The sequence below is a fragment of the Parabacteroides sp. TM07-1AC genome (assembly GCF_003480915.1).
In the GTDB taxonomy this organism is placed as follows: Bacteria; Bacteroidota; Bacteroidia; order Bacteroidales; family Tannerellaceae; genus Parabacteroides; species Parabacteroides chongii.
The window spans coordinates 57,672-115,342 of the sequence record NZ_QUKD01000006.1; the positions used below are offsets into that span (position 1 = coordinate 57,672).

Consider the following 57,671-nt stretch of genomic DNA (forward strand, 5'->3'; position numbering starts at 1 on the left):
ATATAATATTATGGGAATGCAAAATGTTTATAACTGTGTATCAGCCCATGATTACTGGAGTGCTTATCCAGCGGAAACTTTGGTAGGATTAAGACAACGGATCAGTAAATCTTTAGAGAAAACTGGCAATAAAACTAAATTCTGGGCATCCGAATATTGTATTTTGGAAAAGAATGAAGAGATATCCGGTGAACCTTCTCCTGCAAAAAGTATGAATCTGGGTTTGTATGTTGCCCGGATTATCCATACCGATCTAGCTGTCGCAAATGCCTCTGCCTGGCAGTGGTGGACGGCAGTTTCAATGGGTGAAGATGTCCCAATTCAGCTAAAGCCGAAAACAGGTTCAACAGGTGAAAGTCTGAAATATGACGGAGTGATCAGTCCTACTAAAATGCTTTGGACTACAGGGAATTTTAGCCGATTTATCCGTCCTGGTATGTGGAGGATATCTCTCGATAGGGAGCCGGATATTTCCGAGTTGGAAGCGGCTACCTCTTTAATGGGATCTGCTTATACGGATGGCGAGAAAGTTATATTGGTTTTTATCAATTATGAGGATAAGCAGAAAGAGATAAAAATCAAATGTAGTGATTCCGATAAAGGAAAAATGTATGTTACGTCGGAAGATAAGAACCTGGAGTATATAGGAGAATATAAATTATCAAATTTGAAAATAGCTCCTAGGTCAGTGGTGACGGTGGTCATTTGATTCTGATCAATAATCAGTCTTGTGTGAATAATCTCATGGGACTGATTATTTTTATTTTGGATGGAAAAATTACTACCTTTGTTGCTTTAATTCAGGGGAGTAGCAGCATAATCATGGATAGTAAACTTTTATATCGTCTTAAAGAGGGAGACAGGGATGCTTTTAATACCGTTTACTGGCGGTATAGTCCGAAAGTATACAATACCGTTTTGTATTTGCTGAACGATTCCGATATAGCGGAAGACGTTGTGCAGGAGCTCTTCCTTACGATTTGGGAAAAGCGGGCTAACATTCAACCGGAACTTAACTTCGAAGCTTATATCTCAACCATAGCCCGTAACTTAGCTTATAGATACATAGAAGAAGCCTTTCATAAAAATCAACCGGTAGAGGAACTCAATGACATCAAACTTACCTCCAGTTCAGAAGAAGATGAGATTGAAGCCGACTCCCTGCGTGACTATATTTTCAATGTAATCTCCTCATTCCCGGAAATGCGGCGGAAAGTATTTATTATGAGTCGGTTTGAAAATCTTTCGCATGCAGAAATAGCAAACAGACTATCCCTGTCTGAACGTACGGTGGAAGCCCATATCTACCAGGCATTGAAAGAGCTTCGTAAAGTGCTGGGAAATAAAGCTGTCGCTTTCTTTCTTATCTATCTTTCTCTGTAAGATACGTTTCTGTTTCTCTCCATATTCCCTGGTGCTTGAAAATTTATTTTGTGAACTAAAGTTAAAAAACAGCATATTTTATATTTAGACTAAGTAGTAGCTGTATTTATTGGACTACTATATATAAACGAATCAATGATGAGAATAGAATTACTTCACCGTCTGATAGCAGGTACGACTACCGAAGAAGAAAACCGGCAGTTGATGGAATGGTTCCGGCAGTGTACATCCAAAGAAGAATTTTTTGCACTGTTTGAAACTGCCTGGAAAGACAGTTCGGATGAGATGCCCAAAGATGTTCAAGAGCGTATGTATCGCCGGTTAAGTCTTCGTCTGGATGAAAAGGAGAAAGAAGTGAAAATCGTTCCGTTGCGTTCTCGTTTTTCATGGAAAATAGGACAACGGATTGCTGTGGCTTGTATAATCATTGTATTGAGTCTGTTCAATTATAATATGAACCATAAGCAAAAACAATTGTCGACACAGAATTTCATGGTCTCTGCGGAAAAAGGACAACGAGCCTTTGTTACTTTGCCTGACAGTACGAAGGTCTGGTTGAACTCCGATACAAAGATCAGTTATCCGGCAGACTATGGTATGAAAGAACGGAATGTAACATTGGTAGGAGAGGCTTATTTTGAAGTGGCAAAGAATCCGGCAAAACGCTTTGTCGTGGAAGCGAAAGGCATGCAAGTGGAAGCTTTGGGTACTGCATTCAATATTAATGCCTACAGGGATGATAATAAAATGATTGCATCACTGTTTTCTGGCTCTGTGAGAGTCAGCTATGAAGATCATGTGGCGATTCTTAAACCGCATGAGTCTGTTAAGGTCGATCTGTTGACACGGGGATTTTTACAATATAAAGATGAAAACATGCAGGATATAGCTCTTTGGAGGGAGAATGAGATCACATTCGACGGTGAGTCTTTAGAAGAGATTACCCGTATAATGAATCGCCTGTATAATACGACCATATATATAGAGGACGAATCGTTGAAGAAAGAATGCTATGTAGGAACTATCCGGAATAACAGCCTTGAAAACTTTATCGATATTATTAACCTGACAACTCCGGTTGTGTATGAATATAAAGGAGACACTGTTTTCCTGAAAAGAAGAACTCAAACAAATATGCCTATGAGGAAGGAATGAAAGAATAAAAAAAGCGAGGTAACCCTTGATAGAGCTACCTCACAAGTACAATTTTAGCAGATATCCCATAAGTTGATACAGTCGATGTAGGAGACCGACTGTTGTTAACGGGACTCCTCTGCTTACAAAGTTACAAACATTTATTTTATCTACATCTTATTTCTAATTAAAAGAAAATTGAGTAACATGAAGCATTTATTTAAACAGACGGTTATTCTGACATTATTGTTAACCTTTCCACTGTTGGAAATCCACGCTCAGATAACCATACATATGAAAGACAAACCCGCTTCAGAAGTGGTGAAGCAAATTGAAAAAGTAAGTAAATATCGCTTTTTCTATAAAAAAGGTCTTCCCGGTATGAATACAGCTATCTCTGTTGATGCAAACGATCAGAGTATTGAAACGGTGATGGGACAGATCGCTAAACAGATTTCTGTGTCTTATACTATAAAAGGAGAAACACAGGTTGTATTGACTGAGCCGGAGTATCAAAAGAAGGCTACCAATCAAAAAAAGTCGTTGAAGGGAACTGTAACGGATACAAACGGTGAACCGGTTATTGGGGCAAATATTATTCAGAAAGGTACAACCAACGGAGTCATTTCCGATGTCGATGGTAATTTCAGCATGGATGTACCGGAAGGTTCGACTCTTGAAATTTCTTATATAGGTTATCGTCCTAAAGAAATAAAAGTAGGGAGTAAGGAAATTGTAGCTGTTACTTTAGAAGAAGATACCCAGACATTGGAAGAAATTGTTGTTGTCGGATACGGAACACAGAAAAAGATAAATATGACCGGAGCTGTTGCCCAGATTGACAATAAGGATCTGGAGAGCCGGCCTATTCAAAACCTGTCTTCCGGTATCCAGGGATTGATGCCGGGTGTAACAGTTACTTCACAGGGAGGACGTCCGGGACAGGATGGCGGATCGATCCGTATCCGTGGTGTCGGGACTTTGAACACAGCAGACCCTTATATCCTGGTGGATGGTATTGAAACAGGAACAATGAACTCGGTCGATCCGAATGATGTTGAAAGTATCTCGGTCCTGAAAGACGCTGCTTCTGCCGCAATTTATGGTTCGAAAGCTTCCAATGGTGTTATTTTGATTACTACCAAGCGTGGTAAGACCGGTAAGCCTCGTATTTCCTATAATGGATACGTCGGTATTCAGAATCCTACGAATCTGACTGAACGTCTGAACTCTTATGATTATGCACGCCTTTATAGCCAGGTAATGGTTGCTGAAGGTTTAACGCCTCGTTTCTCAGAAGAAGAGATACAGAAATTTAAAGATGGAACAGATCCGAATTATCCGAATACGGATTGGTACGGAGAGGCTTATAGAACCGGTATCCAGCATTCTCATAACGTCAGCATGAGCGGAGGTACGGAAAATGTGAAATATATGGGGTCTGTCGGTTATCTGAATCAGAGTGGTATTTTACCGAATGCAGAAAGACAGCAGTTTAATGGCCGTACGAATTTGGATGTGCAGCTGAATCCGAGATTGGCAGTTCGTATGAATCTGGCCTATATTAAGAATGATTATTCAGATCCTACATCTTGTTATGCAGGAGGTGGATCCGGTCAGATCTTCCGTTCATTACAAGGAATGGCTCCTTGGATTGTCGGACGTTATCCGGACGGAACTTATGGTACTGTTTCTGATGGTAACCCTTTAGCATGGCTGGATTTGGATCAGACTGTTGACCGTAAAAATCAAAATTTTTCGGGAGTCCTGGCTGTAGATTATAAGGTAATGGATGGTTTGACGGCTACAGTAACAGGTTCTTATGTGAACGATCAACAACATTATCGTGATTTTCAGAAATATATCCGGTACAATGAGAATAAAGAGTCGGAGCCTAACCATTTGGATGAACGTTATTATGGTTGGCATCGGGCAACGTTTGATGCCTTATTGAATTATGATAAACAATTTGGGCTGCACAATTTAAAGGCGATGGCAGGATGGCATACGGAAAAGTATGATTATTCCTATACTAAAGCTTATCGTAAAAATTTTCCTACAAACGATTTGACGGACATTGGTGCAGGGGATGCAGCTTCCCAAACCAATGAAGGATACACCAGAGAGTTGGCAATGGTTTCCTGGTTTGGTCGTATTAATTATGATTACGCCGGAAAATATTTATTGGAAGCGAATATCCGTTCTGATGCTTCGTCCCGTTTTGCTGATGGAAATCGCTGGGGATATTTTCCATCGTTTTCAGGAGCATGGCGTTTGAGTGAAGAAAGCTTTATGGAAAGTACAAAAGACTGGTTGAATAATCTGAAAATTCGTGCTTCCTGGGGATTGTTGGGAAATCAGGATGCTTTGGACGAATATTATCCGTGGATGAGTACTTATAATCTGGATGCCAAATATCTGTTTGGAGGAGAGGTGAACACTGGGTATTATCAGAAATCTTATAAACTTTCTACTATTGGATGGGAGAAAGCTCGTACCTGGGGTATTGGTCTGGATGCAACGATTAATAATAAGATCAATATATCTTTCGATTATTATGACCGTAAAACAACAGGGATCATTATGGACGTACCGGTTCCTGCGGAATTTGGTCTGGATGCTTATAAAGATAATGTCGGTGCAATGGCCAATCGTGGAGTCGAGCTGATGGTAAGTTATAATAACTCCTGGGGCGACTGGAAGTTTGGTGCAACGGCAAATATGGCTTATAATAAGAACGAACTGCTGGATTTAGGTGGAGTCGATTATATGACTGATCCGAAAAATGAGTATAAACGTCGTGAAATAGGTAAACGGTTTAATTCCTACTATGTATATAAAGCTGATGGTTTTTTTAGTTCTGATGCTGACGCACAGGCTTATATGGATAAATATGCAGGGAAGGATGGGTATCCGTTTGGTTCGCAAAAGTTTAAGGCTGGAGATTTGATTTATAAAGATGCTAATGGCGATGGTAAAATTACGGCTGATGACCGTGTTTTGGCTGGATCGACTGATCCGACTGTTACATTTGCACTGAATCTGAATGCCGGTTATAAAGGCTTTGACTTGTCGATGCTATTTTCGGGTGCTGCAGGTGTACATCGTATGGTTGATGGAGGTTCTGTCGGTACTTTTTCCGGTGATATTTCTCATCCTGCATCTATATGGCTCGATGCCTGGACTCCGGATAATCAGGATGCAACGATGCCTCGTATATATTATATGCAAAATTCTCCAAGTGCGTCTTATAATGTCATGTCGACGTTCTGGATACAAAATACCAGTTATCTACGCATGAAGAACCTTCAGTTGGGATATACGATTCCTGCTAAAATATTGAAACCGATCGGTATCGAGAACTTGCGCGTTTATTATTCTGCAGAGAACTTATTTACGCTTGACAATATGTTTTTTGATATTGATCCGGAAAACTCAGGAACAAATGAATATCCTTTGCTTCAGACCCATTCTTTTGGGGTAAATCTGACATTCTAATCTATTTATTATCTACAATTTAAAAGAAAGTTTTATGAAACGACTATTAATATATATGCTGACAGGTGCATCGTTAATGGGCACATCCTGTTCCGATTTTTTAGATACGATTCCCCGGGATGCTTTATCTCCAAGTACGACCTGGCAGACTGAAGAAGATGCTCAAAAGTTTTTGGTTGGTTGTTATGACGGATGGGTGGATGACAGTGCGATTCTCTATTGGGATTGTGGCTCTGATTTCGGCTATAATAATTTTATACATGAAGGTTGGAGACTTATAGGTAACGGTGGTATGTCTCCGGGAAATCAGGTGGCCAATTTGTATAGTTTTAGTATGATTCGTCGTTGTAATGATTTTCTGACTAATATAGAAAATGTTGAATTTGAAGATGAAGCAGAAAAAAATGATATGATCGGTCAGGTAAAGACTATCCGTGCTTTCCAGTATTTTGATAAGAACTGGTGGTATGGTGGTATCCCTATTATCGATTCTTATTCTACTGCAGATGAAGCAAAGGTGAAACGTAATACGGAGGAAGAAGTAAAACAATATGTTTATGATGAATTGGATGCTGCCATTCCTCTATTAAAAGAAACGCCTTCAGCCAGGGGGTATATTGCTAAAGGGACAGCTTTGGCTTTGAAGATGCGTTCCGCTTTATATTATGGTGATTATGCACGTGCAAAAGAGGCTGCAAAAGCTATTATTGATATGGGAATGTACGATCTGGAGTCTGATTATTCCAGACTGTTCCTGGTAGAAGGTCAGGATTCCAAAGAGATTATCATGGCCACTCAGCATGATACGAATTTGACTTCTACCTGGGTAATAGCTACTATGTATAATAATGCAGATGGTGGTTGGTCGTCAATGGTTCCTACCCAGAATCTTGTTGATTTTTATGAAATGGATAATGGTTTAACAAAGGAGGAAGCCGGTAGCGGTTATGATCCGGTTCATCCGTTTGCCAATCGCGACCCGCGTATGGCTATGACAGTGCTTTTTCCCGGACAGGACTGGGGGGGCGGAATATTGAATACGCTGGATAAGACCGTTAACGGGGTTGCCAATCCGAATGATCCGAACGGGGCGGATAACTCTTCCAAAACCGTTTTGACCTGGGCTAAGTATTTAGGTAAAAGTGTGAATTATTATGCTGATATGTGGTCTGCGAATGCTAATATTATCGTTTTCCGCTATGCAGAAGTCTTATTAAGTTATGCAGAAGCAGAAAATGAACTGAATGGTCCTTCTGCTGAAATTTATAACATACTGAACCGTATTCGCAATCGTGTCGGGATGCCTGATGTCGATCAGACGAAGTATAATACACAGGCAGAACTGCGTAAATTGATCCGCCGTGAACGTTCTGTCGAACTGGCTGGTGAAGGTCTTCGCCGGGCGGATATTCTTCGCTGGAAAGACGATAGTGGTAAACTGGTGGCAGAAACAGTTTTGAATGGCCCGTTGAATCGTATAACAGGAACTATCGACTATAAGGAAAGTAATCCTTATAAACGTGCGGTAGTAACAGGAACGGAATTGATCGAGCCTCGTCAGTATGCATCTCATAATCGTTATTTACCGATTAAACAGGATGCAATGGATAAGAATCCGAATCTGGACCAGACTCCGGGTTATTAATTTTGTATTTGGTTGAAAGCGAGGAATATCTCCGATGTCTTCTGTGTTTCGGAGATATTCCTCTTTTTTAATAAAGACCAGTGTTGTACTTGCTAAAAATAATTAGAATGAAATTACACAACCTTTTCAATATAGCATTATTGTGTTTAGCCTCTTTCCTGGTTGAGGCACAACAAGTATGGACTCCTGATAACGGAGACGGAACATTTACGAATCCTCTTATGTGGGGAGACTGGCCTGACCCCGATATTATTCGCGTCGACGATGATTTCTATTTTATATCGACCAGTATGCATTATGTACCGGGAAGCCCGATCGCAACCTCTAAAGATTTGGTTAATTGGAAAATGGTGGGATATGCCGTTGACCGATATGATGAAGATGAACGTTATGATATGCAGAACGGACAGTTATATCTGAATGGATCCTGGGCAAATACGATCCGCTATAATAACGGTAAATTTTATGTAGGTTTCTGTACCCCTTATGGGTTGGGCACGGAAACCGGACATTTTTCCATTTGTGAGGCAGATAAACCGGAGGGTCCCTGGAAACGTACTATATTCCCGGAATATCTTTACGATCCGGGGCTGTTTTTCGATGATAACGGCAAGGTATATGTGGTTCACGGGCAGGGAAAGTTACTCATTACGGAATTGAATTCCGACGTGAGGTCTGTTAAAGGAAAACCTGTTGAAATCTGGAATAAACGATTTGAGAACAGCCAGACATTCGGTAAACGTTTTGGAATGGAAGGTGCCCATATGTATAAGATTAACGGAAAATATTATATCACTTGTCCGGCTGGTGGCACGGAAGGCTGGCAGGTTTGTCTTCGTTCCGATAGTATTTATGGTCCGTACGAACATAAAATAATCGTGGACGACAACAGTTCTTATCCTCCTAACGGTTTACATCAGGGAGGGATGGTTCAGTTGAAGAATGGTGATTGGTGGTTTATTATCATGCAGGACCGGGGTCCTATCGGTCGTGTTCCCTGTTTAATGCCTGTTAAATGGGTCGATGGCTGGCCGATGCTGGGTACTGAAGGAAAAGATGTTATTACTTATCCAAAACCGAATGTCGGTAAGACATATCCGGTTATGGTACCGGCGACATCGGATGAGTTTAAAGGGAAGAAGCTGGGACTACAATGGCAGTGGAACCATAATCCGGATGATACGAAATGGACATTGACTGAACGTCCGGGATATATGCGTCTGAAGGCATCGCAGGCAAAAAGTCTGAAAGAGGCTCGTAATACTTTAACTCAACGTGTACAGGGACCGTCATCAGAAGGTTCTGTATTGGTGGATATTACCGGTCTGAAAGATGGAAATGTGGCAGGATTCGGAGTATTCCAGTTTCCGTATGCTTATGTAGCTGTACAACAGGAGGGAGCTGACCGGAAGATTGTTATGTGTAATGACGGGGAGATCGTAGAGACGGTAGATGCTTTAAAAGGTAATAAGATCTGGATTCGTGCCCGGGTTATGGACAAAGACTTTACAGCTCGTTTCTATTACAGTCTCGATGGAAAGACTTATTCTCCGATAGGAAATGAACTGAAAATGGGGTTAGGTCTGGATTGGACTGCAAACCGTTTTGCCTTGTTTAATTATTCAACGAAAGCAAATGGAGTTGGCGGTTATGCTGATTTCGACTGGTTCCATTTTACAGGAAAATAATAAAAGATATTTATCGATGAAATACATTATTTGCTTTTTAATATTCTGTTTGTCCGGTTGTGGCTTACAGACAAATAATTATAATTCTGATTTGCAATCTTCCGGGCGATGGGTAGTCTGGTCGGAGAAGCCGTCTGCAATATGGGAAGATGCTTTTGTGACTGGAAATGGTAGCCATGGAACAATGGTTTTAGGGCAGCCTGGCGATGAACGGATCATCTGTGTACATGAAGAACTGTTTATCCGTGGATGGGATCATAATAAAGAGACGGTACCTGTCACTGCTGACCTTCTTCCGGAAGCTCGCAGATTTATAGATGAAGAAAAGAGTGATCGAGCTGCAGAATTGATAGCGGGTGAGGCAGACCGTCAGCTGATAGAAATGGGAGCCAGACAACGATGGCCTTTGATCCCTCATCCGGCTTTTGATTTGCGAATACAATATGTGGATACGTTGGCTTTGGCAAATGAAAAGTATCGGCGCCAGTTGGACTTGGAAACAGGAGTGGCCACTGTTTATAGAAATGGGGAAGAAGATGTGTGTGAATCGATTTTCTCATCCAGAACGCACAATGTAAACGTTATTCGATTGAAAGCTGGTAAACAGGGAAAAATCAATACACTATTGAGCTTGGAAGAAACTCCAGGACGACATGGTATACATTTTGAACATAATTTGGATAGTGCTTTTCTTTCTGTTAAATCAGGTGCTGTCCCTGGTTGGCTGACCTATCATGCGGCCTATGCGAACGATCCCGGAGGATATGATGGATTGGCACGGGTTACCTTGAAAGGTGGTAAAATGGAACAGGAAGGCTCATCTCTGAAAATCGAAGATGCGGATGAAATCCTCATTTTAGTTCGTATTACTCCGTTAGCGGATGGAAAAATATCGAAAGAAACAAATGTGCGACAAGAGTTATCCGAATTATCGGATAGTTACGAAGAGTTATTGTCTTCACATAGTAAAGAACATGGAGAAATGTTCCGCCGTATGCAATTGGATCTTGGAAGCGCTTCAGAATGGAAAGAGATACCTACAGAGCAAATGCTTGCAACAATTGAAGAGAAAGGTGTAACTCCGTTGTTTTTAGAACAGATACATGCAATGGGCCGTTATTTATTGATCTCTTCGTGTGGTAAATATCCACCTCCTTTGCAAGGAATTTGGGGAGGAGGATGGAAACCGGATTGGATCGGCGGGTTTGTCTGGGACTCCAATATCAACCTGGCAATCTCAGCTGCTTCGATGAGCAACCTGCCGGAATGTGCGGAATCTTATTGCAGCTATGTTGAACGGCTGTTACCCGGATGGCGTTTGAACGCCAAGAACTATCTGGGATGCCGGGGCTTTATCGTTGCTCATTATAACGACCCGGAAAATGGCTATCTGACTCATTTTGGTGCTTCTTTCCCTTGGATGTGTTGGCCGGGAGGGGCTGGTTGGAATTTGCGTCCGTTTTATGAATATGCCATGTTGATGGGAGATAATGAAGCATTGGAAAAAAGAGTGCTGCCCTTATATCGTGAGATGGCGGATTTCTATGAAGACTTTTTGGTATTGGGGAGTGATAGTTTGTTTCATATTACTCCGAGTGTCTCACCAGAAAATACACCGGTAGGGAGTAATACCTGGTTGAGTAAAGACGCTACGATGGATGTAGCTATAGCCCGTGAGGTATTTAGTATCTTGCTGGATATGGGAAAACAATTTGATTTACCGCAGGAAGAAAGATTAAAATGGAAATTTTATTTGGATAGACTGCCTGAATATCGGATTAATGAAGATGGTGCTTTAGCTGAATGGGTAGATGCCACCTATCCGGATATATATGATCACAGATGTCAGTCTCATTTGTATCCTGTTTTCCCTAGTTCTCAATTAGGGAAGAGTAAGGGGAGTGAGCGATTGATACAAGCAGCAAAAGTAGCTTTGGATAAACGTTTTGAATTTGATACGAGCTCGGCTCATGGTTTGCTTCATGTAGCTCTTCAGGCTGCTCGTTTGGGAGATATGGACAAAGTCGTAAAGAATTTGGATCGTTTCAGCCGTCGTCATTATGTATATAATGGGCTGGTAACATCCCATGATCCCAACCATCAGATTTATAATTTGGATGCAATATTGAGTCTGCCTCGTTTATTTATGGAGATGCTGGTATATACCGAACCGGGGAAAATGGAACTGTTGCCAGCGTGGCCGAGAGAATATGCCGACGGGCAACTAAAAGGTGTCAGGGTCTTTGGTGGGCATACGCTTGACATATCTTGGAAAGAAGGGGAACTGGTTGATGCAGTTTTGTATGCAGCACAGGATGGTTTGTATGAAATATCTTACCGGGGTAAGATGAAACAGATAAAACTTCAAACAGGTAAGAGTTATCATTTTTCAGATGTTTTTTAAATGTTTATGAAGTTATTTGATATGAAATACATCCTTTGTTTTCTGATAATCGGTTTATCTGGTTGTAGTTTACAAAGTAAGATATCCGGCCCGGAAGTGCAATCTTCCGGGCGGTGGGTGGTCTGGTCGGAGAAGCCGTCTGCAATATGGGAAGATGCATTTGTGACTGGAAATGGCAGTCATGGAACAATGGTTTTAGGGCAGCCTGGCGATGAACGGATCATCTGTGTACATGAAGAACTGTTTATCCGTGGATGGGATCATAATAAAGAGACGGTACCTGTCACCGCTGATCTGTTGCCGGAAGTACGCCGTCTGATCGATGAAGATAAAAATAATCAGGCATCTAGTCTGATTGCTGATGAGGCTGATCGTCAGCTGGTCGGGATGGGAGCCAAACAACGATGGCCTTTGATCCCTCATCCGGCTTTCGATTTGCGGATACAATATCCGGATCGGCCTGCTTCTGTTAATGGGAAATATCGCCGCCAGCTCGATCTGGAAACAGGAGTTGCTTCTGTTTTTTATGATGAAGAGAACGGGATGACGGAATCGGTTTTCTCTTCCAGGAAACATGATATCAATGTCATTCGGCTGAAGGCTGGTAAACAGGGAAAAATCAATACAATCCTGAGTTTTGAAGAAACTCCCGGGCGACAGGGTATGCACTTTGAACATAACCTGGACAGTGCTTTTCTTTCGGTTGAGCCAGGGGCTATCCCTGGTTGGCTGACTTATCATGCAGCCTATGCGAATGATCCCGGGGGATACGATGGCTTGGCGCGGGTTACTCAGAAAGGCGGAAATATGCAACAGGAAGGTTCATGTCTGAAGATTGAAGGTGCAGACGAAATACTTGTTTTGGTGCGTATTACTCCGTTGGCGGATGGCAAAACATCAGAAGAAATGAATGTACGACAGGAGTTGTCAGGCTTATCGGACAGTTATGAAGAGTTACTGTCTTTACACAGCAAGGAACATAAAGAGATGTTCTGCCGGATGCAGTTGGATCTGGGATGTGCTTCAGAGTGGAAAGAAATCCCTACGGAACAAATGTTAGAAACAGTAAACAAACAGGGAGTGACTCCTTTGTTTATGGAACAAATGCATGCAATGGGTCGTTATTTGTTGATCTCTTCGTGTGGAAAATATCCGCCTCCCTTGCAAGGTATCTGGGGAGGAGGATGGAAACCGAACTGGATCGGCGGGTTTGTCTGGGACTCCAATATCAACCTGGCAATCTCAGCTGCTTCGATGAGCAACCTGCCGGAATGTGCGGAATCTTATTGCAGCTATGTTGAACGGCTGTTACCCGGATGGCGTTTGAACGCCAGGAACTATTTGGGATGCCGGGGCTTCATCGTAGCTCATTATAATGATCCGGAGAACGGCTATCTGACTCATTTCGGACCTTCTTTCCCCTGGATGTGCTGGCCGGGAGGAGCGGGCTGGAATCTACGTCCGTTCTACGAATATGCCATGCTGACAGGGAATAATGAAGCATTGGAAAAAAGAGTGCTGCCTTTGTATCGTGAGATAGCGGATTTCTATGAAGATTTTTTGGTACTGGGCAGTGATAGCCTGTTTCACTTCACTCCGAGCGTATCACCGGAAAATGCACCGAACGGGAATGATACCTGGTTGAGTAAAGATGCTACGATGGATGTGGCGATAGCCCGTGAAGTTTTCGAAATCTTGTTGGATATGGGAAAACAGTTCGGTTTGCCGCAGGAAGAGATGGATAAATGGAATTTTTATCTGGAGAGACTACCTGAATATCGGATCAATGAAGACGGTGCTTTGGCAGAATGGATAGATCCCGGTTATCCTGATGTATACAACCATCGGCATTTATCTCATTTATACCCTGTATTCCCAGGGTCCCAGCTTAGCAAAAATAAAGGGGACAAGCTATTGAGACAAGCAGCTAAGGTCGCTTTGGATAAACGTTTTGAGTTCGATACCAGTTCGGCACACGGTTTGCTTCATTTGGCCCTTCAGGCCGTACGTATCGGAGATATGGACAAAGTCGTGAAAAATCTGGATCGTTTCAGCCGCCGTTATTATGTATACGACGGGCTGGTAACTTCTCATGACCCGAATCATCAGATCTATAATTTGGATGCTATATTAAGCTTGCCTCGTTTGTTTATGGAGATGCTGGTATATACAGAACCGGGGAAAATAGAATTGTTACCGGCATGGCCGAAAGAGTATGCCGACGGACAACTGAAAGGTGTCCGGGTCTTCGGCGGGCATACGCTCGACATATCCTGGAAAGACGGGGAACTGGTCGATGCTGTTTTGCATGCGGCACAAGACGGACCATACGAGGTTCTTTACCGGGATAAAATCAAACAGCTGGAACTCCATAAAGGAGAAACATATCAAATAACTATGCCATGAAAAGAGTATTTTATATCATTTATATATTTTGTTTGTGTATTAGCTGGTCTTCTTTGTCAGCCAGAGAATATCATGTATCCGTACAAGGAAATGACAATAATAGCGGAACTCTGAAAGCTCCCTTTAAAACGATTAATAAAGCAGCTCGGGTTGCTTATCCTGGTGACATAATTACTGTGCACGAAGGAACGTACCGGGAAAGAATTGATCCGCTACGTGGGGGAGAGAAAAATAAGCCGATTATTTATCAGGCAGCGAAAGGAGAGAAGGTTGAAATAAAAGGATCGGAAGTAATCAAAGGTTGGGAAAAACAAGACGACCGAACCTGGTTTGTTAAGATTCCCAATATATTTTGGGGTGATTTCAATCCTTATGCCGATATGATATATGGAGATTGGCTGGAAAAAGGCAGATGGTGCCATACCGGTGAAGTTTACCTGAATAACAAAGCCTTGTCGGAAACTCCGGAACTGGACCGGTTACTTTCCGGGAAAAGCGATACGGCTTTTTGGTATTGCCGGGTAAACGAGGATACAACGACCATTTGGGCGAACTTTGATTGTGACCCCAATAGGGAGACTGTCGAGATAAATGTCCGGCAATCCGTATTTTACCCCAGTAAGCCGTTTGTGAATTATATCCATGTCCGTGGTTTTGTCATGAGTCATGCCGCAACCCCGTGGGCGCCGCCGACAGCGGAACAGATCGGCCTGATCGGTACCCATTGGAGTAAAGGATGGGTTATTGAAAATAATAAGGTCAGCCATTCGAAATGTGTGGGGATTACCTTGGGTAAATATGGTGACGAATGGGATAATAAGTCCGAATCGGCGGAAGCTTTTGTGAGGACGACGGAACGTGCTCTGGAAAACAACTGGGACAAGGAGCATATAGGAAGCCATATCGTTCGGAATAATCAGATATCCTATTGCGGACAGGCCGGTATTGTTGGAAGCCTGGGAGCGATATTCAGCCTGATCGAAGGGAACAGTATCTTTGAGATCGGGATGCACCAGTCGTTTTGGGGATATGAACTGGCTGGTATCAAATTTCATGCCGCTGTCGATGCTGTCATTAGTAACAACCATATTTACAGGACCGAAGGTGGTATCTGGCTCGACTGGATGACACAAGGAGCCCGTATTACCCGGAATTTCCTGCACGATAATAAAGTTCAGGATTTCTCCCTGGAAGTCAATCACGGACCTGTGCTGGTCGATAATAATCTGTTTTTATCGAAAGAACTGGCGCAGATCAAACTTTCACAAGGAGTTGCTTTTGTTAATAATTTGATTGCTTGGAAAGTTTGGGAAACGTTATTGACGGATGAAAGGGAAACCCCTTATCTGGTCCCTCATGGAACGTCGATCGCTGGACTTCATAATTGTCCGTGCGGTGACGCAACATATTATAATAACATATTTACCCGGGTGGATATGACTCCTTATGATGAATGTTTGTTACCTGTGAGCCTGGATGGAAATATATATCTGTCGGGTGCTATTCCCGCAGAGAAGGAAAAGGGAGCTTATGTAAATACCGGTTTTGATCCTGAAATTCAGGTTATGGAGAAGCCGGATGGGTGGTACCTGCAGATGAAAGTATCAAAGGAATGGAAAGGTAATTCAAAAAAGAAACCTGTTAGTACCAGAGATATCCGGGAGGCAGTCATACCTCACCAGTCATTCGATCGGGAGGGTAATCATCCGATTGTTTTTGATTCCGATTATTTTGGTAATAAAAGGAAGCAACACGCTTATCCTGGTCCGATAGAATTTACCGAAGAAGAAGGTGTATGTCTGATAAAAGTATTTCCTTAAAAAATATGATAAATACAATTTTGATGAAAACTGCTTGTATTGCTTTTACTCTGTCTCTGAGTAATCCGCTTGTGCAAGCAAAGAATGAAAATCCTGTAAAACAGGAAGTAAACATCGGTAAACAATTTACCCATCCCGACCGGATTCGTTATGACGGTTCCTGTATGACTATAGACGGGAAAGATATCTTTGTTTACAGTGCAGCCTTTCATTATTTCCGTTGTCCGGAAGAATTATGGCGCGACCGGTTCAAGCAAATCAAGGAGGCAGGATTTAATGTGGTGGAGACTTACGTTCCCTGGAACTGGCATGAAAGAAGTATGCCGAAGAGTCTGAAAGATACGACAAACTTTGACTTTTCCGACCTGAAACGCTGGTTGAAGATGGCGCAGGAAGAGTTTGGGCTTTATACCATTGTCCGTCCGGGTCCGTTTATCTGTGCCGAATATTCCGGTGGAGGTTATCCCCGCTGGCTGGCCAGATTCCGTCCGGAAGGAGTGGAAGGTTTTTGGTTGCGCAGTGCCGATCCGGAGCATATCCGTTGGTCGGTGCATTGGTTTGATGCTGTATGTAAGGCATTGGCAGATGAGCAGGTCACCCGTAAACCGAAAGGAGAAAAAGGGATTATCATGATCCAGATAGAAAATGAATACGATGCCCATGGTTGCGACGGAAAAGATAAATTCCTGAAAGAGTTGTATCGTTCCGTACGCAGGAACGGTTTCGATGTCCCGGTGTTTACCTGCCTGACTCGTGAATGCCGTGAAAGTGAAGATGCCGAACTGTCGCAGGTATTTGACTGCGATAACTATTACGTGGGTCTGTCTGCCGCTCCCAGTTGTGCACACCGGATGGCTGCCCTACGTAGGGTACAGCCGGATGCTCCCGGGTTTGTTACTGAGTTACAGGGAGGATGGTTTTCACTGGTTACCGGAAAGTTGAGCGAAGATCATTATTCCGACAACCGTCATTTCAAAGCTATCGGTTTGATGTCCATATTAGGCGGAGCTACCGGCATCAATTATTATATGTTTTTCGGCGGAACCCATTTTGCAGGGTGGGGAGCCAGGGGGATGACTACCACCTACGATTATAATGCCGCTATACATGAAAACGGGGCGTTAGGTCCTAAATATTATGAAGCCAAAGGAATCGGTAGTTTCATAAAAGCTTTCGAACCGCAACTGGTCCGCTCGGAAGGTGGTCCCTGTGAGTTGGAAGGTGCCCCGAAGGAATTGTTCGGTGGTGTACGTATCGCTGTAGACGGAACCCGCTTCATCTTCCTCCATAACACTGATCCGGATCATCCGGTGAAAGGAAAGGTGACACTGATTCCCGGTAAAATGAGTAAACCGGGCGAACCTATGTATAATATCAACCAGAACGGTGAGAAAGTCCTGATCTCTTCGGCGGATATAAAAAATACCGATTCCCTGACAGTTGAACCGATAGAGGTTCGTTATGATTTGCCTGCACTAGGTTGTAAGGTATTGGTTGTTCCGGCAGGAAAGAAACCTTCACAGGGAGAGTGGTGGCCTAAAGAACAAATGCGTCCGTTACGTCCTTCCCGTTTGCCTGACCCTGTCCGTATCACTTCCGTATTGAAGAAAGAGGATGATTTCTCACAGGCTAAATGGCAGCTGTTACCGCAGCTGGTATCACTTTCCGACCTGGATGTGAATGATTTCCGTTATAGTCTGTATCGTACGCATGTAAATCTGACATCTCAGCAGGCGGCGGATGAGCGTTTCCTGTTGTTCAATATGTTTACCCGCGATATCGTGTCGGTACAGGTCAATGGCAAGCAGGCAAAACGGTTGTTCCCCGACAAGGCAGATGCACAGACCTGGACTACCCGTAACTGTTTCGATCGTATCCGATCGGATGAATACGACAACCGTTTTGACGTATCCGGTTTGTTGAAAGAAGGCGAAAATGAGATCATTGCCGTATATGAGAACCTTGGACATGCTCATGGGTATGTACCGATGGAAGAGTTAGCTGGTATTCGCCAGGGTGGTTTGTCTGTCACGGAAACGGCCATGACGCATCCGCTTGAATGGGAGTGTGCAAAAGATGCAGCCGGAATAACTGTCGGTTGGAACCTGCCGCAGTTCACTCCGCAAGGTTGGCAATCAGTCGCTTTGGATACAACCGGCGATATCCCCCGTAAAGGAAACGATATACAGCCTACAAGTGATCCCGACGGTCTTTTCTCCTGGTATCGGGTCGAGTTTGAATTACCGTCGGCTGATCCTTCCGTTTGGATTCCTTGGTTGCTACGGATCAATGCTTCCGGTAACGGCTATATGTGGCTGAACGGACATAATATCGGTCGTCATTGGGAGGCTGGTCCGCAACGTGAGTTTTACTTGCCGGAATGTTGGTTGAACTTCGGGAAAAAGAAAAATGTCCTTGTTTTGGGATTACGTCAGACAGCTAACGGTGCAACTATAAAGGCGATGGAGGTGGCTCCTTATCCTTCCATATGAGCGGGATATGCTGTTGTTTCTTTGCAAAAAGACCTGATTAACTGTTTTTGCAACATCTATTTGTTATCGAGGTAGGTTTACTGGATGAAATGATTGATCGTGAATAGTGAGCATTCAGGAGGTGTATACTACGCTGAATGCTCACTGTTATCGGCGAATTGATTTATAATTGTCGACAAGCAATTACTACGACGGGACCTTATCTTTTCTTTGGGATGAACTTCAGGTTATATCGGGTTGTAACTATGAATATTACTCTTTCTCCTTCAATAATTGTTCCAACAAAGCGGACTTCTCTTTTTCAACGGCCAGCATGCGTTCAAAAAGGTCGGTGGCTTGTTTGTTCAATTCCATGATTTTATCTAGGGGATGATGGATTGTATTGTGATGATTTTCTTCTCCAACATTCGAGTTATCAACTCCTGTATTATAACTTCCACTTTCAAAATTGTTATTTTCAATAATAACTGACAGCGGGTTTTCATCCAGTTCTTCAATGATCTTGGGAGAAACATTTAGGATGTTCGCGATTTGGATCAACGTATCTTTTTCGATTACCCGTTGGCTTTCGATACGTGAAACCTTTTGTTGCGTAGTACCGAGCCTTTCCGCCAATGAGCTCTGTTTGATACCCATTATATTACGTAATTTGCGGACGTTCGAACCCTGGTGAACGTTTTTGGGGGCTTTCTCTTCTATTTCTTTTTCCATATCGAACTTATTTTATTTGAGACAAATATAAGGACAAAACGATAAAGTCTTTGCTTGTCATATGGGAAATAACAATCTACCTTGCTTTTTTCTTTTCCTGCATACGATGTAAAAAACCTAGCCGTTTTGTGTATTTTACCTAAGCATGAATATTGGGGCATGAAGATATACTGCTTTTCTTTGTAAAGGTATCGTGAAAATGAATTGATAAAAAAGGAATAATGGATATCGACGTGCATTGCGAATTTTTACGATATGTGACAGCTTCCGGTAAGAAGATGATTGGTGAATCAGAGGATAATCCATCAAATAAGTAGTTTTATACTATTTTTTATAACAAAAATAAGTTTACATTTGCATTGGATTATAGCGTGCAATTATATAGAAAATGATTTTAATTAGCTCATACAGCCATGTCATTAAGAAATAGTTATGATAATTACAGAATAATACTTGTTGAATATTTAACTTAATATATATTGAATGCCTCTATTACAGATGAAAAACTAATTGCTGCAATCGGAAATGATGATTACACCAGTTACAATAAGCTGTTTGTACGATATTACAGCCGCTTGTGTTGTTATGTCTATCGTCTGTTAGGAGAGAAGGAGGATGCTGAGGATGTTGTGCAGGACTTATTCTTTACGCTTTGGAACAATCGGAAGAAAATAGCGATTGGCGAAAATGTTTCCGGATACCTTTATAAGATGGCTAGAAATTTGGCATTGAATCATATCCGTACGCAAACGAATTACAAAACAGTTTTAGAGAACCGGGAAGAGCAACTTTCTTATTACGAAGAAAATCCGCTTGAGACTGAAGAATTCCGCATGGCCCTTTACGATTGTATCAACCTGTTGCCTGGCAGGTGTAAAGAGGTGTTACTCCTTCACCGCGTAAAAGGACTGAAGCAGAAAGAGATTGCAGACCAGTTATCCATTTCAGTCAAAACAATTAAAAATCAGATATGGGCATCCCTTCAGAGGTTGAAAAAGTGCCTGGAGGTAAAAGGTATATAATTTTTTTTAGGTCCGTATAGGACCTTTTTTGTTTTAGGGTGTCTTAATTATAAAAGGAAGATTCATGGAAGAAAAAGAACATATAAGTGATCATATAATAGATTACCTGCTCAGTGGTGAAAAAGATATCACCGATTCGGTACTACAGGAATGGCTGGATCGAAAAGAGGAGAATCGGCAGGAAATGGAGCGGTACCGCAGGATCTGGGAGGAATCCGGACATTATATGGATCCTGGTATTTTCAATGTGGATCGTGCCTGGGAGAAAGTGGATACGTCGAACAGACAGAAGACTCTTCTTCGGAAACGTATGAATAATATTTATTATACTTTATCGGGTATTGCTGCCTCTGTCTTATTGATGGTCGTTCTTTCTGTTACCGGAGTATTTGATAAGGAGCAGGATATCTCTGTCAGCTTGACTGCCGATTACGGGAACCGTTCGGAAATAGCGTTGCCTGACGGGTCGGTCGTAAAGTTGAATTCAGGGTCGGATATTACTTATGTATATAATTCGAAGAAGAAAATTCGGGAAGTCCGTTTTCAGGGGGAAGGATATTTTGATGTATCAAAAAGTAAAACCCCTTTTATTGTGAAAATGGCTGATGGAGTAGAGGTGAAAGTATTAGGCACATCTTTTAACCTGAAAGCTTATGCCGATGACCCAACTGTACAAGCATCATTGGTGGAGGGAGATATTGAACTGGGACATAATAACGACAAACTGAAGATGAAAGCGGGTGATATGGCTGAGTTCGATAAACGAACTAATACATTGAAACAACTTAGCGGTGATTTGTCTCATTCTTATGGATGGCTGAATAATAAGCTTTACATGGATGATATGTCATTGGAGGATGTCTGTAAATATTTGGAAAGATGGTATAATGTCGATATCCATATTCAGGGGGATTTAGGTAAAAACATACATTACAATGGTGTAATACAGGAAGAAACAATTGCGGATGTGTTGGAGGCCTTATCCTATTTAAGTAATATAGCCTATCACGTGAAAGGGAAAAATATAAGTATAACCTCTAAATAAATTTGCCTATGAAGTAACAACCATGAAACACGAAAAACGGGAAATGTTGCAACCACTTCCCGTCTTATTTTTTGATCATTAATTTACAGTGTGTTCAGCACTATTGTTAACAAACAATCAAATTACAAATATATGAATTTTTTTAATATGTCAAGGCTGGAATCGTATCCGGTCCTTAAAAAGGTATACGCTATTATGAGATTGACAACATTAGCTTTAATTGCTTTCTCGCTCAATATTTCGGCTACCGTTTATTCCCAAAAGACGAAGCTGTCGTTGGATGTCAATAATCAGTCCATCAAGGAGATCCTTTATTTGATAGAGAACCAGTCTGAGTTCCGGTTTATTTATGAGAGTGGAAAAATTAATTTGGATAAGAAAGTGTCCGTCCGTGAGAAAGATCAGAGTGTCGAAACTATTTTGAACCGTCTGTTTGCAAAGGAAGGGATCAAGTATGAGATCACAGAGAATAATCTTATTCTAATCAATCCGGCGGAAAAGAGTGACAGTTCGGGAAAGCCGGTTGTGGCACAGGGAAAGAAAGGAAATGTGACGGGTATAGTTACTGATGCTGGCGGTGAGCCGATTATCGGTGCTAACGTTGTGGAGAAAGGAACTACGAACGGAACCATTACAGATATCGATGGTAAATATACTTTGAATAATGTTTCCGGAAAAACACTCCTAATCTCTTATATCGGTTATATCAGCCAGGAAGTACCTGTACGTGACGGTTCTCCCGTTAATGTAAAGTTGCTGGAAGATACTCAGAAGCTCGAAGAAGTGGTAGTTGTAGGGTACGGTATCCAGAAAAAAGTAAACCTGACCGGATCGGTTTCTTCTGTCAGTGCAGAAGATATTCAGGATTCTCCGGCGGGTAGTTTGTCCAGTGCGCTTGTCGGTAAAATGGCAGGGGTATTGCTGACGCAATCCGGAGGTAAACCCGGTGCTGGTGCCGATATGACGGTGCGCTCCAAAGGTACCTGGAATGATTCAGCTCCTTTGTATGTGATTGACGGGATTGTCAGAGATAAATTTGCATTTGACGGTTTGGATGCAAGTGAAGTGGAAAACCTGTCTGTACTGAAAGACGGAGCATCTGCTGCCATCTATGGAGCACGTGCGGCCAACGGCGTTGTGTTGGTTACTACCAAGAAAGGAAAAGTAGGAAAGCCGACGATCGCTTATACCGGCTCTATCGGTATATCTGATGCAACTATGATTCCTGAGACACAGAATGCTTACAACCAGGCAGTCTTTATCAATGACAATAGAATTGTGGAAAATGTCGATCCGACAGATTTGAGTTATTATACGGACGATGAGTTAGAGTATTTCAAAAAGAACAATTATAATTGGCTGGATGAGGCATGGAAACAACCGCTGCTTACGAGACATTCTTTGAATGTCAGCGGAGGTAACGAACGTGTCCGCTATTTTATTGGAGGTAACTACTATTATGAAACAGGTTCTTTCGATAATCTGAGCTTCAAGAAATATAATCTGAGAAGTAACCTGGAGGCAAACATTACGAAAGACCTGATCGTCTCCCTGAATCTGAATATGGATACGAGAAACGACGATAAACCGTATTGGAGATATGACAACGATTCTGATAAGATGGATAACCTGTACAGAGGGTTACTTTTCCGGACAGGGCAGGTACCTCCGTATATTAACGGGAAGCCGACGGGAAGTTTTGTAGAATGGCACCCGATAGAATTGTTGGGAGGGAATACCGGTTATAACAGAAAGAAGTATTCCAATTATGAAGCGAATATTTCTTTACAATATAATGTTCCGTTTATCAAGGGATTGAGTCTTAAATTATTATTTAATAAATACGACAGGCACACATTTATTAAACAGTTCAATCGTCCTTATTCGTTGTATGAATATAAAATGACAGGCGGCCACAATCATATTATAACAGATGTGGTAGACCGTGTCAAAGTAAGATCTGACGGTGATTTTCTGGAGGAAAAATATGATACCAGAGACAGTTATCAGTTGAACGGATATATTACATATGCCAATAAGTTCGGAAAACATGATGTGGGTGCCCTGTTTGTTTACGAGCAATCGGAAGGAACGGTCGATTGGTTCAACGGAGTGAGAAATTACTTCATATCTTCCGCAGTCGACCAATTATTTGCCGGTAGTTCCGATTCGAAGAACTCTACCGTGGATGGAAAAGGGGAAGAGACAGGACGTATCTCTTATATAGGTCGTTTGAATTATGGTTACGATGACAGGTACCTGGTAGAAGCCTCTTTCCGTTATGACGGATCTGTCAATTTTGCTCCCAAGAACCGTTGGGGATTCTTCCCGTCTGCTTCATTGGCGTGGAGAGTGTCGGAAGAAAAGTTCTTCAAAGAAAATGTTAAGTTTATCAACTATTTGAAATTAAGAACTTCCATTGGATTGCTGGGGAATGACGGTATCGTGTTGAAGGATAAAAATGCGATCAGTGGATGGCAATGGATGCAGCGATATAATCTGGTAAATGGTGCTTATTTTGGCTCGTTGAGCAGCGGTGTTGCAGCAGATGTTATTCCCAATGTCGATATAACCTGGGAAAAGTCTTTGACATATAACTTCGGTCTTGATGCTACTTTCCTGAATAACAGGCTGTCGATGAATGTGGATGCTTTCTATCGGCATACATATGATATTCTAGGAGACCGAGCAGCCAGTATTCCTGCCACTTTCGGCGCGAAGATGCCTTCTGAAAACTATGGTGTGATCGATGCCAAAGGGTTTGAAGTGGAGTTAGGCTATAATGATAAGATCGGTGACGATTTCAAGTATTATGTAAAAGGAAATTTGGGATATGCAGTGAATAAAGTGGTCACGAAAGATGAAGCAGAGAATCTTCGCCCCTATAAGTCCGAGATCGGTTATAGCACGGATCGTAAAATGGGATATATCGCAACAGGTATTATCCGTACGCAAGCAGATCTGGATGCACTGCCGGAAGGTTATACTATCTTTGGGCAGAAGCCTGAACTGGGAATGCTGAACTATAAAGATTTGCGTGGTGCGAACAGTGATGAACCGGATGGTGTGATTGATGATAATGATAAAGACTGGATTATAAATCATACGACACCTCCTTTGAATTACGGTATTTCTTTAGGCGGTTCATGGAAAGGCATTTCTTTGGATATTTTCTTGCAGGGAGTAGCTGGGCATGATGTGATGATCGCTATGAGAGGTGCTCAGGCACGTCCGCAAGAAACAAACTTCGATTTTTGGACTGATCACTGGACACCGGAGAATGTGAATGCAGCTTTTCCACGTGCATCCCGTAATGCTGCTGATGAGGAATCGACATTTTGGATGCGTAACGGTTCTTTCTTACGTCTGAAAAATGTGAATCTTTCGTATGCATTGCCTAAATCTGTATTGACAAAGTTGGGGGTTGCCCAGTTGAAATTCTTCTTGACAGGAAATAACTTATGTTTGCTTCAGAATAAGGTAAAATATTATGATCCGGAAAGTTCGACAATATTCGATTATCCTATGATGAAGAGTTATTCTTTTGGTGTGAACCTTAGTTTCTAATAATAAAATTAAAGTATTATGACTATCAAATATTTATTATACGGCTCACTGTTGGCTATGAGTGTGAGTTGTTCGGATATCCTGAATAAGAAGGATTTATCAGCTGTAACAGATGACCAGGTTTGGGGAGATGCCAAGTATGCGACAGCTTACCTAAACAGACTGTATGAAAAGAACCTGCCCAAATGGGAGGGAGAACAAGACAGGGATGGAGATGGTGCGAATTCTATTTTTTATTCCTCTTACTCGGATGAAGCCGATGGCGGTGGTGGTGTGATGTATGGTCAGTTGACGACGGCTTCCTGCGATTATTGGTATTATGAAGATATTCGTAATATAAACATGTTATTTGAAAAGTTGGAGAATAATGAGGCGATAGACACAGAAACTTGTACAAGTTTAAAGGCTCAGGCTTCTATCCTTCGTGCTTGGAGATATTTTTGCATGGTACGCGTCTATGGTGGTGTTCCGATGATATTATTGCCTCAGAAACTTACGGATGATTTGTTGGTGTCACGTAATAAAACGTCTGAGTGTATTGATATTATTATTAAAGATCTTGATTATGCCTATGAAAATCTTCCTTGGAGCTGGACTGGTGATGATCTGGGACGGGCAACTAAAGCTGCTGCATTGGCTTTGAAAGGGCGTGTTCTACTGTATTATGCTAGTCCTCAGTTTAATCCGGATAACCGGATGGACCGCTGGGAAGCTGCATATAAAGTGAATAAACAGGCAAAAGAAGAGTTGGAAGCAAACGGCTATGGATTGTATGCCAGTTATGAAAAGATATGGTATGATGAGATGAACCGGGAAGTTATTTGGGGGCGCAGATACCAGGAACCGGGAGCTACAAACAAATGGAATGCAGCGACTCGTCCTTTGTCCGAGGCACAGAATTATACAGGGGCTAATCATCCGACATTGGAAATGGTTGAGTCATACCCGATGGTAACAGGTGTTCCTATTACTGAATCTAAGGAGTACGATCCTGTTTTGTATTGGAAAAACAGAGATCCTCGATTTAATGTGACTATCGCTTATAACAGCTGTACATGGGAGTTGAGCGGTAAAGCCGGAAGAAAGCAGTGGACGTATGTGGGGGCTGAGTTGAATGCTCCTACGGCAACAGGTTTTTATTGTAGAAAGGCTGTTGATCCGAGTTATACATCTTATTATACGGAAAGAAGTAGTACCGACTGGATTGAGATTCGGCATGCAGAAGTTTTGCTGAATTATGCGGAATGTGCAGCTATGATGGGTAAAACAGAGGAGGCTTATGATCTATTGAAAGCGATCAGGGCAAGAGCTGGTATACTCGCGGGGGATAATGGCATGTATGGGCTCAAGACTGGCCTGTCATCAGGGCAAATGATCGATGCGATCATGCTGGAGAGAAAGCTGGAATTGTCTTTCGAGGGTAAACGTTATTGGGATTTGCGCCGCCGATGTTTGTTTGAGGCAGAATTGAACGGGAAAGTCCGTCATGGGGTTCTGCCCAAGCTGAATATACCGGAGGAAGAATTCAATAAGATAAAGGATACGGCTGATTTTGATAACAATTATGCTACGTACTTCAGAGACTCGCTAGTTATTCTGGATAAGAACTTTGCTATTGATTTTAAAGATAACTACTATTTCTATGCGATACCTAACAAGTATTTGGAAACGAACTCCAAGATGGAGCAGACACAAGGCTGGAGCGGTGGTACATTCAACCCGTTAGATTGATTTTATAATTATAGAAGGCAGGGACCTGTGTTTCTGCCTTCTTTTAAATAGGATATATGAGAAAATATTTTGTAGTAATCTGTACTCTTTGTATTTTGAGTGCATGTAATAATTCTCCTCAACGAAAAGGGGGAGTCGAGTGGAAAGAAGAGACTGCAGGGGTATGGAACGTATCTGTAGGTACTCCTGAGAAGGTGAACTTGCTGAGTGAATTGAATATAACTCCCAAACTTGATGCTATCGGAAAAATGGGGGAAGCTTCCTTACCTATATCTCGGGAAGATATCACTTTTGAAGTAGTAGACGGAAAAACCTATATCCGTTTCCCGCTTGAAAAAGAGGAAAAGATATTCGGTCTGGGACTGAATTTCAAGACGGTTGAACAAAGAGGACGTATTATGCGGCTGCATGTCGATCATTATACTGGAAAAGATGATGGGCGTACGCATACACCGGTTCCTTTCTTTGTTTCGTCGAGAGGGTATGGTGCATTTATAAATTCAGCCCGTTATATTGATACCTGGGTGGGTACGAGTGTGCGGAAAGACAGTAAAAATCCACCGGTCATTAGGGATAGGAATACGGATAAGCATTGGGAAGCCCAACCTTATTCGGATAATCTGGAGTTCCTGGTTCCTGCAGAAGGGGTTGAGGTTGTCCTGTTTGCCGGGCCGACTATGCTGGATGTCGTACGTCGTTTTAATTTGTATAATGGCGGCGGGGCATTACCTCCGAGGTGGGGGCTTGGTTTCTGGCATCGTGTGCCTTCCTTGTTCTCCGATAAAGAAGTCAATGAAGAAGTATCTCAGTTTGAAAAGCGGGGTTTTCCGTTAAGTGTGGTGGGACTTGAACCCGGCTGGATGAGCCGTTCTTATCCGTGTACCTACGAATGGGACAACACCCGTTTCCCGGATCCGGATAATTTTGTGAAAGGCTTGAATGACCAGCATATAAAAACGAATGTATGGATTAATCCTTATATCTCACCGGATGGCGAGCTGTATAGTAAAATCGAACCCTATACCGGGTCGCATACGGTATGGTGTGGGATTGTTCCCGATTATTCGATGCCAGCGGCGCAGAAGATTATGGTGAAGCATTTTGAAAAGCATCAGCTGGATAAAGGTGTCAGTGGATATAAGATGGATGAAAATGATGGCTATGATTCATGGCTTTGGCCGGATGTCGCATCTTTCCCTTCCGGAATATCGGCGGAGCAGATGCGTCAGATATATGGTTCGATGATGCAGAGTGTTACGATGGACATGTTCCGTAAACGCAATACACGAACGTATGGATTGGTTCGTGCCGGGAATGCAGGGACCAGCTCGTATCCTTATGTTATTTATAACGACTATTATGCCCATCGTGATTTTATAACAGCATTGATAAACAGTTCCTTTATCGGTGTTCTTTGGACGCCGGAGGTAAGATCTTCCGCGACGGGGGAAGAGTGGTTAAGACGGATGCAGACAGTTTGTTTTTCTCCTGTGGCTCAATTGGATGCCTGGGCAGATGGAACGAAGCCCTGGAGTTTTCCGGAAGTGGAAAAAGAGGTGCGTGCGATCGCACAATTACGTATGCAACTAATCCCTTACCTCTATACTGCTTTTGCTGATTATGCCTTTGAAGGGACTCCTCCTATTCGTGCTATGAATCTGGAAGAAGGTTATCAGGCGGATTCGCAAACAGAAAAAGGGGTGTTGGATGCAACTGCTAATCCGTATGCGATGGCTGTAAGGAAAGAGGTGAAGGACCAGTTTATGGTAGGTCCGAGCCTGCTTATCGCTCCTTTATTTGCAGGAGAAAAAGAACGCCAGGTAATCCTGCCACAAGGTAAATGGTATGATTTTTATACAGGAGAATTTGCTGGAGAAGGTGAGGTGATAACTGTTTCTCCCGGTTTGTCAAAAATTCCGGTGTATGTGAAAGAAGGAGGGATTATCCCTTTGTGGCCTGCTGTGACAAAGGTGAAGGATGAAAAGCTACCGCTGGAAGTACGTCATTATGGTAAAACTTCTTCTTCTTATAATTTGTATGATGATGACGGCAAAAGTTTTGACTATGAAAAAGGTGATTTTTCCCGTATTGTTCTGAAAGTAGATGTAGATGCGGATGGAAATAAAACGGGAAAAGCCGTCATTCCAGAAGGGGCTAAAGTCTGGTCATTCAGTGATTATAATTTCCGTTTTATGACATCTCAATAAATATTGATAGAAATAATAGTTCTTCGGTGATCAAGATGTAAATCTAAAATATCATACATTCGGGATTAGAGTGAAAATGTAATTAGTATCTCTAATCTCGGATTATGCAAAATAAATCTCGTATTTTATAAAAATCTCAACCGGATTTGTTTCCTATTTTTACCATTTCAAAGTTGGGAACCCTAATATAACTGAAGATGAATAATCATGTATCGAAAATTCTAGTGATAGCACTACTTTTACTAAGTGTTAATCAGCTCGTAAAAGGAAAAAATGCAGAGGGAGTTGATGCCATGTCTGGTGCTACCCCTGTAAAGTTGAAAGTAGAGGCGAATGCCGATAAACAATTGGTGCTGGATGTCTCTTATGAGGAAAACTCAGTTATCCGGGAAGCCCCTTTGGGTTTGAATGTCGACCACCGTCAGCTGGGGAAAGACGTTCAGCTGCTTAACAAGGAAAAAAAGGAAAACAATACACTTGTCTATGAGTTACAGCAAGCCGATGGAAGTCGTTTTTATATGGATATCCGAATATTCCCGGACGGGATTGCCTTGCGGTATCGTATCCCGGCAGAGGGACCAGTCTGTATTTACGGAGAGGAAACATCATTTATCTTTCCGTCACAGACGAAAGTCTGGTATGCCAGCGGCCCTTTCCAATATGGCTGGTTACAAGAGTACCAGGAGTGGGAGACCGACCGTATAGAAGGTGAATTACTGGCTCCTCCTGCCACTTTCCATCTGCCGAACGGGATTTATGCAGCGGTCACGGAAGCGAATCTGTTCAATTTTCATGGAGCGGTACTGTTTGGAACAGCTCCGAACAGGGTACAATTCGGTTATGTGGAAAATAAAGGACATATGGAAACGGGGATAATAACCGGTCTTCCACCTACAAAATTCTGGCATGAAGAAGTTCGTAATGTCCCGTGGATTGTATCTCCGAAAGAGCGGAGTCAGGAAATCGTAACTCCCTGGCGTGTTCTTATGCTGGCTAAAGATCTAAATGGCCTGGTGAATAACCGGATTATCGCTCAGGTATCCGACCAGCCGGATAAAACGCTTTTCCCGGATGGGGTGAAGACCGACTGGATCAAACCGGGCAGAGCGACGTTTACCTGGTTGGTGGAAGGCAATGACCGGCTGAGTGTTGCCAATCATAAAAAATATGTAGACGGGTGTGCCGAACTGGGTATTGAGTCTGTAGTGGTAGACGACGGCTGGGAGTTGTGGCAACAAACGGAAAAAGAGGCAAACGGACGGACCAAGTGGGAGATGTTGAAAGACCTGGTCGATTATGCCAAAGCAAAGAATGTGGATATCTGGGTATGGCGTTCTTCGTCTCCACGCTTTGGAAATAAATCAGATGTGGGGCTGGTAGATGCGGAAGAGCGTGCCGATTTTATGAAGAAATGTGCGGAAGTAGGAGTGAAAGGTTTGAAAATCGACTTTTTCCATACGGAGAATGCTTTTACGGTCAATCTGATGGAGAATATTCTGAAAGCTGCTGCCAAAGAGAAACTCATGGTTATCTTTCATGGTGTGAATAAACCGACCGGCGATTCGTATACCTATCCGAACCTACTGGCGAAAGAAGCTGTAAGAGGACTGGAATGTGTTGGCGGAGAGGATAGCTGGGCTCCGGGTCCGCCCTGGCCTTATCATAATACGGTATTGCCGTTTACCCGCTGGCTGGTAGGAGCTGCCGATTATACACCTTTGAACTTCCGCGGCTTTTGTCATCCGTCTGTGACCTTTGGACATCAGTTGTCATCGATCTATATGTTCACTTCCCCGATGTTAATCTTTGCGGCAGACATGGAAGATATGCTGTCGTGTCCGGGTCGGTCATTCATAGAAAGTGTACCGGTAACCTGGGATGAAACGATCGTTTTGCCGGAAAGCGAGATCGGTCAGTTGGCTGCTTTGGCACGGAGAAAGGGAGATGTGTGGTATCTGACCGTTCTCAACGGAGAGACAGCCCGCACGTTTGATGCGAAGCTGGATTTCCTGTCTAAAGGAAAATATCAGATGGAAATAGCTTCGGATGTCCCCGGTAACCGGAAACAGATCGAAGTGAAAAAGAGTAAAATACGCTCCGGACAGCGAATAAAGGAAGAACTAATGTCGGGAGGAGGCTTTGTTGCGCGTATATCTGTAAGCGGTAAACAATAATAATCCACGGAATAGGCAATTTTTTGCTATTTCCGGAAGGAATATGAAAGTCTATTTTTGTATTAAATATCATGCACTACCATATGGGAAAAAAGATATGTTTCTTATCACTATTTATTATGTTGTTAGGTTGTTGTCCGGCTATATGCCGGGCAACGCCCTATAATATCGCCCCGCAGGCACGGGCATCGGCCTCTTCTTCGATCGATGCCGGTCATGATGCGGCAAAGGCGACCGACGGAGTGATACGCGTACAGGGAAAAGGCGAATGGGTGTCTGCCAGTACCGAAACATTCTGGGGACAGATCGATTATCCCTGGATACAGCTGGACTGGGAACGTCCCGTGAATATCAATAAAGTTATTTTATATGACCGGCCGTCTATGGAGGCACATATTGCCGGAGGCGTGTTGCATTTCAGTGACGGTAGTAAGCTCAACGTCTGGGGAATGGCGAATGACGGAGCTCCCAAAGAGATCGAGTTCGAATCGCGGAAAGTGGAATGGATACGGTTCGAAGTGACGGATGCTGCCGGTACGCAGGTCGGTCTTTCGGAGATCGAGGTCTTTCCTTCTCCTGAAGATTATACGGATCATGTATCCTGGGTCAATCCGTATATCGAGACTGCCCGGGGGCGCTATTTCTTCTTTATCACAGGCAATCAGCCGTATGGGATGATAGGAGCTGCACCGCTGACGAGAAATAAAAATCAGTACGGCGGCGGTTACAATTACAACTCTTCGGAAGTGCTGGGCTTTCCGCAGATCCATTGCTGGATGCTTTCCGGGCTGACGGTGATGCCGGTGACGGGAGAGGTAGACCCGACAGGTGGTGAACAAGCCTGGAAATCTCCTTTCCTGCATGAGGGGGAGATCGTTCAACCTGGTTATCACAGACTTTTTCTGGATAAATATAACGTATGGGTGGAACAGACGGCTACCGATCGTGTCAGCTTCTACCGGTTCACTTATACGGAAGAAGACGTGGCGGATATATTGCTGAACCTCGGCGGTTATGTCGGGACTTCGACCATGGTCAATGCTCACGTCAATAAAAAAGGAACTCATGCTGTAGATGGTTATTTTGATACGACCGGACGCTTGTGGGGAGGGCCCGATGTGGTCAGGATCTATTTTGCCGTTACATTCGATACGCCTTTTCAGTCACTGGATGGCTGGGTAGGTCCGAAGCAGTTCAAAGACATCGATGAATTGCAGGGAGCAAAAGAGAGTACGCCGAGAAATCCGGGAATGAGTTACCATGATGCACCTGTTTCCGGTGTGAAAGCAAATTACAGCGTACAGCCGGGAGAACAGTTGCAGATGAAGGTGGCTATCTCTTACGTAAGCACGGAGAATGCCTGGGATAACCTGAAGCAGGATTGCGACCATTGGGATTTTGACCGGGTACGGCAGGCATCCCAGCAGGAATGGAATGAATGGTTAGGCCGGATCGACGTGAAAGGAGGCAGTCATGATCAGCGGATGAAGTTCTATACAGACTTATGGCACTCTTTACTGGGAAGGCATAAACTGGACGATGCCAACGGTGAATATCCGGATTATACGGATGGAAGCCGGGAAGGGGCGCATACGAAGAATATCCGTTTCCATGTGCGTCAGCTGGAGAAAGACGGACAGGGAAAAGTGAAACATCATATGTACAACTCGGATGCATTCTGGTTGACACAGTGGAATCTGAATACGCTTTGGGGACTGGCTTATCCGTCCGTATTGGATGACTTTGCGGCTTCTCTGCTGGAGTATGATGTGAATGGAAACCTGCTTCCCCGCGGACCTTGTGCCGGCGGATATTCGTATATCATGTCCGGATGTCCTGCTACCTCTCTTATCACGAGTGCTTTCCAGAAAGGACTTGTCCGGAAATGGGATCCGCAAAAGGCTTTCAAGGCTATGAAACGAAATCATTCCAAAGGAGGAATGCTGGCATTGGGAATGGATAAGGAGCTGGACTTCTATGTCCGTAACGGCTATTGTCCCGGTAATGCCGGTCTGACCATCCAGTGGGCTTTCGAGGACTGGGCTTTGGCTGAAATGGCCGCTAAAATGGGAAAGAAAGGAGATTATAACTACTTCCATAAACGGGCTACAGGCTGGCCGGCTTCTTTCAATAAGGAACTGGGACTGATCCTGCCGAAGAAAGCCAACGGTGAATGGCTGCATACCGATCCTTTGAGCGGAAACGGATATGTGGAGGCTAACGCCTGGCAGGCAACGTTCGGACTTTCGCATGATATCCCTGTATTGGCAAAGCTGATGGGAGGGAACGACAGTCTTTGCAGTAAGCTGGATTTTGCTTTCAGGGAGTCGGAGTCGACGGATTTTGTCTATGGATACGGCAGCGGGTATGTGAGTTATGCGAACCAGCCGGGATGCTCGAATGCTCATGTCTTCTCGCATGCCGGAAAACCCTGGCTGACCCAATACTGGGTACGCCGTGTGAAAGAGCAGGCTTATGGGGCGGTAACTCCCGACAGAGGGTATGGCGGACATGATGAGGACCAGGGACAGATGGGCGGAGTAAGCTCTCTGATGGCGATCGGATTATTTGCACTGGACGGCGGTTCTTCCCGCGATCCGCAATATGATCTGACAAGCCCTGTATTCGATGAGGTGACTATTTCGCTGGATCCGGATTATTATCAGGGAGGAACCTTTAAAATAAAGACGTATAATAACTCGAAGACAAATTGTTATATCCAGCGTGCCCGTCTGAACGGGAAAGAGTATAATTCTTTCCGGATACCTCACACAGCTTTCGCAAACGGAGGACTGTTGGAGCTATGGCTGGGAGATACGCCGAATAAGGATTGGGGAAAATGAAAAAAGGGAGTTTATTCATAATAGCATGGACCGGCCTGCTACTGGGCAGCAGTTGCCGGTCTTTGTCTCCGGAAGAGGACTGCCGGTATCGGTCGGAGGCAGTTGACTTACAGATCGTATCGGCTGATAGTTCGCGAGTAGCCGGACATTCTTGTTTTCAGGTAGATAATCATTTCGTTTGGGGGGCTTCTCCTATTCAAGGGGAAGATGGTAAATATTATCTGGTTTTTGCCGGGTTTGAGACGGGAACGTATCGTTTTTCCGATGCTTGGGTGCTAGGCTCCAAGTTGGGGCTGGCCGTATCTGACAACCCCGACGGAGGGTATCATTTCCTCGGATTTTTTTTGAATCAGGACGGATATGCCCCCGATACCTCTTCCTGGGATGCGCAGACCGTGCATAATCCGCATATTCGTAAGTTTGATGGCAAATATTATCTGTATTATATAGGTGGGGCAGATCCTATCGGACTGGTTCCTATCCGCTGCTCTTCCGGTGAGCTTGACCGACGTAGCCGTATTCAGCAGAGTTTGAAAATCGGCGTGATTGTGTTCGACTCATTCGACCAGCTGTTGAAAGGAGATTATACACATTCCACTCAGCCCTTACTGACTCCCCGCACCCGGGTGAAGGAGGATGCTATCGTAGATCCTTCTCCGGAGGGTACGCAACCGTTGCCGGATAATATTATCGTAGTGAATCCTTCCGTCGTCTACCGTCCGTCCGACCGGAAGTATCTGCTTTATTTTAAGGGGAATATTTATGACCCTACTTGGCGGGGGGTGCACGGAGTGGCTATCAGCGACTCACCGACGGGACCGTTCGTTCCTCTCGACCGTGAGATATTTACTATAGAGACGACGGACGGCGGGAAGTTATCTGCCGAAGATCCTTATGTATGGTATAGTCAGGATGATCAGCTCTTTTATGCCATATTCAAAGACTTTACCGGGAAGTTTACGAAAGGAGAACCCTCGCTGGCCCTTATGTATTCGAAAGACGGTATCGACTGGCTGCTGCCTGAACATTCTCAATTCCTCAAAAAAGAACTGATACTGAACTCCGGCGATACCATTCGGGTAGATCGCCTGGAGCGTCCGCAGCTTTTGTTGGATGAGAAAGGAAATCCTTTGATATTATATGCTGCCTGCTCTGTTATCAATGTCAACCCTCGTACGGACGGAGGATGTTTTAACGTACAGATTCCGCTGAAGAGAGTTGCAGGGAAATAAAAACAATCGATAAATCATAATCTCCCCGGAGATATATTTGAGTATCTTTGGGGACTTATACATATTCTTATTTTACCATGAAAAAGACAATTTCTTTATTTCTCCTTTTGGGAGGATTTTTCTTGTCCGGGCTGACTGCAAATGCCCAGAATACGCTCTCTTTGCCGGAGATGGATTTATCTTTAGCCTATCAGCAGTATGGTTCGCCTATGAAGAATATGGCGGTTACCGGCGAGACGCTGACGATAGCCGGTGAACAGTTTAAGCAGGGAATCGGTGTACAGGCAAACAGCAAGATCAAATTGAGCCTGCGTAACAACACTTCGCAGTTTACCTGTAAGGTGGGGGTGAACGACCATTCGCTGGATTATAAAAAAGAAGATTTCAGTAAGATACCGATGACGGACGGGACGATGTTGTTTTACCGGACGGATGGAACCGGAGGAAAGAAACAGTTTGTCGGAGTGGGTTCCGGTGACGGCTCCCTGGGAAAAGGAAGTGTCGTTTTCCGCCTGGTAGGCGACGGGAAAGAAATGTATAACAGCGGAATGGTACGTGGAGGCGAGAAAGCCCGTGATATTTCTTTGGACGTATCCGGTGTGGACGTTCTGGAACTGATCGTAGAAGATGGGGCGGATGGTGTCAGTGGCGACCATGCCGACTGGATCGAGCCGGTCTTCTCTTATAACGAGATCAAGCCTTCGCTGGTGAATGCCGACTATAAAGGGGCTATTGAAACTATGCCGGCAGCAATAGAAAAGAAATTAAGGAATAAGATCGCAGCATTGCCTGTTATCGATCTGCCGGTGGCACGTCCTGAGAAGGATTGGCTGCTTGATGCCAAAGGCGTGAAAGCAGGTATATACCAGGCGCATAACGGGAAAGATATTGTGCTATCCAACGGTCTGATAAGCCGTATTTTCCGTGTGTACCCGAACCTGGCGACTGTCGATCTGATCAATCAGATGACCGGAGAAAGTATGCTGCGTGCCGTCAGCAATGAAGGTATTCTAAAGATAGACGATAAAGTATATACGTTAGGCGGCCTCGACGGGCAGTTTGAATACGGATATACGCAATACAAATGGGTCGACAGTCTGACCATCCTGCCGAACTCGTTCCGGGTGACAGGATTCGATATCACTGAGTTGACTCCCCGTATCGATTGGGCGAATAAACGCTGGTCGCTGGTAAAGCCGGGTGAAACGACGGGTAAGGTGCTCTCTTTCTATCTCGAAGGACCGGATTACCTGAAAGGCGTAAAGGTAAAACTGAATTATGCTTTGTATGACGGTATCCCCTGTATCAGTAAATGGATGGAGATAGAAAACGAGAGTGACATGAACATTACGCTCGACGAGTTCACCCTGGAGCAGTTGGCTATGGCGGAACCCGAATCTCCGGTGGAAGCCAAACGCCCCGAACAATTCCTGAAACCCAATATCCATGTCGAAAGCGACTGGGCGTTCCTGGGATTCACTGAACGGGAAGCCGACCGTACTGAGTTTTGGAATACCGATCCGCGTTATACTTCCCAGTGTAACTACCCCTTGCTCACCCCCTGCCTGCTGGAGGTAAAGCTCCCGATGGGACCGGATGAAGATATTGCTGCCGGTGGCAAGTTCCGGAGTTTCCGTACCTGGCTGATGCCTTTCGACAGCGATGACCGTGACCGGAAAGGTCTTTTCCTGAAACGGATGTACCGTAAGATCGCTCCGTGGACTACTGAAAACCCGATTTTCCTGCATTGCGTATCGTCAGACCCGAAGGTGGTGAAGACAGCTATCGACCAATGTGCAGAAACCGGTTATGAGATGGTTATCCTCAGCTTCGGTTCGGGATTGAATATGGAAGATGAGAGTGAAGCGAACATCGCCAAGTTCAAGGAATTTACCGAATATGCCAACTCCAAAGGTATCGAACTGGGAGGTTATTCCCTGTTGTCGAGCCGCTGGATCAGCGACGAAGTGGATGTTATTAACCCGGAAACAGGGAAGCGCGGAGGCATGATTTTCGGCAGTTCGCCTTGTCTTTCCAGCGAGTGGGGATATGACTACTTCCGTAAGATACGCTCTTTCTACGAGAAGACAGGAATGACGGTTTTTGAGAACGACGGCTCTTATCCGGGCAACGTTTGTGCCTCGACCAGTCATGCCTATCATAAAGGTTTGAAAGACTCCCAGTGGAAACAACGCCAACAGATTGTAAACCTTTATCAGTGGATGTGTGAAAATGGCATTTATACCAATATCCCCGACTTCGGTTACATGCTGAATGGCGGAACGAAGGTCGGTATCGGTTATCGTGAAGTGAACTGGTCGCTTCCCCGTGAACGCCAGCTTGTGTTGGGACGTCAGGTAATGTATGACGGCCTGTGGGAACGTCTGCCGGGTATGTGTTGGACATTCGTTCCGCTCACCCAATATCATGGTGGTGGTGCCGCTGCTACCCTCGAACCTTTGAAAGATCACATCCCCGACTATAAAGCGCACATGATCCAGAACTATGGAGCCGGTGTACAGGCTTGTTATCGTGGTCCCCGTTTATACGATACCCCCGAAACGAAAGCTGCCGTGGTGGAGGTGATCGACTGGTACAAGAAATACCGGACTATCCTCAACAGCGAACTGATCCACTTGCGCCGTGCCGACGGACGTGACTGGGATGGTTTCATGCATGTGGACCCACAAGGCAAGGAAAAAGGCTTTGCCCTGTTGTTCAACCCGACCGACCAGGTTATCACCCGTACGATCCGGCTTCCACTTTATTACACCGGTATCTCCGATGTAGCGAAGATCAGGGAAAAAGAGAATGCTCTGGTTACTTATAAGCTGAATCGCGATTATACGGTAGATATTACGGTGACTATTCCTGCCCGTGGAAATACCTGGCTGGTGATAGAGAAATAAATAGGCTCTTTTACATCAATATTGTTTAATATAACTATCATACTATCATTTATGGCTTTATATATGTTGAATATCAATATGTAAAGGCTATGATAGTTAGTGTGATAGTTCCATTTTCTACTATCATACTATCATAAAACTGCCTGACAAAACTTCCTGTCTATAGGACTTATTTTCAGCAAAGTAACTAATTATCTTTTTTGAGACCCAGGTGTAAAGGGTGTCGGGACCCGGGTCTTAGCATCGTTCAAACCCGGGTGTAAAAGGATATAAAATGGGGGGCTGAAGGAGAAAAATTAGTTGTTTTCGTGAAAAAAGTAGGTATAGTTGAGTAAAAAATATAGGGTGCTATGGAAAAAATGGTCTGTGTCTGATAGTTTTTTATGTCTATTTTTACGATGCTTTACCTTAAATAGATCGTTTTATGATAGTTGAATGATGATTTGTCTTAATCGGGAACATTTTGTTTTATGTAAAATAGATCAATAAACGCATTTTAAGGTTAAATAGGTAAATATTCTATTTGTGTAAAACGTACTTTATATCAGTCTGTTATTTGAATATCAAGATAAGAACACGTTATAACCTTTCTTAAGCAACTGATTTAGTCCGATAAGAACTCATTCAAAACAGATAAATCTTAAAAAAGGAAATATGTAAAAAAGGCTTTAGAGGAGTTCCATTCATAAAGATTTGAGTGGGGAGAGTGTTAAATTCTTATTTTTTTTAATATGAGAAACCGATATTAGTGTATTTTTTATATATTTGGCAAAAAATTGAGTGAGTTCTTATCGAACTCAGGTCAATTATTGGTATTCTGACAAGTTTACTGTAAAGGGTGATACAATTGTAATGCAGATATAAATCTAATAATTCAAGTTTATGAACAACGCTTTACTGAAAGACAATCTTGCTGCAAGAGCAGTGGATTCTCAGACGCGGAAGGTGTTATCCAGGTCCGGTCTTATAGCTGGATTATGTATATCTTCCCTCGTTTCTTCGTATGCTATTCCGGGCGGAGTGGATGCAGCGAAAGCAAAGAATGAAAGTGTTATGATCACTCAACAGGCTAAAAAGGTGTCGGGTGTAGTAACGGACAGTGCCGGAGAGCCTATACCAGGTGCTAATGTTGTGCAGAAAGGAACCACAAATGGTACAGTTACCGATCTGGACGGTAAGTATACCCTGGATGTACCTAATAATGCAACTCTGGTTGTTTCTTTTATTGGTTATACTACGCAAGAAGTAAAGGTAGGTAGTCAGTCAGTGCTGAATGTCAGTTTGGCTGAAGAGGCAATTGGTCTGAATGAGGTTGTAGCCATTGGTTATGGTTATGTAAAGAAGAAAGACTTGACAGGTGCTGTTTCTACTGTATCGGCTGATGATATGGTAATGGGCGGTACGGTAAGTAATGCAGCTCAGGCTTTGCAGGGTAAGACTGCTGGTGTGCAGGTTTCACAGAGTTCTAAAGCTCCGGGCGGTACTATTTCGGTACGTGTTCGTGGTAGCAACTCTATTTCGTCTACCAACGAACCGTTGTATGTAGTGGACGGTTTCCCATCTTCTGAAGGTTTGAACATCAATCCGAATGATATTGAATCTATGCAGATTTTGAAAGATGCTTCCGCAACAGCTATCTATGGAGCCCGTGGTGCCAATGGTGTCGTATTGATTACGACTAAACGGGGTAAAGCCGGTGAGAATAAGATTTCTTACAGCGGTTATATGGGGGCTCAAAAGATTGATAATCCATTTACATTTATAAATGCGAAGGATTATATGAATTTACAGAATGCGTTGTATCAGGAAATTGAAGGACAGGAAGGTAATCCGAATGGAGCCTATACCCCTTCTCAGTTGCAGTCTGACGTAGATACGGATTGGTTGAAAGAAACAACGCGTGTCGGTTTGGTACATGACCATAATATTCAATTCCGTGGTGGTACGGAGAAAACAAAGGTATTGACCAGCCTGGGCTTCTATCAGCAGGAAGGTGTCTTGAAGAATACTGACTTTAATCGTATTTCCGGACGTATCAATGTCGATCAGACAATCAACGATTACATCAAGGCGGGAGCTACGATGTATGCACATCGCGAACAGTCAAACTATCAGATGTATAGCGGAAGTATTGTCAACTCAAACGTATTGTTGAGTATTATGGACTATGATCCGACAGTGAAGCCTTATAATGAAGATGGTTCTTATGGTCGTGTACCGGGTGGTCGTGGCGATAACCCATTGGCTAATTTGTTGGAACGTAAGAATGATATGACCAACGATAAGTTTAACGGTACTGCTTTCCTTGAAGTGCACCCGTTCGAAGGTTTCACTGCCAAGGCGACTGCCGGTGTGGAGTTGTTGAATAATTTCAAAGGGACTTATCTGCCGAAATCGACTTATCAAGGAGAAATTGAAGGTGGTGTGGCAACAACATACGATTTCAGAGCTACCCGTCAGGTATTTGAAGGTATCTTGAATTATATGAAGACCTTCAATAATATGCACGACCTGAATGTGATGTTGGGATATTCTTATGAAAAATACAATTCAGAATATCGTCAGACTGAAGCAAAAGGATTCTCAACCGACTTGTTCCAGTGGAACAATTTGAGTGCTGCTTCTACGAAAGATATTATGTCTAATAAGACAGAGAATATTTTGGCTTCTTTCTTTGGACGTGTGAATTATACATTCAAGGATAAGTATTTGGCAACGGTGACGGTTCGTCGCGACGGTTCTTCCCGTTTCGGTGTAAACAACCATTGGGGTACTTTCCCTTCCGGATCGTTGGCTTGGCGTGCCAGTGAGGAAGATTTTATTAAGAATTTGAATCTTTTCAGCAACTTGAAGGTTCGTGCCGGTTATGGTGTGACGGGTAATGAACGTATTGGTGATTACGCATCTTATGCATTGATTTCAACCAACCGGATCACCCTGGACGGTTCAAGCAACAAGCCGGGTACGCATCTGAACCAAAGCAGTCCGGAGAATGCCAGTTTGAAATGGGAGACAACTTCTCAGTATAATGTCGGTGTGGATATGGGATTCTTTGACAACCGCTTGTCTGTGACATTGGATGGTTATTGGAAAAAAACAGAAGACTTGCTGCTGAAAGTATCTTTACCCTATTATACAGGTTTTACTTCCGGGCAGCGTAATATCGGTGCTATACAGAACCGTGGTTTCGAAATCGACATTACCTCTCATAACCTGACAGGTGATTTTACTTGGGATACGAAGTTTAACTTGGCCGTTAACCGTAACAAAGTGTTGGATTTAGGTAGCAGCACAGATATTTATATCACATCTTCCAAGCCGATGGGTACTGTGTCGGAAGAGGCTTATGCCGTTGTTCGCGAAGGTGAATCATTAGGTTCTTTGTTCGGTTATAAATATATAGGTGTATTGCAAGAAGGTGAAACATACGCTCCGCAACCTAACTCCAAACCGGGTGATCCGAAGTTCGAAGATGTGAATAAGGATGGTAAGATTGATTCTGACGATCGTACAATCATTGGTAATGCAAATCCGGATGTGATTTTCGGTTTGACGAATAACTTTGCCTGGAAAGGTTTTGATCTCTCTATCTTCTTCCAGGGATCAATCGGTAACGACTTGTTGAATATGACTCGTATGAATCTGGAATGGAAACGTACACCGGATGCACTGAACCGTTGGACTCCGACGAATACCAATACAGATATTCCGCGTAATGGTTTCTACTATTCTCAGTACGGAGGTTATATCAATGATCATTTTATCGAAGACGCTTCTTTCCTGCGTTTGAAAAATTTGACATTGGGCTACACGATTCCGTTTAAGAAGGTGGTAAGTTCCTGCCGTGTGTATTTCTCTGCTGAAAACTTATTCACTATCACGGGATATTCCGGCTGGGATCCTGAAGTGGATACTAAGGCTAACGAAGCGACTCAGTCTGGTGGTAGCCAGCAGACTGCAAATGCCGGTGCCGGTCTTGACTTCAATGCGTATCCGTCTACACGTACTTATACGGTCGGTTTGAATATTACATTCTAATAAAAAGAGGAGATTTTAAATATGAAAATAAAAAGATATTTGTTAGGCTTAGCGGCAGCAGGGTTGTTTTCTGCTTGTACCGATCTGGATCCGGAAATATATAGCAACCTGACGAGTGCGAATGCGTATGGCACGGAGTCGGATATTGAAGCGGCCGTTGTCGGATTGTATTCAGACATGACTCCTTATCCGGGAGATGCCTGGTTGCTGTATGGCGGTTATATGATCATGATGACTGATTATGCAACTGATATGGGGTATTCGACTGCCGCTGGCGATCCGGCGAAGTTGAGTAATATGACGTATGATGCCAACAACCGTTATTTCAGTAATAACTGGCGTGATTTGTATAATGTCATTTCTAATGCCAATGTTATTTTGGATAAGGTGGATGCCGTAGACATGTCAGAAGAGAAAAAAGATCTGGTAAAGGGGCAGGCTATGTTTTTACGTGCTTTTTGTTACCGTGACCTGACAGATGCTTTTGGTGCGGTACCTTTCTTTACCTCTTTGGTGGATGATCCTTTTTCAATGAATGATGTTGATCTGACACCGGTTGCACAGATTGAAGAAAAAATAATTGCCGATTTGAAGGAATGTATCAATTTGTTGCCCGCAAGTTGGGAAGGTCAGGATTTGGCACGTGCTACCAGTGGAGCAGCTGCTACATTGCTGGGTAAGATCTATTTACGTAATCATGACTATACTAATGCGAAGACTTATATTGATATGGTGCTGAACAGTGGCCAGTATGAGTTGGAAAGTGATTTTAAATATGTATGGTCTGAGAATAATAAGTATGGTAAAGAGATGATCTTTGCTATTTTGCATGAATCTTCTCAAAACGGAGGTGAGATTGCCAACCACTTTGGTCCGAGTGACCATCCGGATGTACCGGGACGTTGGCAATATTATGGCGTATCTCTCCCGTTCTGGCGTAGCTATGATAAAGAAGACCCGCGTCGTGAATTCTTTTATTATGACTATACGGGTGTTGCTGCTCGTGATGACCAGTCTGAATATGGTTTCCGTTATATGGTACCGGAAGAGGGTGTGACCGTGGTTCCGAATGATACGACAAAATACATGCAGAATGTTTCTACAATGAAATATACGTACGATATGCTTTCGGAAGCTTACTATGATGGTCGTACCATCTGTCTTTTCCGTCTGTCGGATGTTATTTTGTGTAAGGCTGAAATCGAAAACAATTTGAATGGTCCGGCTGCAGCCCTTCCATATTTGAATCAGATCCGTGCCCGTGCCGGTGCTCCGGAATATGGCAAGCACGATCGTTTTCAGACTCCGGCAAGTAAAGAAGCGATGAATGAGGCTATCTTGAAGGAACGTGGTTATGAACTGGTGTTCGAATTTCAGCGTCGTGCAGACTTGATCCGTTTCGGTAAGTATGAAGAGGTGGTTAATGCACATCTGAAAAAACTGGGTATTGCCCAGCCGACGAATGTGACACCTAGCTTGCGCTATTTCCCGTATCCGTTGAATGATGCGCAATTAAATTCAAAAATGGCAGCCGAGAACGCTTCTCGTTTACCATAATAAAACACTGGAGAGGGTGTGCCGTCGAATAGGTGGCACTCCCTTCTTTTTTACTAAATTAATCTGTGTTGATATGAGGTGTTTGATAAGTTTTGTAATTGTCTTAGTATGCGGAGTGTCCGCATTTCTCTATTGGAACACACGGAATAGCTTACTTGCTGTTACGTTGACTTCGCCGCGTAATACGGCTATGTATAATAGAGTGGATGTATCGTTGGCCAAACCTGCACCGGTGTATGTGGAATATACTGATAAAGGCACCGGAAAATCGTATCGTACACGTACTTCTCCTGCCGATACGCTTCATCATATTGATTTGTTGCTTCTGAAAGCAAATACAGAATATGCTTATCAGGTAATCATAGATAACCTATTTAAACAGCATTCTAAAGAGCTGACCTTTAAAACCCGTGAACAATCGTCCTGGTTGGTCAACCGTTGGTTTACAGATAAACGACCTCATGATAAAACCGCTTTAGGTGATGGAATGATATTACTGTGTTTTGGACGCTTGCCCGGCTATATGATGCTGATTGACAATGAAGGCGAAGTTCGTTGGTACTGGCAAGTGGATGATATTGGCGTGCGTGCTGTTTCTCTGACGCCTCGAGGGACTTTTCTAGCGATGCTGCGTCCCTTTGTAAAAGACTTTGTAGATGATTATGTGATGACTCCGGAACAAGTACGCAACGACGAACATAAAAAACCGATGCGGCGCGGTTCGATCGGGTTTGCCGGTGGAACCGGATTGGCGGAAGTGTCGTTGACGGGCGAAACGATGTGGCGCCTTGACTTGGATAAGGTAGAAAAGGAGAAAGATTATCAAGTGATTCATCATGATATATTAATGGATGAGGATCATCATATACATACATTGTACCGCCCGAAGAAAGTGGCAACGATTCCGGTCAATGGTAAAATGGAGACAGATACGCTGGGAGGAGATGGCATTATGGTCATCGACACATTGGGGAATGTATTGAAAAAATGGTCTGCCTGGGATGTATGGGATATTGAGAAGGACCCGTATATCGCAGAATACTGCTATGACCGTTTCCATATCAACGGGCTTTGCTTTGATAAAGATGGCAATTATTTATTGTCGGCTCCTATCGAAGACCAGATTTGGAAAGTGGATGCCGAAAGTGGTGAACTGGTCTGGCGTTTTGGACGGGACGGTGATTTCCAGATGGATACAACGGCTTATTTCTCTTTCCAACATTCACCTTATATTATGGAGAATGGCGATCTGATGCTTTTCGACAACGGCTTACACAATCAGCGTTCCGGAGGCAAAGCATTCCGGTTGGATGAAGAGAACCGTACGGCCGAGACAACGATAAATGCCTTATTGCCTGCCGATAAATATACTTCCCGTATGGGAAATGTATCTATGTTGCCGAATGGGAATCTGTTACAATGTAGCTCGAAGACCGGTTCGGTGATGGTGACGGACAAGGAAGGAAAGGTTCTTTGGGAAAGTATCCTGCATTTTGCCCCTTATCGGGCAGTGTATGTTCCGGTAGAAACCTGGGATCAATATTTTAAAGAAATCAAGTAATATGGAACGTGCATCGCTATCCTATATCTTCTTTACATTCCTGAAATTGGGAGCTACGGCATTTGGCGGTTATATGTCGCTAGTGGCTATCGTACAGAAGCAGTTAGTGGAAGTAGACAAGAAACTGAAAGAAGAAGATTTGCTGGATGGGATTTCCCTGACCTCCGTACTGCCGGGACCCGTAGCCGTAAATACGATTGCCTATGTCGGGTACCATTTAAGGGGGATACCGGGGGCGGTTGTAGCTTTTGCCGGGATCATTATTCCCTCGTTTTTACTGGTTATATTTCTTTCGTGGTTGTATTTCTCCTATGGAAATATACCTGCGGTAAAGAATGTGTTCAGCGGAATCACTCCGGCTATTACCGCTTTGATCGTTACGGTGGCTATCGGGATGGCACGTAAGACGATCAAATTACCTGCCCAATGGGTTCTTTGCCTGCTGGCGGCTTTGTTGCTGATTTTTATCGGTGGTTTTACGGTTACTTTTCTGTTGATTATCGGTAGCGGGATAGCCGGCGGTTTCCTGTTTCGCCAGCCTGTGGGACAAGGGTTGATATCAGATGGGGAGAAGCGGACGGGTAGCAGGCAGCTGATGACTTCCGGGATTGTTCTTTTGCTTTTACTCTGTATCTTACTTTGGGGAGGACAATATCCGGGTGCTCCGGAAAGTATTCAGATCGTATCGACCTTTTCCGGTATCAGCCTGACTTTGTTCGGAGGGGGATATGTTGTTATTCCGGCTTTGCATGAGTTGTTCGTGGAGAACTTGAACTGGCTGACCTCGGCAGAGTTTGCCGACGGGATAGCGATAGGGCAGATCACTCCCGGACCGATATTTATTACAGCGACCTTCATCGGGTATAAAGTGGCAGGTATCATGGGGGCGTTGCTGGCAACGTTGGCGATGTTTACTCCACCGGCTGTATTAACCGTCTTATTATCCCGTTTTGTAAAGATTCTGAATCAGTCATCCGTTGTAAAAGCAGCCATGAAAGGGATACGGGCGGCTGTTATCGGAATGATCTTTGCTTCAGCCGTTACGATCGGACAGACGATTACGCTGTCGGTTGTTTCGGTTATTATTTTCCTGGTTACATTTTTTATTTCACTAAAATACACAATCAGTCCGGTTTACCTGATCATCGGAGCAGGCGTGGCGGGCTTTATCTTATTCTAATTCTATGAATACAATACAAGGTATACAAATGATTGGAACCCAGCGATCCGGATCCAATCTGTTACGTGTCATGCTGGACGGAATCCGGGAGATTGCTGCTCCCCATCCTCCGCATATTCTTCAGCGTTTCTTACCGTTGCTTCCCAAATATGGCGATTTGACGGATCAGTCTAATTTTTATCGGTTGGCACAGGATGTGTGCGAGTTAGTCACAGTGAATCCGGTTCCCTGGGAAGGTATTACGATTCGTGCAGATGAAGTGGTAGCAGCCTGCAGGCAACAAACGTTGTATGAGTTGTTCCGGGTGATTTATGAATCGGCGGCCCGTCAGACCGGAGCATCTTTCTGGCTATGTAAAAGCATGAAAAATATGCTGTATGCAGAAGGCATTGAATCTACCGGGATTTCTCCTTATTATATCTATCTATACCGGGACGGTCGTGATGTCGCTCTTTCGTTTAAAAAGGCTATTGTCGGAGAGAAACATATTTATGCACTGGCTGAAAATTGGAAAAAGGATCAGGAAGCTGCTCTCCGTTTGAAAGACAGGACGGCGGCCGATCATTTCTTTATGCTGAATTACGAAACACTTATTGCCAGTCCGGAAAAAGTGATGCGGCAGCTTTGCGATTTCCTGCATCTTACTTATTCTGATAGGGTGATGGATTATTATAAGAGCCGCGAGTCTGAAAATACAGCGGTTGCAGGCAAAATGTGGGCAAATGTAACCAAACCGATCCTGAAAGACAATACAAAAAAGTTTCTGCGTGAATTATCTTCCGAAGATATTGCTATCTTTGAATCCGTAGCCGGAGATCTATTGCAGCAACTGGGGTATTCTTTATGTACACCGGCTGATTTACTGAGAGATAGCTTTTCTGACAAGGAGATCACTTATTTTAATGAAGAGAATATTCGTCTGAAGAATGATTTTATTCGTGAGGCTGATCCGGCCGATCTGGCGAAAAGACGTCCGCAGGATGAATTGATCAATCGTATAAAGCAATATTAAAGATAAATACTAGTACACATGAAACAATTGCTATTTACACTTTTTTGCCTGTTTACCTATAGTAGTTTGCAGGCACAGGCTGTACCCACAGACGAACTTTATGGGGTGGGTACATGGAATGCCGATTCATTGGGAAACCATCGGGTAGTTGTCGCTGTAGATAAACCGGCCGATGCCGTATTGGCAACGATCGACTGGCGTCGCCGTGATCTGAACCCGGAAGCAAAAAATCTGATCGTTGTGGATGCTGCAACCGGTGAACGTATTACGAATGTATGCCGCTTTACTATCGACCGGGAGCGAGGAGAGGTGGCTTTCCAGCCGCAGACTGTTCCGGGAGAATATTATATTTATTATCTGAAGAATGTAATGAGCGGCAGCCCTTATTATCCTACCGTCAATTACCCGGCTTTCGAGAATACGGCTTCGGCTGACTGGGTAAAGAAAAATAAACTGTCCGGGAAGAAAGCACCTGCCCTTCCGGCGGCTAAAGTCGTACAGTTCCAGGCAATCAATGAGCTGAACAGCTTCTATCCGATGGAAGTGATCGCTACATCGAACGAGACTGCCCGCTTATTAAAAGAACGTCCTGGGGAAAAATATATTCTCTTTACGGAAGATCGCAAATTCCCCATCCGTATGACAACGGATATTCCTTATAAATGGATTGCCGACAACCGTCATGATTTCTTTAACGGGCAGGCGGATAAGGGAGAGTATTATGTCTTTCAGTTAGGTGTTTGGGCGGCACGTTCGAATGTAGAGAATCTGCATGTCGATTTCTCTGCCCTTACGAATAAAGCGACCGGCGAGCAGATACCGGCCTCCTCATTTACCTGTTTCAATACGGAAGGGACAGATGTGACCGGTACCGTTTTTGAAAAGAATTGCTCTGTGGATAAGGGTAAGGTACAGGCATTATGGGTTGGAACCCAGTTGCCGGAGCATCTTTCTGCAGGCACTTATCAGGGAACAGTGACTGTCTCTGCCGCCAATGCCGAAAGCAAAGCCGTACAAGTTTCTCTGAATGTTTCGGAAAATGTAATTGCCAATCATGGAGATAATGAACCTTGGCGTCATTCCCGTCTGCGTTGGCTGAACTCGCAGATCGGTTTTGATGATGAGGTGATTGCCCCTTATACGCCGCTGGTGATGAAGGATAAAACGATCAGCTGCCTGGGACGCGAGGTTAAACTCTCTGACTTAGGTTTGCCGGAGCATATTACCAGTTATTTCAAAGAGACTATGACGGGCATCGGTACGAATGGCCGTAGTGTATTGGCTGCTCCTATGGAACTGGCTGCCGATGGCGGTGCATGGGAAAACCTGAACTTCGAAATCACCAAACATAAACAAGGTGCAATCGCCTGGAAAGCCCTTAACCAGAACAGCCGTTTCCTGATGGACCTGGAAGGAGAGATGGAATCGGATGGAAACATAGCATATAAAGTGACATTGGTCGCCCGTGAAGATGCTTCTGTGGAGGATGTTGCGTTGCGGACACATTTAGCATCCGGCATCGGACGTTATATGATGGGGCTGGGAGAGAAAGGCGGTTATTGTCCGAATGATCTTCGCTGGAAATGGGATGTAGAGAAAAACCAGGATGCTGTTTGGGTAGGTGATGTCAATGCCGGTATCCAGATCCGCCTGTATGATAATAAATACGAACGTCCGCTGAATACCAATTTCTATCATCAAAAACCGTTGCACATGCCGGTATCCTGGTGTAATGCCGGAAATGGAGGTATCGATATTCATAATGCAGCCGATGGAACACGTATTAATGCTTATTCCGGTAAGCGCAGCGTGAAAAAAGGAGACAGGCTGTATTATTATTTCAACCTGGCGTTGACTCCGTTCCGTCCGATCGATACGGATAAACAATGGCGCGAACGTTATCATCATAACTATGAGTTTTTGGATGGCATACAAAAGCGAGGTGCCAATGTCATCAATATCCATCATGCGAATGCTATCAATCCGTTCATTAACTATCCGTTCCTGCGGACCAAAGAGATGAAAGCGTACATCGACGGTGCTCATGCCCGCGATATGAAGGTGAAAATTTACAATACCGTTCGTGAGTTGTCCAACAGCTGTGTGGAAATGTTTGCTTTGCGTAGTCTGGGGAATGAGATATTTTCGGAAGGTCCCGGTGGCGGCTTCTCCTGGTTACAGGAACATTTGGATCAGAATTATATCGGTGCCTGGTTTGTACCCGGACTGAAAGATGCGGCGATTGTGAACAGTGGTGTTTCCCGCTGGCATAATTATTATCTGGAAGGTCTCGACTGGCTGATGAAGAACGTCGGTATCGATGGGCTGTATATCGATGACCTGGCTTTCGACCGGATGACGATGAAGCGTATCCGCAAAGTGATGAACCGTACGAATCCGGGTGCTATGATCGACCTGCATTCTGCCAATCAGTATAACCCGAAAGACGGTTTTGCCAATAGTGCCAATCTGTATTTGGAACATTTCCCTTATCTCGACCGTCTGTGGTTCGGTGAATATTTCAATTATGATTTTCCGCCGGAGTTCTGGCTGGTTGAAGTTTCCGGTATTCCGTATGGCCTGATGGGTGAGATGCTGGAAGGAGGCGGTAATCCGTGGCGCGGCATGCTGTTCGGTATGACAGGGCGCAGTCCCCGTGTGGATAACGGACCGCTGTGGAAACTGTGGGATTCTTTCGGTATGCAGAACAGTGAAATGATCGGTTACTGGGTGAAAGACAATCCGGTGAAGACGGGCAGCGAAAAGACGTTGGCGACTGTTTACAGTCACATGGGTGATAAAGCACTGATCTCATTGGCTACCTGGGAAAATGCGGATGCCAAAGTGAAGCTTTCCATCGACTGGGCTAAACTGGGTCTCGATCCTTCGAAAGTGACATTGCATGCCCCGGCTATCGAGAATTTCCAACAGGAAGTAACCTGGAAACCCGGCGATGAGATTGTTGTTCCGAAAGGGAAGGGCTTGTTAATTATTGCAAAATAACCTCTTCCGATATAGTATAATTTACCGGAAATGTACTCTTTAATCGTATATAAGGAGGATTAAACTCCTTATATACATTATTGTCCATATAAATGAATTACCATGAAAAAGATGCTCATCCTTCTTTGTGCAACCTCTTTGTTGCAACCCTTGTTTGCACAGCAAGCGACTGTAACCGAGACAGTAGAGACAGTTAAAACCTATCCGTTCTCTGATCCTGATCCGGTGGCTGATCCTTCCGATCTGTTCTATCCTTATTTCCGTTTCGATGGTTTTTCTGCTAAAGGAACCGACAAGCAATGGAAAGTAGTCTCTCTTGAAAATGATTATATCAAACTGGCTCTCTTCCCCGAGATAGGTGGAAAAATATGGGGAGCCGTAGATAAAACGACCGGTAAGGAGTTTATCTACAACAACCATGTCGTGAAGTTCCGCGATATAGCTATGCGTGGTCCCTGGACATCGGGCGGTATCGAGTTCAACTTCGGTATCATTGGTCATGCACCGACTTCCAGTACGCCGGTCGACTATGTGACCCGGCAGAAACCGGACGGAAGCGTGAGTTGTTATGTCTCTTCCTATGAACTGGTTACCCGGACACTGTGGACCGTGGAGGTGAATCTTCCGAAAGATAAGGCTTACTTTACGACGACAACGACCTGGCATAACAGTTCATCCATCGACCAGCCTTACTATCAGTGGATGAACGCAGGCTATCCGGCAGCGGGAAATGCCGAGTTCTGCTATCCCGGAACCAATTATATCGGACACGGAGGCGAACTCCATTCGTTTCCTTTGGATGAACAGGGCCGGGATATCTCCTGGTATGAAAAGAACGACTTCGGCAATTCCAAATCCTATCATATCGTAGGGAAGTACAACGATTTCTACGGTGCTTACTGGCATGACAACGATTTCGGCTCCATCCATCATGCTGATTATGACGAGAAGCTGGGAATGAAGATTTTCCTTTGGGGTCTTTCCCGGGAGGGAGGTATCTGGGAAGATTTGCTGACGGATACGGACGGCCAGTATATCGAACTGCAATCGGGTCGCATGTATAACCAGCCGGCTTCCAATAGCAGTTTAACTCCTTATAAACATACAGCATTCGGTCCGCAGGCGACCGATCAATGGACTGAGTACTGGTTCCCGGTAAAAGGAATCAAAGGAGTCTCAAAGGCGAGCCGTATCGGAGCGCTTAACGTGTTGAGGGAAGACGGTTTTCTGAAGTTGTATTTCTCTCCTTTGCAGAAATTATCTACAAGCATAAAGCTCTATGAAGGAGAAAAGGAAGTGAACTCCATCCCGTTGAACTGCGGTGTACTGGAAACGTGGAAAGATTCTATCCCATTGAATAAGGCTGTTGCCGCCGGTCGGCTGAAAGTCGTGGTAGGCGAGGACTTGCTGGTGTATTCGGAAGTACCTTCGGATAACATCACCAATCGCCCGAAACAACTGCCTGCCGATTTTGACTGGAACTCGGTATATGGTCTTTATACGCAGGGCGAGCAATGGATGAACCAGAAAGTACTCGACAAGGCAGAAAAGTTTTTACAGGCTTCCCTCGAAAAAGATCCTTATTTCGTGCCTGCACTGACTGATCTGGCTTCCCTCTATTATCGCCAGGGGCGTTATGACGAAGCGCTTGCCCGTTGTAAAACAGCGTTAAGCATTAATACGTACGATGGAGATGTCAACTATCTGTATGGATTATGCAACATGGCATTGGGAAATCATACGGATGCCAAAGACGGCTTTTCTGTAGCTTCCTATTCTCCGGGAGTCCGTAGTGCAGCCTATGAGAAATTAGCTGAAATGTTCCTGCTCGATAAAAACTGGACAAAGGCTGAACATTATGCCTTGAAAAGTAAAGAGTTCAATCAAATGAATCTGAGTGCTGACCATGTTTTAATGGTGGTTTATCGGAAGACGAACCAGCCGGAGAAAGCCAAAGCGCTTATCGATCCGCTGCTGGAAGACCTTCCGCTGTATCATGCGGCACGTTTTGAACAGCTCTACCAGGGTGAAGGCTCCGGTCATCCTATCGATGATCTTCAGTCGTTGATTCGCAACGAGCTGCCTTTTGAAACCTATATGGAGCTGGCTGAATGGTATGAATCGGTCGGTTGCACAGAAGAAGCATTGTCTCTCCTGTCGTGCGCAGGTAGCTATCCGATTGCTCTTTACAAACAGGCGTATTTATTACATCAGGCAGGCAACGACGATGAAAGCCGCGGAATGTTGCAACGCGCCGGAGCTCTCTCTCCGGCAATGGTATTTCCTTTCCGTCCTTCTTCTTTGAAAGCGTTGGAATGGGCGAAGACGGTACAGCCGGACTGGAAGATCGATTATTATGAAGCTTTGATCCGGTGGGCTAACCAGGATAAGGCAAAGGCGTTGGAGCTGTTGGAGAATTGTGGTGAAGCCGACTATTCACCATTCTATTTAAGCCGTGCCTCTTTAAAAGAGGGCGAATCCCGGTTGGCTGACCTGTTGAAAGCAGAGCAGATAGAGATGTCATGGCGTACCGGATTTGCTTTGATCAACCACTATGTTGCCAATAACCAGTGGCAGAAAGCTGTTGAGACAGGAAAGAAGTATACGAAGAAATATCCGTCAAACTACTATATCGGTCTGAAATATGCGAAGGCTTTGTGTGAGACAGGCCAGTATCAACCTTGTATCTCTCTGTTAAGCCGGATGCAGGTTCTTCCGAATGAAGGTTCGTATGCGGGACGCGCTGTTTACCGTGAGGCAAATTTGTACCGGGCGATGGAACAATTGAGCCATAAGAATTATAAACAGGTGATGAAGAGCGTGGAAGCCTCTAAAGAGTGGCCGGAGAATCTGGGTGTCGGAAAACCTTATGACGATATGATCGACAGCCGTCTGGAGGATTATTTGGAAGCAAAAGCGGCGGCAGGACAGGGAGATAGCCGGAAAGCATCCGCTTTATTATCTGCCGTAGCCGGATATAAAACATCCCGTTCTCATTTTGGTTCCGGTAACCTGCTAAGTGCATTGGCTCTGCGTGAGTCGGGGAAAGTACAGGAAGCAGATCGTATGGTAGCTGCCTGGAGTACGGATTTCCCTGAAAATCGTGTAGCACAATGGTGTACGGCTATTTATCGGGGAGACAAAGAAAAGGCTGCGGGAATGCTTCAGTCGCGAAATGACCAAACGGATACGACGCCCTGGGAGGCATCTTTCCGTGATTCTAATTTTGGTCTGATCGTTCGTCTGTTTTCAACTGTACAATAATCTTTATACGATGGCCGTATGTTCTCGTATACGACCATCGTATGCTCCCGTATATGGCCGTCGTATGTGGAGGGATACGGTCATCGTATACGAGCGCATACGGTAATCATATAAAAAGACTAAACTGAATAATATCATGTACAAAATAATTACTACTTTATTTACTCTGCTGCTGGTTTTGCCGGTAGTGGGACAAACTTCCAATCCGGATGCTCTTTCAGGAATAACTACCGGTCGTAAGGACGGACGTTTCCTGAGTTCCAGAGGTTCTGTTCAATATATGTTGAAGCAAATGAAACCGGCTTATGCCTTTGATCCGTCCTTTACACCTGCTGAGTTTAAGGAATGGCAATCCGGTCTGTGTACAGCAATGAAAGAGTTGATGCATTTTCCGGAACAGTCGGATGTACCGGCTCCGGTTTGCATCAAAACGGTTCAGCGGGATGGCTATCGGGTTGAGAAATGGGAGTCCTATCCGTTGCCGGGCAGTGTCGTTCCTTATCTTGTCTTGATTCCGGATGGTGTCGATGCCGGTCATAAAGCTCCGGCTGTGCTTTGCATACCCGGATTTGGAGGTAGCAAAGAAGGGCTGGCGGGTGAAACCGAAGGGGATTATGAATTGACTTCACTCCCTGTCGAGCCCGTAAAGAAGGGGGCAATGGCTTTACATTATGTGAAGAAAGGATTGGTGGCTGTTGCAGTGGATAATACCTCCTGCGCCGAGCTTTCAGACAACGGCTATTTTGATTATTTGAATACATCCCGTATTTTACTGGAAATGGGATGGAGTTATCTGGGACTTACCGCTTATCAGGATTGGAATGTCCTGAACTGGATGAAAGAACAGGATTTTGTGAATAAAGAGCGGATCATCGTCAGCGGTTTCTCTTTGGGGACCGAACCGTTAATGGTATTGGGTGCTTTGGATCCGTCCATCTATGCATTTGTTTATAATGATTTCCTGTGTCGTACGCTCGAAAGGATTTTGGTTATGACGAAACCGGATCCGAAAGGGTCACGTCCTTTCCCGAATTCTATTGAGCATTTGATACCTGGCTTTCTGACGCAATTTGACTTCCCCGATCTGGTTGCGGCTTTGGCTCCCCGTCCGGTTATTTGTACGGAAGGTGGCCTCGACCGCGATTTCGACCTGATCGGTAAAGCCTATCGGATAGCAGGTAAACCGGATAACTTCACGTTCTATCATTATAAGAAGTTTGCCGATCCGAAAGACCGGAAGCAAATAGAAGAAGTTCCGGAGGGTATCGATCGGGATACCTATTTCGATCTGGTCAATGTCGATCCGAAGAATCATTATTTTAAAGAAGAATGGGTGTTACCGTGGATCGATAAGGTGCTGAAATAGATTCTTTTCTTATATTTGTACCATCTAAATTAATTATCAATTCTGAATAACATGGAAAACATCTCAAGAAGAACAGCCATTAAGACCGCGTTGGTAGGTGGTGCTGCATTAGCCGTATCCGGACTGGATGCCGCCAATCCTGCGAAAAAGAAAAAAGTAGAAACAAAGGAACCGTTGAAAGGTAATATCCGCCATTCCGTTAGTAAATGGTGCTTCGGCAGCTATCCGTTGGATGAGTTTTGCGGAATATGCAAGAATATAGGGATTGAATCGATCGAGCTACTTGATCCGAAGGACTGGCCGGTCGTACAAAAACACGGGTTGACTGTGGCTATGTGCCAGGGGGCCGGACTGGGTATCGACCGCGGGTTCAATGATCCTAAGTTGCATGATGAACTGGTAGCCAGCTACGAACAGGTTATTCCTATGGTCGCTGAGGCGGGATTGACTAATCTGATCTGTTTCTCCGGCAAACGGAACGGACTGACAGATCTTCAGGGATGGGAAAACTGTGAGAAAGGATTGAAACGCCTGATGCCGTTGGCAGAGAAACATAATGTCGTCCTGACAATGGAGCTGCTGAATAGCGTAGGACATAAGGACTATCAGTGCGATCATACTATTTGGGGGGTGGAACTGTGCCGCCGTATCGGTTCTCCTAACTTTAAGCTTCTGTATGATATCTATCATATGCAGATTATGGAAGGCAATATCATTGAAAATATTCAGAAGTACCACGAATATTTCTCCCATATCCATACCGGAGGAAACCCCGGACGTGCAGAGATCGATGAAACACAGGAACTTTATTATCCGGCTATCATGAAGGCGATAGTGGAAACCGGCTATAAAGGATTTGTCGGTCAGGAATTTGTGCCTCGCCAGGAGGATAAGATTGCTTCTCTTGAAAAATGTATTCGTATCTGTGATGTATAGCCGTATGAAGAAAGTTCGGTTCATACAGATATGTGCATTGTTGTTTGCTTTTACTTTTGTGAGTTGTAAAAGTAAAACAGGTACGGAGCAGTCAGGAGGAGTTTTTACTCCGGGAGAACTATGGCAGGATAATCAAGGTGTGCATATTAACGCCCATGGAGGAGGTATCCTTCATGCCGGAGATACTTATTACTGGTTTGGCGAACATAAGACGGAAGGAACCGCCGGTAATAATGCCCTGGTCGGTGTTCATTGTTATTCTTCCAAAGACCTGTATAACTGGAAAGACGAAGGTGTTGCTTTATCTGTTGTGAAAGACGATCCTTCGCATAGCATTGCAGAGGGGTGTATCCTGGAACGTCCGAAAGTGATCTATAACAAGAAGAATAACAATTATGTAATGTGGTTTCACCTGGAACCGAAAGGAGCGGGGTACTCCGGTGCACTTAGCGGTATTGCTGTAAGTGATAAGGTGACAGGCCCTTATCAATTTCTTCGTGCCGTACGTCCTAATGCGGGTCATTGGCCGATCAATGTACAGGAGATTCATAAACAGGGCGTTCCTGAATCGGATAGAAGCCAGTTCACCGGTGGTAGTTTACCTGCTCATCCGGACAGTCTGAATCTGCTCGGACGTGATATGGAAGGCGGACAGATGGCGCGTGATATGAATCTTTTTGTAGATGACGATGGTAAAGCGTACCATATCTATTCTTCTGAAGAGAACAGTACTTTACATATTTCTCAGTTGACAGATGACTATACGAATTATTCCGGAACCTATGTCCGTTTCTTTCCGGGTCGTTTTATGGAAGCACCGGCTATGTTCAAACGTGACGGGAAATACTATCTGATCATGTCCGGTTGTACAGGATGGGCTCCGAATGCCGGACGCTCGGCTGTGGCATCGTCTATCTGGGGACCCTGGGAAGAACTGCAAAATCCGTTTGTGGGGGCTGATGCCGATCTCTCCTTCCATTCCCAAAGCACCTATGTTTTGCCGACTCCCGGTAAACCGGGACAATTCATTTATATGGGTGACCGCTGGACTCCCGACAATGCAATAGATGGTCGTTATATCTGGCTGCCTATCCGTTTCGAGGGCGATCAACCGATCATAGAATGGCATGATAAATGGAGTTACTGACCGGTTGGTCCATTGTAATAGAAATTTAACAATCCCTTTTTTATAAATTCATCGGATCATACCGATAAATTGATTTAATCTTCATTAATTTTGCAGCTTCGTTTTGGTGAGGCTGCAAAATTTGTTTTTAGGCATGGTGATCATTATAACGATATTAAAATAAACATTTGAAATGAAATCAACTTTATCGATTACCTCAAGGCAGTTAATGCTGAGAGAGCTGCACGATTATCTGATGATCGCTCTGGGCATGCTTTTTTATGCTATTGGGTGGACAGTTTTTCTTTTGCCCAACGACATTACTACCGGAGGGGTGCCGGGTATTGCTTCTATTGTGTATTGGGCTACCGGACTGAATGTCCAGTACACGTATTTTGCAATTAATGGCGGGTTATTGATCGCTTCCCTGATTGTCTTGGGTTGGAAATTCAGTGTAAAGACCATTTTTGCCGTATTGGTCATGACGACTATTCTGCCGATCATCCAGAGTGCAACAGCTGGTTTGCATTTACTGGGTAATCAACCGTTCATGGCCTGTGTTATCGGTGCTTCCTTCTGTGGTAGCGGTATCGGCATTGCATTTTCTGCTAACGGTAGTTCCGGTGGTACGGATATTATTGCTGCCATTATCAACAAATACAGGGATATTACTCTGGGACGTGTCATTCTGATGACGGATATGATCATTATTTCTTC

The 57,671-nt window shown here is 44.1% G+C and carries 31 protein-coding genes (2 of these 31 cut by a window edge); 30 read left to right on the forward strand and 1 reads right to left on the reverse strand.

Annotation, left to right across the window (positions count from 1 at the left end; translation table 11 throughout):
* The 10 genes from DXD68_RS13595 to DXD68_RS13640 all read left to right on the forward strand — a co-directional run.
* A protein-coding gene (locus tag DXD68_RS13595; protein WP_122362114.1) for a glycoside hydrolase crosses the window boundary here: on the forward strand, positions 1-709 show its final stretch. 863 nt of this gene lie to the left of the window's left edge; the window shows 709 of its 1,572 coding nt (coding positions 864-1,572); its start codon lies beyond the left edge, outside the window; its stop codon occupies positions 707-709.
* Between the two features lie 113 nt (positions 710-822).
* Positions 823-1,383 carry an RNA polymerase sigma factor gene (locus tag DXD68_RS13600; RefSeq protein WP_122362247.1) on the forward strand — a complete coding sequence of 187 codons (561 nt, stop codon included), beginning with the start codon at positions 823-825 and terminating at the stop codon, positions 1,381-1,383.
* A gap of 138 nt (positions 1,384-1,521) precedes the next feature.
* Positions 1,522-2,538 carry a FecR family protein gene (locus tag DXD68_RS13605; RefSeq protein WP_122362115.1) on the forward strand — a complete coding sequence of 339 codons (1,017 nt, stop codon included), beginning with the start codon at positions 1,522-1,524 and terminating at the stop codon, positions 2,536-2,538.
* A gap of 186 nt (positions 2,539-2,724) precedes the next feature.
* A complete protein-coding gene (locus DXD68_RS13610; protein WP_122362116.1) occupies positions 2,725-6,015 on the forward strand; it encodes a SusC/RagA family TonB-linked outer membrane protein in 3,291 nt (1,096 codons plus the stop codon).
* A gap of 34 nt (positions 6,016-6,049) precedes the next feature.
* Positions 6,050-7,660, forward strand: a complete 1,611-nt coding sequence (locus tag DXD68_RS13615) for a RagB/SusD family nutrient uptake outer membrane protein (RefSeq protein WP_122362117.1) — start codon at positions 6,050-6,052, stop codon at positions 7,658-7,660.
* Positions 7,661-7,767: 107 nt separating this feature from the next.
* The gene (locus DXD68_RS13620) at positions 7,768-9,348 is read left to right on the forward strand and encodes a glycoside hydrolase 43 family protein (protein ID WP_122362118.1); all 1,581 of its coding nucleotides are present in this window, start codon (positions 7,768-7,770) and stop codon (positions 9,346-9,348) included.
* A 16-nt stretch (positions 9,349-9,364) separates the two neighbouring features.
* On the forward strand, positions 9,365-11,752 hold the full coding sequence (locus tag DXD68_RS13625) for a glycosyl hydrolase family 95 catalytic domain-containing protein (RefSeq protein WP_122362119.1): 2,388 nt from the start codon (positions 9,365-9,367) through the stop codon (positions 11,750-11,752).
* A gap of 21 nt (positions 11,753-11,773) precedes the next feature.
* Positions 11,774-14,158, forward strand: a complete 2,385-nt coding sequence (locus tag DXD68_RS13630) for a glycosyl hydrolase family 95 catalytic domain-containing protein (RefSeq protein WP_122362248.1) — start codon at positions 11,774-11,776, stop codon at positions 14,156-14,158.
* Positions 14,155-15,978, forward strand: a complete 1,824-nt coding sequence (locus DXD68_RS13635; protein WP_122362120.1) for a right-handed parallel beta-helix repeat-containing protein — start codon at positions 14,155-14,157, stop codon at positions 15,976-15,978. Before DXD68_RS13630 ends, DXD68_RS13635 begins: the two co-directional genes overlap by 4 nt.
* A gap of 23 nt (positions 15,979-16,001) precedes the next feature.
* On the forward strand, positions 16,002-18,470 hold the full coding sequence (locus DXD68_RS13640; protein WP_410510724.1) for a beta-galactosidase: 2,469 nt from the start codon (positions 16,002-16,004) through the stop codon (positions 18,468-18,470).
* A 252-nt stretch (positions 18,471-18,722) separates the two neighbouring features.
* On the opposite strand, the gene DXD68_RS13645 is transcribed toward DXD68_RS13640, so the two are convergent.
* On the reverse strand, positions 18,723-19,181 hold the full coding sequence (locus tag DXD68_RS13645) for a helix-turn-helix domain-containing protein (protein WP_122362121.1): 459 nt from the start codon (positions 19,179-19,181) through the stop codon (positions 18,723-18,725).
* A gap of 479 nt (positions 19,182-19,660) precedes the next feature.
* Here DXD68_RS13645 and DXD68_RS13650 point away from each other — a divergent pair, with 479 nt between their 5' ends.
* From DXD68_RS13650 to DXD68_RS13745, 20 genes are all read left to right on the forward strand, one after another.
* Positions 19,661-20,203 (forward strand): RNA polymerase sigma factor, encoded by a 543-nt coding sequence (locus DXD68_RS13650; RefSeq protein ID WP_233577150.1) that lies wholly within the window; start codon positions 19,661-19,663, stop codon positions 20,201-20,203.
* A 64-nt stretch (positions 20,204-20,267) separates the two neighbouring features.
* The gene (locus DXD68_RS13655; RefSeq protein ID WP_122362123.1) at positions 20,268-21,248 is read left to right on the forward strand and encodes a FecR family protein; all 981 of its coding nucleotides are present in this window, start codon (positions 20,268-20,270) and stop codon (positions 21,246-21,248) included.
* Positions 21,249-21,443: 195 nt separating this feature from the next.
* The gene (locus DXD68_RS13660) at positions 21,444-24,815 is read left to right on the forward strand and encodes a TonB-dependent receptor (protein ID WP_122362250.1); all 3,372 of its coding nucleotides are present in this window, start codon (positions 21,444-21,446) and stop codon (positions 24,813-24,815) included.
* 18 nt (positions 24,816-24,833) lie between these two features.
* A complete protein-coding gene (locus DXD68_RS13665) occupies positions 24,834-26,546 on the forward strand; it encodes a RagB/SusD family nutrient uptake outer membrane protein (RefSeq protein WP_122362124.1) in 1,713 nt (570 codons plus the stop codon).
* A gap of 56 nt (positions 26,547-26,602) precedes the next feature.
* Positions 26,603-28,753 carry a TIM-barrel domain-containing protein gene (locus DXD68_RS13670; RefSeq protein ID WP_122362125.1) on the forward strand — a complete coding sequence of 717 codons (2,151 nt, stop codon included), beginning with the start codon at positions 26,603-26,605 and terminating at the stop codon, positions 28,751-28,753.
* A 197-nt stretch (positions 28,754-28,950) separates the two neighbouring features.
* On the forward strand, positions 28,951-30,927 hold the full coding sequence (locus tag DXD68_RS13675) for a glycoside hydrolase family 97 protein (protein WP_122362126.1): 1,977 nt from the start codon (positions 28,951-28,953) through the stop codon (positions 30,925-30,927).
* A 119-nt stretch (positions 30,928-31,046) separates the two neighbouring features.
* Positions 31,047-33,770, forward strand: a complete 2,724-nt coding sequence (locus DXD68_RS13680) for a GH92 family glycosyl hydrolase (protein WP_233577151.1) — start codon at positions 31,047-31,049, stop codon at positions 33,768-33,770.
* On the forward strand, positions 33,767-35,002 hold the full coding sequence (locus tag DXD68_RS13685; RefSeq protein ID WP_122362128.1) for a glycoside hydrolase family protein: 1,236 nt from the start codon (positions 33,767-33,769) through the stop codon (positions 35,000-35,002). Before DXD68_RS13680 ends, DXD68_RS13685 begins: the two co-directional genes overlap by 4 nt.
* 77 nt (positions 35,003-35,079) lie before the next feature.
* The gene (locus tag DXD68_RS13690; RefSeq protein WP_122362251.1) at positions 35,080-37,911 is read left to right on the forward strand and encodes an NPCBM/NEW2 domain-containing protein; all 2,832 of its coding nucleotides are present in this window, start codon (positions 35,080-35,082) and stop codon (positions 37,909-37,911) included.
* Between the two features lie 882 nt (positions 37,912-38,793).
* Positions 38,794-41,949, forward strand: coding sequence for a SusC/RagA family TonB-linked outer membrane protein (locus DXD68_RS13695; protein WP_122362129.1), 3,156 nt, complete (start codon positions 38,794-38,796; stop codon positions 41,947-41,949).
* A 21-nt stretch (positions 41,950-41,970) separates the two neighbouring features.
* Positions 41,971-43,506 carry a RagB/SusD family nutrient uptake outer membrane protein gene (locus tag DXD68_RS13700; protein ID WP_122362130.1) on the forward strand — a complete coding sequence of 512 codons (1,536 nt, stop codon included), beginning with the start codon at positions 41,971-41,973 and terminating at the stop codon, positions 43,504-43,506.
* Positions 43,507-43,579: 73 nt separating this feature from the next.
* Complete coding sequence (locus DXD68_RS13705) at positions 43,580-45,067, forward strand: aryl-sulfate sulfotransferase (protein WP_122362131.1); 1,488 nt, start codon at positions 43,580-43,582, stop codon at positions 45,065-45,067.
* A 1-nt stretch (position 45,068) separates the two neighbouring features.
* Positions 45,069-46,247: a chromate efflux transporter gene (gene chrA / locus DXD68_RS13710; RefSeq protein ID WP_122362132.1), complete on the forward strand. Its 1,179-nt coding sequence runs from the start codon at positions 45,069-45,071 to the stop codon at positions 46,245-46,247.
* A 4-nt stretch (positions 46,248-46,251) separates the two neighbouring features.
* Positions 46,252-47,259 (forward strand): sulfotransferase family protein, encoded by a 1,008-nt coding sequence (locus DXD68_RS13715; protein WP_122362133.1) that lies wholly within the window; start codon positions 46,252-46,254, stop codon positions 47,257-47,259.
* An 18-nt stretch (positions 47,260-47,277) separates the two neighbouring features.
* On the forward strand, positions 47,278-50,262 hold the full coding sequence (locus DXD68_RS13720) for a glycoside hydrolase domain-containing protein (protein WP_122362134.1): 2,985 nt from the start codon (positions 47,278-47,280) through the stop codon (positions 50,260-50,262).
* Positions 50,263-50,364: 102 nt separating this feature from the next.
* Positions 50,365-53,526 (forward strand): DUF5107 domain-containing protein, encoded by a 3,162-nt coding sequence (locus DXD68_RS13725; protein WP_122362135.1) that lies wholly within the window; start codon positions 50,365-50,367, stop codon positions 53,524-53,526.
* A gap of 136 nt (positions 53,527-53,662) precedes the next feature.
* Positions 53,663-54,892 (forward strand): alpha/beta hydrolase family protein, encoded by a 1,230-nt coding sequence (locus DXD68_RS13730; RefSeq protein WP_122362136.1) that lies wholly within the window; start codon positions 53,663-53,665, stop codon positions 54,890-54,892.
* Positions 54,893-54,943: 51 nt separating this feature from the next.
* Positions 54,944-55,828, forward strand: coding sequence for a TIM barrel protein (locus tag DXD68_RS13735; RefSeq protein WP_075559573.1), 885 nt, complete (start codon positions 54,944-54,946; stop codon positions 55,826-55,828).
* A gap of 4 nt (positions 55,829-55,832) precedes the next feature.
* Positions 55,833-56,975: a glycoside hydrolase family 43 protein gene (locus DXD68_RS13740; RefSeq protein ID WP_122362252.1), complete on the forward strand. Its 1,143-nt coding sequence runs from the start codon at positions 55,833-55,835 to the stop codon at positions 56,973-56,975.
* Positions 56,976-57,147: 172 nt separating this feature from the next.
* Positions 57,148-57,671: the 5' portion of a YitT family protein gene (locus DXD68_RS13745; RefSeq protein ID WP_075559572.1), read on the forward strand. It continues 367 nt past the right edge of the window; 524 of the gene's 891 nt are visible here — the first part of the coding sequence; the start codon lies at positions 57,148-57,150; its stop codon lies beyond the right edge, outside the window.

Coding starts and splice junctions, on each gene's coding strand:
- DXD68_RS13685 (WP_122362128.1), top strand. CDS start 33,767: ATGAAAAAAGGGAGTTTATTCATAATAGCATGGACCGGCCTGCTACTG.
- DXD68_RS13665 (WP_122362124.1), top strand. CDS start 24,834: ATGACTATCAAATATTTATTATACGGCTCACTGTTGGCTATGAGTGTG.
- DXD68_RS13600 (WP_122362247.1), top strand. CDS start 823: ATGGATAGTAAACTTTTATATCGTCTTAAAGAGGGAGACAGGGATGCT.
- DXD68_RS13740 (WP_122362252.1), top strand. CDS start 55,833: ATGAAGAAAGTTCGGTTCATACAGATATGTGCATTGTTGTTTGCTTTT.
- DXD68_RS13735 (WP_075559573.1), top strand. CDS start 54,944: ATGGAAAACATCTCAAGAAGAACAGCCATTAAGACCGCGTTGGTAGGT.
- DXD68_RS13630 (WP_122362248.1), top strand. CDS start 11,774: ATGAAATACATCCTTTGTTTTCTGATAATCGGTTTATCTGGTTGTAGT.
- DXD68_RS13610 (WP_122362116.1), top strand. CDS start 2,725: ATGAAGCATTTATTTAAACAGACGGTTATTCTGACATTATTGTTAACC.
- DXD68_RS13645 (WP_122362121.1), bottom strand. CDS start 19,181: ATGGAAAAAGAAATAGAAGAGAAAGCCCCCAAAAACGTTCACCAGGGT.
- DXD68_RS13705 (WP_122362131.1), top strand. CDS start 43,580: ATGAGGTGTTTGATAAGTTTTGTAATTGTCTTAGTATGCGGAGTGTCC.
- DXD68_RS13670 (WP_122362125.1), top strand. CDS start 26,603: ATGAGAAAATATTTTGTAGTAATCTGTACTCTTTGTATTTTGAGTGCA.
- DXD68_RS13635 (WP_122362120.1), top strand. CDS start 14,155: ATGAAAAGAGTATTTTATATCATTTATATATTTTGTTTGTGTATTAGC.
- DXD68_RS13680 (WP_233577151.1), top strand. CDS start 31,047: ATGTTGTTAGGTTGTTGTCCGGCTATATGCCGGGCAACGCCCTATAAT.
- DXD68_RS13625 (WP_122362119.1), top strand. CDS start 9,365: ATGAAATACATTATTTGCTTTTTAATATTCTGTTTGTCCGGTTGTGGC.
- DXD68_RS13615 (WP_122362117.1), top strand. CDS start 6,050: ATGAAACGACTATTAATATATATGCTGACAGGTGCATCGTTAATGGGC.
- DXD68_RS13690 (WP_122362251.1), top strand. CDS start 35,080: ATGAAAAAGACAATTTCTTTATTTCTCCTTTTGGGAGGATTTTTCTTG.
- DXD68_RS13730 (WP_122362136.1), top strand. CDS start 53,663: ATGTACAAAATAATTACTACTTTATTTACTCTGCTGCTGGTTTTGCCG.
- DXD68_RS13675 (WP_122362126.1), top strand. CDS start 28,951: ATGAATAATCATGTATCGAAAATTCTAGTGATAGCACTACTTTTACTA.
- DXD68_RS13695 (WP_122362129.1), top strand. CDS start 38,794: ATGAACAACGCTTTACTGAAAGACAATCTTGCTGCAAGAGCAGTGGAT.
- DXD68_RS13620 (WP_122362118.1), top strand. CDS start 7,768: ATGAAATTACACAACCTTTTCAATATAGCATTATTGTGTTTAGCCTCT.
- DXD68_RS13655 (WP_122362123.1), top strand. CDS start 20,268: ATGGAAGAAAAAGAACATATAAGTGATCATATAATAGATTACCTGCTC.
- DXD68_RS13640 (WP_410510724.1), top strand. CDS start 16,002: ATGAAAACTGCTTGTATTGCTTTTACTCTGTCTCTGAGTAATCCGCTT.
- DXD68_RS13720 (WP_122362134.1), top strand. CDS start 47,278: ATGAAACAATTGCTATTTACACTTTTTTGCCTGTTTACCTATAGTAGT.
- DXD68_RS13660 (WP_122362250.1), top strand. CDS start 21,444: ATGAGATTGACAACATTAGCTTTAATTGCTTTCTCGCTCAATATTTCG.
- DXD68_RS13700 (WP_122362130.1), top strand. CDS start 41,971: ATGAAAATAAAAAGATATTTGTTAGGCTTAGCGGCAGCAGGGTTGTTT.
- chrA (WP_122362132.1), top strand. CDS start 45,069: ATGGAACGTGCATCGCTATCCTATATCTTCTTTACATTCCTGAAATTG.
- DXD68_RS13605 (WP_122362115.1), top strand. CDS start 1,522: ATGAGAATAGAATTACTTCACCGTCTGATAGCAGGTACGACTACCGAA.
- DXD68_RS13715 (WP_122362133.1), top strand. CDS start 46,252: ATGAATACAATACAAGGTATACAAATGATTGGAACCCAGCGATCCGGA.
- DXD68_RS13725 (WP_122362135.1), top strand. CDS start 50,365: ATGAAAAAGATGCTCATCCTTCTTTGTGCAACCTCTTTGTTGCAACCC.